The 57,537-nt window shown below is 71.6% G+C and carries 51 protein-coding genes (2 of these 51 cut by a window edge); 29 read left to right on the top strand and 22 right to left on the bottom strand.

The genetic code is table 11. The features are described from left to right. The 3 genes from arfA to MMF94_RS10920 all read left to right on the top strand — a co-directional run. Positions 1-489, top strand: the end of a protein-coding gene (gene arfA, locus MMF94_RS10930) for an arabinosylfuranosidase ArfA (protein ID WP_241036229.1). It extends 1,056 nt beyond the left edge of the window; the window shows 489 of its 1,545 coding nt (coding positions 1,057-1,545); the start codon falls outside the window, past its left edge; its stop codon occupies positions 487-489. A gap of 11 nt (positions 490-500) precedes the next feature. After that, complete coding sequence (locus MMF94_RS10925) at positions 501-1,433, top strand: U32 family peptidase (RefSeq protein ID WP_379660423.1); 933 nt, start codon at positions 501-503, stop codon at positions 1,431-1,433. 205 nt (positions 1,434-1,638) lie between these two features. Beyond that, positions 1,639-2,427, top strand: a complete 789-nt coding sequence (locus tag MMF94_RS10920; RefSeq protein WP_241036228.1) for an alpha/beta hydrolase — start codon at positions 1,639-1,641, stop codon at positions 2,425-2,427. Between the two features lie 65 nt (positions 2,428-2,492). Here the strand turns inward: MMF94_RS10920 and MMF94_RS10915 are convergent, their stop codons facing one another. Continuing rightward, positions 2,493-5,237, bottom strand: a complete 2,745-nt coding sequence (locus tag MMF94_RS10915; protein ID WP_241036227.1) for an ATP-binding protein — start codon at positions 5,235-5,237, stop codon at positions 2,493-2,495. Positions 5,238-5,353: 116 nt separating this feature from the next. On the opposite strand from MMF94_RS10915, the gene MMF94_RS10910 reads away from it, so the two are divergent. The 5 genes from MMF94_RS10910 to MMF94_RS10890 all read left to right on the top strand — a co-directional run bounded on the left by MMF94_RS10910 (position 5,354) and on the right by MMF94_RS10890 (position 8,928). Further along, entirely contained in the window at positions 5,354-6,754 is a 1,401-nt protein-coding gene (locus MMF94_RS10910) for a hypothetical protein (protein ID WP_241036226.1), read from the top strand. An 89-nt stretch (positions 6,755-6,843) separates the two neighbouring features. After that, positions 6,844-7,407: a DUF6197 family protein gene (locus tag MMF94_RS10905; RefSeq protein WP_420852427.1), complete on the top strand. Its 564-nt coding sequence runs from the start codon at positions 6,844-6,846 to the stop codon at positions 7,405-7,407. Positions 7,408-7,409: 2 nt separating this feature from the next. After that, entirely contained in the window at positions 7,410-7,742 is a 333-nt protein-coding gene (locus tag MMF94_RS10900) for a hypothetical protein (RefSeq protein WP_241036224.1), read from the top strand. Positions 7,743-7,886: 144 nt separating this feature from the next. Next, the gene (locus tag MMF94_RS10895) at positions 7,887-8,279 is read left to right on the top strand and encodes a PPOX class F420-dependent oxidoreductase (RefSeq protein ID WP_241036223.1); all 393 of its coding nucleotides are present in this window, start codon (positions 7,887-7,889) and stop codon (positions 8,277-8,279) included. A 52-nt stretch (positions 8,280-8,331) separates the two neighbouring features. Further along, positions 8,332-8,928: a TIGR03086 family metal-binding protein gene (locus MMF94_RS10890; protein WP_241036222.1), complete on the top strand. Its 597-nt coding sequence runs from the start codon at positions 8,332-8,334 to the stop codon at positions 8,926-8,928. 53 nt (positions 8,929-8,981) lie between these two features. Here MMF94_RS10890 and MMF94_RS10885 read toward each other — a convergent pair whose 3' ends face one another. Further along, positions 8,982-10,343, bottom strand: a complete 1,362-nt coding sequence (locus MMF94_RS10885) for an MFS transporter (RefSeq protein WP_241036221.1) — start codon at positions 10,341-10,343, stop codon at positions 8,982-8,984. Between the two features lie 86 nt (positions 10,344-10,429). Then, positions 10,430-12,367 (bottom strand): flavin-containing monooxygenase, encoded by a 1,938-nt coding sequence (locus MMF94_RS10880; RefSeq protein ID WP_241036220.1) that lies wholly within the window; start codon positions 12,365-12,367, stop codon positions 10,430-10,432. Positions 12,368-12,513: 146 nt separating this feature from the next. On the opposite strand from MMF94_RS10880, the gene MMF94_RS10875 reads away from it, so the two are divergent. Beyond that, on the top strand, positions 12,514-13,434 hold the full coding sequence (locus MMF94_RS10875) for a LysR family transcriptional regulator (protein ID WP_241036219.1): 921 nt from the start codon (positions 12,514-12,516) through the stop codon (positions 13,432-13,434). Between the two features lie 7 nt (positions 13,435-13,441). On the opposite strand, the gene MMF94_RS10870 is transcribed toward MMF94_RS10875, so the two are convergent. The 3 genes from MMF94_RS10870 to MMF94_RS10860 form a co-directional block, all read right to left on the bottom strand. Continuing rightward, the gene (locus MMF94_RS10870; RefSeq protein WP_241036218.1) at positions 13,442-14,641 is read right to left on the bottom strand and encodes a cytochrome P450; all 1,200 of its coding nucleotides are present in this window, start codon (positions 14,639-14,641) and stop codon (positions 13,442-13,444) included. A 30-nt stretch (positions 14,642-14,671) separates the two neighbouring features. Further along, positions 14,672-15,637, bottom strand: a complete 966-nt coding sequence (locus MMF94_RS10865) for a PDR/VanB family oxidoreductase (RefSeq protein ID WP_241036217.1) — start codon at positions 15,635-15,637, stop codon at positions 14,672-14,674. A 461-nt stretch (positions 15,638-16,098) separates the two neighbouring features. Then, complete coding sequence (locus MMF94_RS10860; protein WP_241036216.1) at positions 16,099-17,115, bottom strand: LLM class flavin-dependent oxidoreductase; 1,017 nt, start codon at positions 17,113-17,115, stop codon at positions 16,099-16,101. Positions 17,116-17,292: 177 nt separating this feature from the next. Here MMF94_RS10860 and MMF94_RS10855 point away from each other — a divergent pair, with 177 nt between their 5' ends. After that, positions 17,293-18,807, top strand: coding sequence for a GMC family oxidoreductase (locus MMF94_RS10855; RefSeq protein WP_241036215.1), 1,515 nt, complete (start codon positions 17,293-17,295; stop codon positions 18,805-18,807). Here the strand turns inward: MMF94_RS10855 and MMF94_RS10850 are convergent. Further along, positions 18,794-19,900: a M28 family peptidase gene (locus tag MMF94_RS10850; protein WP_241036214.1), complete on the bottom strand. Its 1,107-nt coding sequence runs from the start codon at positions 19,898-19,900 to the stop codon at positions 18,794-18,796. The two genes, MMF94_RS10855 and MMF94_RS10850, sit on opposite strands and share 14 nt — an antisense overlap. Before the next feature lie 276 nt (positions 19,901-20,176). Here MMF94_RS10850 and MMF94_RS10845 point away from each other — a divergent pair, with 276 nt between their 5' ends. Continuing rightward, on the top strand, positions 20,177-21,412 hold the full coding sequence (locus MMF94_RS10845) for a cytochrome P450 (RefSeq protein ID WP_241036213.1): 1,236 nt from the start codon (positions 20,177-20,179) through the stop codon (positions 21,410-21,412). A gap of 4 nt (positions 21,413-21,416) precedes the next feature. Beyond that, complete coding sequence (locus tag MMF94_RS10840; protein WP_379660422.1) at positions 21,417-21,611, top strand: ferredoxin; 195 nt, start codon at positions 21,417-21,419, stop codon at positions 21,609-21,611. Positions 21,612-21,705: 94 nt separating this feature from the next. On the opposite strand, the gene MMF94_RS10835 is transcribed toward MMF94_RS10840, so the two are convergent. Together MMF94_RS10835 and MMF94_RS10830 are read right to left on the bottom strand one after the other, a co-directional pair. After that, on the bottom strand, positions 21,706-22,734 hold the full coding sequence (locus MMF94_RS10835; RefSeq protein ID WP_241036212.1) for an alpha/beta fold hydrolase: 1,029 nt from the start codon (positions 22,732-22,734) through the stop codon (positions 21,706-21,708). Further along, entirely contained in the window at positions 22,731-23,222 is a 492-nt protein-coding gene (locus tag MMF94_RS10830; RefSeq protein ID WP_241036211.1) for an anthrone oxygenase family protein, read from the bottom strand. Before MMF94_RS10830 ends, MMF94_RS10835 begins: the two co-directional genes overlap by 4 nt. Before the next feature lie 82 nt (positions 23,223-23,304). Between MMF94_RS10830 and MMF94_RS10825 the strand changes: the two genes are divergently transcribed. Next, positions 23,305-26,436 (top strand): AfsR/SARP family transcriptional regulator, encoded by a 3,132-nt coding sequence (locus MMF94_RS10825; RefSeq protein WP_241036210.1) that lies wholly within the window; start codon positions 23,305-23,307, stop codon positions 26,434-26,436. A gap of 31 nt (positions 26,437-26,467) precedes the next feature. On the opposite strand, the gene MMF94_RS10820 is transcribed toward MMF94_RS10825, so the two are convergent. From MMF94_RS10820 to MMF94_RS10810, 3 genes are read right to left on the bottom strand one after another with little or no spacing between them, the layout of a single operon-like run. Next, positions 26,468-28,771: a heavy metal translocating P-type ATPase gene (locus tag MMF94_RS10820; RefSeq protein ID WP_241036209.1), complete on the bottom strand. Its 2,304-nt coding sequence runs from the start codon at positions 28,769-28,771 to the stop codon at positions 26,468-26,470. Then, positions 28,771-29,751: a DUF748 domain-containing protein gene (locus tag MMF94_RS10815; RefSeq protein WP_241036208.1), complete on the bottom strand. Its 981-nt coding sequence runs from the start codon at positions 29,749-29,751 to the stop codon at positions 28,771-28,773. Before MMF94_RS10815 ends, MMF94_RS10820 begins: the two co-directional genes overlap by 1 nt. A 54-nt stretch (positions 29,752-29,805) precedes the next feature. Further along, a complete protein-coding gene (locus tag MMF94_RS10810; RefSeq protein WP_241036207.1) occupies positions 29,806-30,015 on the bottom strand; it encodes a heavy-metal-associated domain-containing protein in 210 nt (69 codons plus the stop codon). A gap of 289 nt (positions 30,016-30,304) precedes the next feature. Here MMF94_RS10810 and MMF94_RS10805 point away from each other — a divergent pair, with 289 nt between their 5' ends. Continuing rightward, a complete protein-coding gene (locus MMF94_RS10805; protein ID WP_241036206.1) occupies positions 30,305-31,084 on the top strand; it encodes an MgtC/SapB family protein in 780 nt (259 codons plus the stop codon). Here the strand turns inward: MMF94_RS10805 and MMF94_RS10800 are convergent. The 6 genes from MMF94_RS10800 to MMF94_RS10775 all read right to left on the bottom strand — a co-directional run bounded on the left by MMF94_RS10800 (position 31,041) and on the right by MMF94_RS10775 (position 37,612). Further along, the gene (locus MMF94_RS10800) at positions 31,041-32,465 is read right to left on the bottom strand and encodes an MFS transporter (protein WP_241036294.1); all 1,425 of its coding nucleotides are present in this window, start codon (positions 32,463-32,465) and stop codon (positions 31,041-31,043) included. The two genes, MMF94_RS10805 and MMF94_RS10800, sit on opposite strands and share 44 nt — an antisense overlap. Positions 32,466-32,605: 140 nt before the next feature. Beyond that, positions 32,606-33,331 carry a ribose-5-phosphate isomerase RpiA gene (rpiA, locus tag MMF94_RS10795; RefSeq protein WP_241036205.1) on the bottom strand — a complete coding sequence of 242 codons (726 nt, stop codon included), beginning with the start codon at positions 33,329-33,331 and terminating at the stop codon, positions 32,606-32,608. Positions 33,332-33,378: 47 nt separating this feature from the next. After that, the gene (gene xylB, locus MMF94_RS10790) at positions 33,379-34,893 is read right to left on the bottom strand and encodes a xylulokinase (protein ID WP_241036204.1); all 1,515 of its coding nucleotides are present in this window, start codon (positions 34,891-34,893) and stop codon (positions 33,379-33,381) included. A 57-nt stretch (positions 34,894-34,950) separates the two neighbouring features. Next, positions 34,951-36,393, bottom strand: coding sequence for an aldehyde dehydrogenase family protein (locus tag MMF94_RS10785; protein WP_241036203.1), 1,443 nt, complete (start codon positions 36,391-36,393; stop codon positions 34,951-34,953). A gap of 40 nt (positions 36,394-36,433) precedes the next feature. Continuing rightward, a complete protein-coding gene (locus tag MMF94_RS10780) occupies positions 36,434-36,838 on the bottom strand; it encodes a YccF domain-containing protein (RefSeq protein ID WP_241036202.1) in 405 nt (134 codons plus the stop codon). 147 nt (positions 36,839-36,985) lie between these two features. Beyond that, positions 36,986-37,612, bottom strand: coding sequence for a hypothetical protein (locus MMF94_RS10775; RefSeq protein WP_241036201.1), 627 nt, complete (start codon positions 37,610-37,612; stop codon positions 36,986-36,988). 364 nt (positions 37,613-37,976) lie between these two features. On the opposite strand from MMF94_RS10775, the gene MMF94_RS10770 reads away from it, so the two are divergent. Then, positions 37,977-38,534 carry a GrpB family protein gene (locus MMF94_RS10770; RefSeq protein WP_241036200.1) on the top strand — a complete coding sequence of 186 codons (558 nt, stop codon included), beginning with the start codon at positions 37,977-37,979 and terminating at the stop codon, positions 38,532-38,534. Positions 38,535-38,881: 347 nt separating this feature from the next. After that, positions 38,882-40,264 (top strand): FAD-binding oxidoreductase, encoded by a 1,383-nt coding sequence (locus MMF94_RS10765; protein WP_241036199.1) that lies wholly within the window; start codon positions 38,882-38,884, stop codon positions 40,262-40,264. Between the two features lie 176 nt (positions 40,265-40,440). Here the strand turns inward: MMF94_RS10765 and MMF94_RS10760 are convergent, their stop codons facing one another. Beyond that, the gene (locus tag MMF94_RS10760; protein ID WP_241036198.1) at positions 40,441-41,109 is read right to left on the bottom strand and encodes a YoaK family protein; all 669 of its coding nucleotides are present in this window, start codon (positions 41,107-41,109) and stop codon (positions 40,441-40,443) included. Positions 41,110-41,394: 285 nt separating this feature from the next. On the opposite strand from MMF94_RS10760, the gene MMF94_RS10755 reads away from it, so the two are divergent. From MMF94_RS10755 to MMF94_RS10715, 9 genes are all read left to right on the top strand, one after another. Next, positions 41,395-42,330 (top strand): helix-turn-helix domain-containing protein, encoded by a 936-nt coding sequence (locus tag MMF94_RS10755; protein WP_241036197.1) that lies wholly within the window; start codon positions 41,395-41,397, stop codon positions 42,328-42,330. Positions 42,331-42,680: 350 nt separating this feature from the next. Further along, entirely contained in the window at positions 42,681-42,929 is a 249-nt protein-coding gene (locus MMF94_RS10750; protein WP_241036196.1) for a type II toxin-antitoxin system Phd/YefM family antitoxin, read from the top strand. A gap of 191 nt (positions 42,930-43,120) precedes the next feature. Then, positions 43,121-44,608: a class I adenylate-forming enzyme family protein gene (locus MMF94_RS10745; RefSeq protein ID WP_241036195.1), complete on the top strand. Its 1,488-nt coding sequence runs from the start codon at positions 43,121-43,123 to the stop codon at positions 44,606-44,608. After that, positions 44,605-45,831 (top strand): acyltransferase, encoded by a 1,227-nt coding sequence (locus tag MMF94_RS10740; RefSeq protein ID WP_241036194.1) that lies wholly within the window; start codon positions 44,605-44,607, stop codon positions 45,829-45,831. Before MMF94_RS10745 ends, MMF94_RS10740 begins: the two co-directional genes overlap by 4 nt. Then, complete coding sequence (locus MMF94_RS10735) at positions 45,831-46,229, top strand: VOC family protein (RefSeq protein WP_241036193.1); 399 nt, start codon at positions 45,831-45,833, stop codon at positions 46,227-46,229. The genes MMF94_RS10740 and MMF94_RS10735 overlap by 1 nt, the downstream gene beginning before the upstream one ends. Positions 46,230-46,284: 55 nt before the next feature. Beyond that, positions 46,285-47,274: a LacI family DNA-binding transcriptional regulator gene (locus tag MMF94_RS10730; RefSeq protein WP_241036192.1), complete on the top strand. Its 990-nt coding sequence runs from the start codon at positions 46,285-46,287 to the stop codon at positions 47,272-47,274. 51 nt (positions 47,275-47,325) lie between these two features. Continuing rightward, complete coding sequence (locus MMF94_RS10725) at positions 47,326-48,303, top strand: L-histidine N(alpha)-methyltransferase (RefSeq protein WP_241036191.1); 978 nt, start codon at positions 47,326-47,328, stop codon at positions 48,301-48,303. Positions 48,304-48,544: 241 nt separating this feature from the next. Beyond that, positions 48,545-49,699: an acyl-CoA dehydrogenase family protein gene (locus MMF94_RS10720; protein ID WP_241036293.1), complete on the top strand. Its 1,155-nt coding sequence runs from the start codon at positions 48,545-48,547 to the stop codon at positions 49,697-49,699. 376 nt (positions 49,700-50,075) lie between these two features. Beyond that, positions 50,076-50,588, top strand: coding sequence for a chorismate mutase (locus tag MMF94_RS10715; protein WP_241036190.1), 513 nt, complete (start codon positions 50,076-50,078; stop codon positions 50,586-50,588). A 33-nt stretch (positions 50,589-50,621) separates the two neighbouring features. On the opposite strand, the gene MMF94_RS10710 is transcribed toward MMF94_RS10715, so the two are convergent. Together MMF94_RS10710 and MMF94_RS10705 are read right to left on the bottom strand one after the other, a co-directional pair. Further along, a complete protein-coding gene (locus MMF94_RS10710) occupies positions 50,622-51,218 on the bottom strand; it encodes a TetR/AcrR family transcriptional regulator (protein WP_241036189.1) in 597 nt (198 codons plus the stop codon). Between the two features lie 71 nt (positions 51,219-51,289). Further along, positions 51,290-52,120, bottom strand: coding sequence for a class II glutamine amidotransferase (locus MMF94_RS10705; RefSeq protein WP_241036188.1), 831 nt, complete (start codon positions 52,118-52,120; stop codon positions 51,290-51,292). Between the two features lie 184 nt (positions 52,121-52,304). On the opposite strand from MMF94_RS10705, the gene MMF94_RS10700 reads away from it, so the two are divergent. From MMF94_RS10700 to MMF94_RS10685, 4 genes are read left to right on the top strand one after another with little or no spacing between them, the layout of a single operon-like run. Beyond that, the gene (locus MMF94_RS10700) at positions 52,305-52,838 is read left to right on the top strand and encodes a (2Fe-2S)-binding protein (protein WP_277398691.1); all 534 of its coding nucleotides are present in this window, start codon (positions 52,305-52,307) and stop codon (positions 52,836-52,838) included. Beyond that, positions 52,835-53,830 (top strand): FAD binding domain-containing protein, encoded by a 996-nt coding sequence (locus MMF94_RS10695; protein WP_241036187.1) that lies wholly within the window; start codon positions 52,835-52,837, stop codon positions 53,828-53,830. Before MMF94_RS10700 ends, MMF94_RS10695 begins: the two co-directional genes overlap by 4 nt. Further along, positions 53,827-56,124 carry a xanthine dehydrogenase family protein molybdopterin-binding subunit gene (locus tag MMF94_RS10690; protein ID WP_241036186.1) on the top strand — a complete coding sequence of 766 codons (2,298 nt, stop codon included), beginning with the start codon at positions 53,827-53,829 and terminating at the stop codon, positions 56,122-56,124. The genes MMF94_RS10695 and MMF94_RS10690 overlap by 4 nt, the downstream gene beginning before the upstream one ends. Before the next feature lie 6 nt (positions 56,125-56,130). Further along, on the top strand, positions 56,131-56,859 hold the full coding sequence (locus MMF94_RS10685) for a TetR/AcrR family transcriptional regulator (protein WP_241036185.1): 729 nt from the start codon (positions 56,131-56,133) through the stop codon (positions 56,857-56,859). On the opposite strand, the gene MMF94_RS10680 is transcribed toward MMF94_RS10685, so the two are convergent. Further along, a protein-coding gene (locus MMF94_RS10680; protein WP_241036184.1) for a hypothetical protein crosses the window boundary here: on the bottom strand, positions 56,803-57,537 show its 3' portion. The gene runs 1,044 nt beyond the window's last position; the window shows 735 of its 1,779 coding nt (coding positions 1,045-1,779); the start codon falls outside the window, past its right edge — the gene reads right to left on this strand; it ends in the stop codon at positions 56,803-56,805. The genes MMF94_RS10685 and MMF94_RS10680 overlap by 57 nt on opposite strands.

Raw genomic sequence — 57,537 nt, 5'->3', positions numbered from 1 at the left:
CGAGTGACGTCTGCGGCGCAGGCGCAGCTGGTGAACGTCATCGCGCCGATCATGACCGAGCCCGGCGGCCCGGCCTGGCGGCAGACGATCTTCCACCCGTTCGCCCTGACGTCCCGCCACGCGCGCGGTGAGGTGCTGCGGGTCGAGCCCTCGTCCCCGCGGTACGAGACGGCCAGGTTCGGGGACGTCCCGGTACTCGACGCCGTCGCGACGTGGGACGAAGATTCCCACGAGGCGACCGTGTTCGCGGTCAACCGGCACCAGGACGAGCCGCTGGTACTGGAGGTGGACGTGCGAGGGCTGCCGGTGTCGGCGGTGCGGGAGGCGCTCACGCTCTCGGACGACGACCGGACCGCGACCAACACGGCCGCGCAGCCGGACCGGGTGGTGCCCCGGCCGAACGGAACCGCCGAGCTGGCCGACGGGCGGCTGCGGGTGCAGCTTCCGCCGGTGTCGTGGAGCGTGCTGCGGCTCGGCCAGGGCGAGTGAGGGGAGCGGGAGTGGAGCGAAGCATCCGCGAGGCACTGGTCGAACGGGGGTACGCCCGGTCCGACCACGGCGTGCCCGAGAGCACCAAGCGATTCCCCGACGGGGCGCAGTGCCGGGTGGAGATCCCGAGCACCGAAGGCCCGGACGTGCTCGACGCGGTGCTGGAGGAGGCCGACGCGCGTGGCGTGCCGGTGCACCGGGTGTCGCAGGGCAGCGGCGCGCTGCTGCTCACCGACGCCGAGCTGGAACGGATGGCGACCACCTCGGCCCGCCGCCCGGTGGAGCTGAGCTTGTTCGCCCGGCCGCTCGCAGGCTGGGGCGCGGCGTCCGCGGCCTCGCACGCGCCGGGTGGCGCGGCGCTGGGTGCGCAGGCCCGGGGGACCGAGCAGCTCGTGCACGTGCTCGAGGACATCGCGCGGGCGGTCGACGCGGGTGTGCGGAGCGTGCTCGTCACCGATCTCGGGGTGCTGGAGACCGCGGCGGCGCTCCGCACGGCCGGGAAGTTCCCCGCCGACCTGCAGTTCAAGATCAGCGTGCAGATGGGGCTGTCGAACCCGGCCGCCATCCGGCTGGCCGAGCGGCTGGGCGCCGACACGTACAACGTGCCCACCGACATGACCCTCGGCGAGCTCGCCGCGGTCCGCGCCGCCGTCGACATCCCGCTGGACGTCTACATCGAGTCGCCGAACGACCTCGGCGGGTTCGTCCGGCACGCCGAGATCGCCGACATCGTGCGGGTCGCCGCGCCGGTGTACCTCAAGTTCGGGCTCGCGAACACGCCGGTGATCTACCCCAGCGGCACGCACCTCGACGCGGTCACGATCGCGCTGGGCCGCGAACGGGTGCGGCGGGCGCAGATCGGGCTCGAACGGCTTCACCGCGACATGCCCGAAGCGGTGATGTCGGCGATCCCGGCGGCCGGACTCGCCCTGCCGAGCCCCTGAGACCAGGGGCGACTCGGGCCGTCAAGTCGAAGTGCCCGGGGTCATGTCCGGGCGGCCACATCTCCTACGAACAGGCCAGGTACCCCGACCGGGCGCTGCCCGGCGCCCGGCCCGAGAGTTCCAGATCTCCTGTCTTCATGTGATACCTCGCGTATGTCGTTCCGGGTTTCCTATTCCTGCATCACCACTGGACCCAGGAGCAGTAATGAAGATCAGGAACATTGCCGTGGCGCTGGCGGCGACCGCCGCCGTCGGTCTGTTCACGGCGTCGACCGCGGCTGCGGCCGCGCCGGCCCGCGACACGCCGAAGCCGACCATCGTCCTGCTGCACGGCGCCTTCGAGGACGCTTCGGCCTGGAGCGGGGTCACCCAGCGGCTGCAGCACGACGGCTACCCCGTGATCGCCCCCGCCGTCGGTCTGAGGGGCGTCGCGGCGGACACCGACCAGCTCAAGGGGGTCGTCGACGCCGTCAAGGGCCCGAAGGTGCTCGTGTCGCACTCCTACGGCGGGATGCTCGTCAACGGGCTCGCCTCCACCCCCGACGTGAAGGCACTCGTGTACGTCAACGCCTTCATCCCGCAGCCGGGCGAGACCGCGGGGCAGCTGAGCTCGCAGTTCCCGGGCAGCCTGCTCGGCCCGACCACGTGGCACGCGGTGGACAGCCCGGCGGGCCCGGAGCTGTACGTCAACGCCGACAGCTTCCGCGAGGTCTTCGCGGGCGACGTCCCCGCCGCCACCGCGGCCGTGGCCGCGGCAGAGCAGCGGCCGATCCTGGCCACCGCATTCGCCGACAAGGTCACCGCCGCCCTCCCCGGCGGGCTCCCCAAGTACGCGCTGATCTCCACCGACGACAAGGCCATCCCCACCGCCGCGAAGGTCTTCATGGCCAAGCGGGTGGGCGCCAAGATCACCGAGGTCGCCGGGTCGCACGCCGTGGCCGCCTCGCACCCGACGGTCGTCGCCGATGAGATCGAGAAGGCCGCACGGCCGTAGGACCGCCTCGCTCCCCGGTCCGGCACGGGGGGTGACGGGCGGGCGTGTCGCGCCCCGCTGGCCCGTCACCCCTCGTGGTGGAGGGCCGGTCCCGGTCCGGGCTCGTCTGCCCGGGACAGGACGAGCTTCGCCAGCTGCACCCGTGAGTGCACGCCCAGCTTGGTGAACACCGCGCGCAGGTGCGTGTTGATCGTGCTGGGGGACAGGTGGAGCTCGGCCGCGGCGGACCGGTTCGTGTGACCGTCCGCGATCAGCCCGGCGACGCGGCGCTCCATCGTCGTCAACGACTCCCAGCCGGTCGCGGCCCGCGGCCGAGACTCGGCGGAGCCACGGGGACGGCGCGCTCCCACCGGCTGCAGCAGCCGCTGGACCCGCAGCACTGCGGCCGTGGCACCGCACGCGGCGAAACCGTCCCGGGCGCGCTGCAGCGACTCGGCACTGGACGGGTCGCCCCTGTCCAGTGCCGCCCGCCCGACCTCCTCCTCGGAGCGGGCCAGCAGCAGCGGACGCGGAGCCTGCCGCAGCAGGTCGACTGCGCCGGCCGGCTTCCCGATGAGCAACCCGTGCGTCAGGGCCGCGGCGCCCGCCATACTCGCGACGCCGGGGTTGCGCGCCGCGAGCGCGCCCAGCACGTCGTCGGCGGCATGCAGGGTGTCGCTGTCACCGCAGCGGTGGGCCGCGCACGCCGCCTCGACGAGAAGCTCCTCCGGCCACGGCACCGCCCCCGCAGCGAGCTCCCGCACGAGCCCGGCGGCGGCGCGGGGCTCGTCCTCGTCGAGCGCGAGCAGCGCCCGCCCGACCGGCATCGGCACTCCTCGCCGTTCGGCGTCGGCGATCCGGGACCGCGCCTCGGACGGCTCGCCGCGGTGGAACGCGACCAGGACGAGTACGTGCCATAGCCGAGCATCGACGGTGTCGCCGATGTCGCCCGACCATTGCAGAGCGGCCGTCGCGGCAGCCTGCGCGGCGTCGAGGCGGCCGGCGCCCAGCTCCAGAACGGCGCGGACCACCGCCACCCGGGGAGCCTGCCAGGGATCGGAGTCGATGCCGTGGGCGTCGAGATCGGCCAGCCGCGCCAGCGCGCCGTTGATGTCGTCGAGACGACCGCGGACCAGCAGCTCGCGCAGTTCCAGCCGGCTTGCGTGCAGGCTCCCCGCCTCGCCTGGGCCGTCCTCACCTAGGCCCTCCTCAGCCGCGGCCCTGGCCTGCTCGTAGTAGCCGCGTGCCGCCCCGCACTCGCCGGCGCGTTCGGCCTGCTCGGCGCGGGCTACCAGCTGCAGTGACCGGGCGACCGGATCCGGGGCGACCTCGCCGGCATCCGAGCCGGTGGCGAGGGCGGCGTAGGCGGCGAGTCGTGCGCGGAGCGCGGGAGCGGCGCCGGTGAACCGAGGGTCGCGGGTGCGCCCGGCGAGCTCGCCGAGCCGCCCGGTCGACCACAGATGCGGAGCGAGGCTCAGCTGGGTCACCGCGGCGGTCCCGGGCGACACCGCGCCCTCCAGCAGCCGGTCCACGAACACCGCCGCCTCGTCGTGGTGGCGGGCGGTGACCAGGATCGTGACCACGTCCCTGGCCACCTCCTCCCGCTCGGGATCGTCGTCGGCCACGAGCTCGAACGCCCGCTGGATGAGCGTCACCGCCGTGACCGCCATGGTCCTGAGCAGCTCCTTCGCCGCGCGTTGCAGGACCCGTACCGCAGTGGCGTCGCCGGGCACCGCCGACGCGAGGACGTGCGGGGCAGCGGCAGCGTGTCCGCGCCCGGAGGCGATGAGGTGCGCCACCACGGACCGGTGCATCGCGGCCCGCGCGGACGGCGGCATGTCCTGGTAGACGGCCCGGCGCAACAGCTCGTTTCGGAAGGTGATGGTGACACCGTCGTCGGTCAGCAGCCCGAGCCCGATGGCCTCTTCGAGGGGGCCGGTCAGCTGCGTGGCCGGCTCGCCCAGCAGCTGCGCGAGGTCGTCGAGCCGGGACTGCACCCCCAGGACGCCGGCCGCCCGGAGCAGGGCCCGGCATCGCTCGGACGCGCCGGCCGTGCGCCTGCGGACCCCGTCGAGCAGCCCGGCGGGCAGGTCGTCGCCGTGGTCACCGGCGTCGTCGGGCCCGATCAGGCCCCGGAGCAGGGCAACCGCCAGGAACGGGTTGCCGCGCGTGCCGAGAAGGCGCTGGGCCAGCTCCGGGCCGGCCGCGTGTCCCAAGTGGTCGACGGCCACGGCGAGGACGGCCTCGTCGCGCAGCGGTGCCAGGTCGATCCACCGCACCCACCTGTTCCGCTCCATGCCGCCTACGACCTGGTCGGCCGGACCCCCGGCGGCCGGACGGGTGCCGAGCAGAAACGCGATCGGTGCGGACCGCAGCCTCCCGAGGAGGATGCGCAGCACGAACGTCGTCAACGGGTCGGCCCACTGCGCGTCGTCGAGCGCGATCAGCAGGGGCGTCGACCCGGCCCGGCGCTGCAGCAGCACGGCCAGGTGCTCGGCGAGCCAGAGCGGCTGCACCGTGAGCGGTGCCAGGTCGAGGAACTGCTGCGAGTTGAGCAGCGGCAGCGGCCCGCAGCGCAGAGCCGGACCGAGCGACGCCAGCGGGCTCAGCTCGTCGGTCTCGTGCGCGGCCGCCGCTGTGGCGGTGAACCCGAGTGCCGAGGCCTGGTCGACCGAGGCGCCGAGCAGCGCGCTCTTGCCGATCCCGGGCTCGCCGCGCACCACCACCAGCGCCGACCGACCGCTCTGCGCGTGGCGCAGCGCGGCCAGCACCGTGCCCAGCTCGGCGTCCCGCCCGCGCAGTGGGCGGGCGGCCTGGGGCACGGCGGGCATCAGCACTTTCTACCAGCGCGGTCCGGACCCGGAAGGTGACGGATACGACTGTTCACTGAACAACGGCGCACGGTTCTGAACCGACGTCATCCACGTTTCTGGTGGAAAATTGCGGTATGGCCGATAACGATCGTATCGACCTGGTCGTCGAAGATGTCTGGGACGAGTTGCCCGAGGAGCTCCGCCGAGAGCTCGTCGAGCGCCGGACGACATCGTCCGAATGGGGCCCTTACGCACGTGAGGGCTGGCCCGGCAGGCGCTGGGAACCACTCCGACCGGTGGTCGTCCGGGAACGGGCCTACCGGGGCCTCGAGTTCATCGCGTCCCGGCTGTTGCGCCTGGCCGTGGAGGCGTGCTGCCGCCGTGCTTCCACGCTGGGCGAACTGCATCGGGTACTGCGCTTTCCCCACCAGATCCCCGTGATGAATCCTGATCGCCCGCTGGTGCCGGAAGAACTCAACCGATACGCCCGTCCCGACATCCTGATCGAAAAGGGACGGCCGCGTTTTCTCGAGTTCAACATCAGTACGCGGCTCGGCGGGGACGCGGTGGCCCGCTGGCTCGCGGATGCCTATACCGAGTTGTGCCCGGAGATCGGCCTGCGTACGCCGCCCTCCACGGTGGCGGCGCGGTGCGCGGCGCTGAACCGCACGCTGCCGGTCGAGAGCCGCAACGGCGCGCCTGGCCGGTTGCTCATACCGATTCATTCGGTGGTCGACGGCAGGGGCGCACGTCAGCGCCGTGACCAGATCAAGCCGCGCATCGTGGCCGGTGCGCAGCAGCTGGGCTTCGAGGTCTTCCAGGCCGACCTCGCCGACCTGAGCCTCGACGCCGACGGCCGCCTGCTCGCCTCCGAGGTGCCGCTCGACGTCGTGCTGCTCCGGTGGTACGCCCACGACCGCATCATCGAGGACGGCGGCGGGCTCGCTGCGCTGCGTACCGCGGACCGTGCCGGGACCGTCGGGCTGTTCCCTCGCCCGGAGTCGACGCTCGTCTCGTCGAAGGCGGTGCTGTCCTGGCTGCGCGAGGACTGTGATGCAGGCGTGCTCGGACCGGCCGACCGAGCCCTGGTGCGTGCCTACGTTCCGTGGACCGTGTGCCTGGGTCTGGGCGGGAATCCGGAGGTGGAGAGGAATCTGCTGCGCATGGCGGCCGGTGAGCGCGACCGGCTGGTCGCGAAGCCGGCCGTCGGCCAGTCCAGTGAGGATGTGATCTTCGGGAACCAGACGTCTGCGCAGGATTGGCAGTCGGCTGTTGCCGATGTGGCGCGCGAGACGCCCCTGGTCCTCCAGCGCCGCGTCGAATCCGGCCGCGTCACGATGCCCTTCCGCGATCGGGAGTCCGGACAGCAGGTCACCGCGCGTGTGCCGTTCGTGCTCAGCCTGTTCATGGTCGACCGTGCGGCGGCGGGCATCCTGGCGCGCCACATGACTCCGGACCTCCCCGCCGGGGATGTGGTGATCGGTATGCGTCACGGCGCACGCCCGAACGCGGTGCTGTTCGCACCGGCCTCATGAACCACGAGGTGCGGCGCCGGACACGTAACCTGCGATGGACCGTCGTCGTAGGCCCGGCCTGCATGAGCCCGGGAGGAGCCGCCGTGACAATGGAACTGCGTATCGCACCGCCCCTGCAGGAACGCCCTGCCGGAGTGCGGCAGCGGTGGCGGGAACGCCGCCGGGAGCGGCAGCGTCTCGCCCGCCAGGACCGGCTCGCGGCGCACCTCGCCGAGCTCCACCGGATCCGGGCCCTGATCGGTGACGCCCGTGCGGTGATCGCGTCGGGCTGGGTGCAGCAAGGCTGGTTCACCTACCGCGACCCGCAGGGCCACCAGCGGACGATCAACGCCGGCAACCTGCGGAGCATCGGTGATCGGCCGGTCACCGGGGCCTGCCTGGTCGGGGCGATCGTGCAGGCGGGTGGCGGGCTCGCCGCGGTGCGGTCCCAGCCCGTGCAGCGGGCGCTCGACCTGACCTGGCACACGCTCTTCGGCGACGACCGCGAGCCGATCCGCTGGTGTCCGGCCCCACCCATCCGCTCGGCGCAGGTCCGGGACCTCACGCGGTGGAACGACCAGTCCGAACGCACGTCCGACGACGTGGTCTCGCTGCTGGACGCCACCGAGCGGGCGGCGGGCGCGGAACTCGAACGCGCGCGCGGAGGAAGCTGACGATGCCGGGGTACGCGCACCGGGCCGTCCTGGTTGTTCCGGAGGACGAGGAGACGGCGGCGCCGGGCGGGGCGATCACGACCGAGCTGTGCGGACGGTGGGAGCACGAGCCGCCGTGCCGGTACCCGCACGTCACCGAGGTGGTTGCCCGCGACGCGGACCGGGTGACGGTACGGACGTTGTTCGCGTGCGAGCCGGCCGAGGTCGTCTCGGTGCGGGCCCGCATCTCGGACGCGCTCGATCGCTGGACGGTGCTGGACGAGGGGCCCGACCCGGGCCCCGACTCGCTCGGCGAGTGGGCGGCGCGGCACGGATACCCCGCGGCGCCCGCCTAGAACAGGCCGTCGATCCAGCGGACGGCGGTCATGATGCGGCCGAGCTGCCGCACGACGCCGACCGCGGGCAGCAGGCGCGGAGCCCGGACGCGCGCGTCTGACCCCCTGCCACCGCGAGGACCACGGCCGAGAACGATGCGGGTCGTGGACATTCCCGACGGTCTGCTCGACCTGTTGCAGCGCCCGAGCCCCTGTTACCTCGCCACCACGATGCCCGACGGGTCGCCGCAGCTGACCCAGACCTGGGTCGACACGGACGGCAAGCACGTGCTGATCAACAGCGTGCAGGGGTTCCAGAAGATCAGGAACATCGAACGCGACCCGCGCGTGGCCCTCACCGTGTCGGACCCCGACCACGCGGCCCGCTACTACGCGGTGCGGGGCCGCGTCCTGGACGTCACCACCGACGGTGCCGCCGAGCACATCGAGAAGCTAGCGCAGCGCTACCTGGGAGGGCCCTATCCCTGGTACGGCGGCCGTGACCAGGTCCGGCTGCTCCTCTCGATCGAGGTTCTCCGGGTCAGCGGCATGGGGTGACGCGGCCGGCCCGCGACCGATGAGTCCCGGCCGCGGGCCTGGTCGTACCGGTATGACATCCGCATCGTTCGTCGATCTCGCCCCGGCCGCCGACCGTGTCACGCGCCTGCTGGACGCGGTGACCGACGACCGGCTGGAGGCCCCTACCCCCTGTACCGACACCACGGTCGGCGCCCTGCTCAGCCACCTTCTCGGCCTCGCGGAGGCGTTCCGGGCGGCCGCGGCCAAGGAACCGGACCTCGGCGCACCACCGGCCGTGCAGCCTCCGCTCGACCCGCAGTGGCGCACGCTGCTGCCGAGGCGGCTCGACGCGCTCGTCGCCGCGTGGCGTGACCCCGCGGCCCGGGACGGCATGACGTCCGTCGGCGGGGTGCAGATGCCGGCGACCGCTATAGCGGCCGTAGCGCTCGACGAGCTCGTGCTGCACGGCTGGGACCTCGCCCGTGCCACCGCCCAGGCCTACGCCGTCGACCAGGAGAGCGTGCAGGCCTGCCTGGGATTCGTGGAAGCGGCGGCGCAGCCCGAGGGCGTTCCGGGGCTGTTCGGCCCGCCGGTCCCGGTGCCCGGGGATGCACCGCTGCTCGACCGGCTCGTCGGGCTCAGCGGGCGTGACCCGGCGTGGACGCCCGCCACGTCGGTGAGCCGCTGACGGTTCGCTGCCGCGCTCGTCCGGGAGGCCGGACGAGCGCGGCAGGCGCCCGCTCAGGCGGGTGCGCTGTCTCGCAGGGGCTCGTCGCCCGCGCTGCCGGTGAGCGCGGCTCCGGGGTCGGTCTCCGCGCCCGCTTCGCGGGGAAGGAACCACACCGCGATTCCCGAGAGCAGGGCGAGCCCCGCGATGTAGGCGGCCACCCACATCGACGAGCCCGTTGCTCCGAGGATCGCGGCCGCCAGCAACGGCGTGAGCCCGCCGCCGAGAACGGCGCCGAACTGGTAGGACATCGACGCGCCCGTGTACCGCACGTCGGTGGTGAAGGCGCGCGACACGATGATCGCCTGCACCGCCACCAGCAGGCCGAGCACCAGTCCCATCGCGAGCATGGCCAGCAGCACCGCAGGAACCGCCCCGGTGTCCATCAGGCCGAACACGGCGAAGGGCACGAGCACCGAGAGCACCGAGGCCACCGTAAAGATCTGCACGGCGCCGACGCGGTCGGACACACGGCCCGTCAAGTAGGCCACCACCAGATACACCACCGACCCCGCCGTGATCGTCAGCAGCATCGTCACCTGCGGCACGTGCACGGTCCCGGTGCCGTAGGAGAGCAGGTACACCGAGAGCAGGTAGCCCAGGCCGGACGGGGCCAGGGTGATGCCCATCCCGAGGATCACCGTGCCGGGGTTGTTGCGCAGCACGTCGAGCGCGGGAAGGCGACGCACCCTGCCGCGTTGCCGGGTGCGCGCGAACTCGGGGCTCTCGGCGAGCCGCAGCCGGACCACCAGTGCCACCACGACGAGCACGGCGCTGAGCACGAACGGGATGCGCCAGCCCCACGCCGCGAACTGCTCCGGGCCCAGCGACAGCGAGACACCCAGGAAGACGAGGTTCGACAGGAGCGTCCCGGCCGGCAGGCCCATCTGCGGGAACGACGAGTAGTACCCGCGCTGGCCCTCGGGGGCGTGCTCCATCGCCATGAGCACGGCGCCGCCCCACTCCCCGCCGACGCCCAGGCCCTGCACGAACCGGAGCACGACGAGCAGGATCGGCGCGGCGATGCCGATCTGGGCGTAGGTGGGCAGCAGCGCGATGAGGAACGTCCCGATGCCCATGAGCATCAGCGAGACGACGAGGGTCTGCTTGCGCCCGAGCCGGTCACCGAAGTGGCCGAAGACGATGCCGCCGATGGGGCGGGCGAGGAACCCGACGGCGAACGTGCCGAACGCGGCGAGGGTGGCCGCGACCGGGTTGATGTTCGGGAAGAACTGGGGGGCGAAGATCAATGCGGCGGCGGCGCCGTAGATGTTGAAGTCGTACCACTCGATCGCGGTGCCGACGAAGGTGGCGGCGGCGACCCGCCGGGTGTGCTCTTGCGGACTCGCGGCACTGCGAGACGCGGAAGTCCTCACGGTCGCTCCTGGGGGGCTGAGGTTCGGGGGCCGGGGGATGGGGATGGGGAATCGGGGGACGGGGTCGGTAGTCGGGCGATCGTGGATCAGTCGATGTGAAAGTCCGCCGGGACGGGTTCACGCACCATGCGCCAGTAATCCAGCACGGTGAACGGCCACACCTGCGAGGCCCGGCCGGTCGCGTTGCGGTACCAGCTGTTCACGGTCGCGACGCCCCAGGCCATGCGCCGGTTGCCGGCGTCGACGTGCTCGTTGAAGGCGTCGTGGACCTCACGCCGCACCTCCACGGTGGACGCCTGGGACTCCAGCAGCAGCCGCACGCATCCCAGGATGTGCTCCACCGCGATCTCTGAGAAGAGCAGGATGCTCCCGTTGATCACGAGGCCGGTGTTGGGCCCGAAGACGCAGAAGAGGTTGGGGAAGCCCGGTATGTGCACGCCGAGGTGGGCGCGGGCGTCACCGGCCCACTGCTCGTGCAGGTCGACACCGTCGCGGCCGCGCACGGTGATCGGCGCGAGGAAGTCCGACGCGCGGAAGCCCGTGGCGTAGATGAGGACGTCCACCTCGTGGAGCGTGCCGTCGGCCGTGCGCACCCCGTCGGGCGTGATCTCCGTGATGGTCTCGGTCACCAGGTCGACGTGGTCCTTCTTGAGCGCCGCCGGCCACACGCCGTTGTCGCGCATCATCCGCTTCGAGCCCGGGGCGTAGGCCGGCATCACCTTCGCGAGCAGGTCGGGGCGGTCGCCGAACTGGCGCCGGAGATGCGTCACGAGGGCCTGCCGCAGTGCCTCGTTGGCCGGCGACACGGAGATCGGGTGCTCCCAGCGGGGGTCGACCTCCATGAACGGCCGCCGCCCCTCCACGGAGGTCCAGAACTGCAGGAACCGCAACCAGCGGTGGTAGTAGGGCAGCTCGCGCAGCAGGTGCAGCTGCTCCTCTGGGGTCGGGTCGTGGTAGGTCGGCGTCGGGAGCATCCACGGTGGGGTCCGCTGGAAGACGGTGAGCGCGCCGACGCGGTCGACGATCGAGGGCACCACCTGGTAGGCGCTCGCCCCGGTGCCGATCACGGCCACCCGCTTGCCGGTGAGGTCGACGTCGTCGCGCCAGCGGGCGGTGTGCCAGCTCGGGCCTGCGAACCGGTCGCGGCCGGGAACGTCGGGGTAGCTGGGCTTGTTGAGCTGGCCCGTCGCGCTGACGACGACGTCAGGCTCGAACACCGCGTCGGATCCGTCGGCGCGGCGCGCCCGCACCGTCCAGCGCCTGGTGTCCTCGTCGAACACCGCCTCGACGGCCTCGTGCCCGAACCGGACGCAGTCGCGCAGGTCGAACTTCTCGGCGACGTCTCGGAAGTAGCCCCAGATGTCGTCGCGGGCGGAGAACAGGTGCAGCCAGTCCGGCCGCTGGGAGAAGGAGAAGCTGTAGGCGAAGTTCGGGGTGTCCAGCCGGGCTCCGGGGTAGCCGTTCTCCAGCCACACCCCGCCGACGTCGTCGTTGCGCTCCAGAACCGTCACCGGGACCCCGGCCTGACGCAACCGGTGTGCGGTGACCAGCCCCGACATCCCGGCCCCGATCACCACGACCTCGACCGTGCGGCCGGGTGCCACCTCGGCGGCGGTCCAGTCCGGCGCGCCCGCGTCCACGGGCAGCCCGAGCTCGTGGGACATGAGCGGCAGGTAGTCGTCGGCGACGTCGCCTGCCACGAACCGCATCAACCGGCGCAGGGTCGCATCGTCCGGATCGGGTGCGGGCACGGCGCCGCGGTCGCGGAATGCCTGCAGGGCGGCGAGCGCCCGGCGGCGGGCCAGCTCCTGTGCCTCCTCGGACATCCCACCCTGCGGCTCCACCAGGTCAGGGCGCAGGCGCAACGGCGGACGGAGCTCGTCGGCGACCAGTGACATGTCGCCGGTCAGGTGGGCGAGAGCGGGAAGCAGGGCCGGTAGCTCGGCCCCGGCGATGGCCGAAGCGAGAGCGATGTCGTCGTCGAGCAGCGCGACGAGCCCGGTGCCGGCGTCCACGGTGGTCACGATCGCAACTGTGAACGTAGGTGGCCCCCGATCGGAAATACCGGTTACGAGCGCCCTCATGCCGTATAGGAATCACCCACACCGGCGTGGCGCTATCCGCACGTTCCGTGCTGTGATCGCCGCACGGGACAGAGGGGCGGGTGGCCATGGAGCTGAGGCATCTGCGCTCCTTCGTCGCTCTCGCCGAGGAACTGCACTTCGGACGGGCCGCGCAGCGGGTGTTCCTGGCGCAGCCCGCGTTGAGCAAGCAGATCTCCGCACTGGAGAAGGAGCTGGCGGTCAGCCTCTTCGAGCGCGACAAGCGCCAGGTCGTGCTGACCACGGCAGGCGCCGCCCTGCTCGAGGACGCCCGGCGGCTCCTGACGCAGGCCGACGGTGCTGTGGAGCGCGCGCGCTCGGCCGGTCGGGGTGCCACGGGGATCCTGCGCATCGGCTTCATCGCCCCTGCCCTCTACGACCTGCTCCCGCCGGTGCTGCGCGTGTTCCGGGCACGCCATCCGGGTGTGCGTCTCGCGCTGGAGGAGATGCACAACACCGAGGCCGTCAACGCGGTTCGCAGCCGGTACGTGCAGCTCGCCTTCGTGCGGCTGCCGATCGAGCCGGTCAGCGAGCTCTCGGTCGTCACGGTGCGGTCGGAGCCGGTGATGCTCGCGGTGCCGGAAGGCAGCGCGCTGGCCGCGCGCGAGGCGGTGGACCTCGCGGAGCTCGCGGACGAGGACATGATCCTCATCGCCCGCTCCCAAGAGCAGGAGCTGCACGACTACTACGTCACCCAATGCGCCGCGGCGGGGTTCAGCCCGCGGATCAGCCACGAGGTCGACCGCACGCACGTGGCGCTCGGCCTGGTGGCGAGCGGCCTCGGCGTCTGCTTCGTGCCGCGGTCGGGCCGGCGGGTGGCCCAGCCCGGGGTCGTGTGCGTGCCGCTGGCCGGAGCGTCGTTGCGACTCACGATGGCAGCCGCGTGGCTCGGTGAGCCCGACTCGATCGTGCGCAACTTCCTCGCTCTGTGCCCGGTGGAGCGCCAGCACCTGTCCACGACACGCGCCACGCCCGTCGCGAGCCTGTGAGTCGTCGTCAGGCGGGGGTGACGCGCACCGGGATGCTCGCCCACCCCTTCAGCGTGTTGTTGAGCTTGGGGACCGGATCCCCGTCGAGCTCGAGCCGCACGGCGCGGCGGGCGAGTGCGCCGAGCACGAGCTCGGACTCGAGCCGGGCGATGGGCTGGCCGACGCACTGATGGATCCCCATGCCGAACCCGACGTGGCCGGCGGCGGAGCGGCGGATGTCGAACGACCCGGCGTCCTCACCCCAGTGGCGTGGGTCCCGGTTGGCCGAGCCGAGGAAGAGCAGGACCTTGGAGTCCTTCGGGATGGGTGTGCCGGCGACCACCGCGTCGAGGCTGCTGGTGCGGAAGAAGGTCTGCACCGGCGACTCCCACCGCAACGTCTCGTCGAAGGCGAACTTCGCGAGCTTGGGATCGGCGTGCAGGGCCGCCCACTGGTCAGGGTGGCACGCCAGCGCGTACACGCTGTTGCCGAGGCCGTAGACCGTGGTGTCGAGACCGGCCGTCAGCAGCGAGCGCACGAGCAGCGGCGCCTGCTCGTGGGTGATCTCCCCGCGGTCCGCGGCCGCCCAGATCTCGGCCCCGAGACCTCCGGGCGCCAGCTCGTCGCGCTCGCAGCGGGCGAGGATCCACTGCTGCACCGGCGCTGCCGCAGCCAGCGCGTCGGTGAGCAGCTGGTTGCGCGGGCCGAAGGCGTTGAAGGCGAGCGCGCCGTAGGGGAGCAGATTCTCCCGTCCCTCGGCCGGGAGCCCGACCGCGTCGGGGAAGACCTGCAGCGGATAGACCTCGGCGAGGTCGGTGACGGCGTCGAAGCGGCCCCGCGCGACGAGAGCGTCCGCCAGGTCCTCGGCGACGGGCGCGAACCTCGCCCGCATCGCACGTACCGCGCGCGGTGCGATCACCCCGTTCATCGCGGTGCGGACGACGGTGTGGTCAGGCGGGTCGGCCTCCAGGAGCAGGCTCGGCGGGCGCCACGGCTTCTCCTTGGCGAAGTCGGGGAGACCCGCCCCGCGGCTCGACACGAATGTCGCCCAGTCCGTGAGGCTCGCCTTGACCTCCGCGTACCGCCCCATCGCCATCAGGTCGTAGCGCGGCAGGTGCACGACCGGCCCGGCCTCACGCAGCCGCGAATGGAACGGGTAGGGGTCGGTGAGGACCTCGGTGCCGAAGGGGTCGTCTTCCAGGGCGGGCACGGTCTGCGCAACGGTCATCGTGGCCTGCCGTTCTGTGGTCGGAGGGCGTCAGAGGTCGAGCACGAGCCTCGGGCATGCCGCGCGGGAGACACAGATGAACATCGTGTCGTTGGCGGCCATCTCCTCGTCGGTGAGCAGGGAGTCGCGGTGGTCCACCTCTCCGGCGAGCACGACGGTCTCGCAGGTGCCGCAGGTGCCCTCCTGGCAGGAGGAGAGGACCTGGATGCCCGCGTCCTCCAGCACCTCGAGAATGGACCGGTCTGGGGGCACGGTGAGGGTGGTGCCGCTCTGGGCCAGCTCCACCTCGAACGAGCCGGACAGCACCGGCTCGCCCTGCTCCTTCGGCGTGAACCGCTCGGTGTGCAGTGAGCCGGACGGCCAGCTCGCGCAGCGCTGCTCGACCGCGTCGAGCAGGGGGCCAGGACCGCAGCAGTAGACGAGCGTGCCGCCGGCCGGCTCGCCGAGCAGCGAGTCGAGGTCGAGCAGGCCGTGCTCGTCCTGCGGGCGCAGCACCACCCGCTCCTCGCCGTGTGCGGCGCGCAGCTGCTCCACGAACGCCATGGAGGCCGCGGTGCGGCCGCCGTACACGAGCTGCCAGTCGGCGCCTGCGGCCGTGGCGGCCCCGAGCATCGGCATGATCGGCGTGATCCCGATCCCGCCGGCGATGAACAGGTAGCGGGTGGCGGGTTCCAGCGGGAAGTGGTTGCGCGGACCCCGCACCCGCACGGTCGTGCCGGTGCTCAGCTTGTCGTGGACGAATGCGGAGCCGCCCCGGCCGTCGGGCTCCTGCAGCACCGCGACCTGCCACGCGCTGCGCTCGGCCGGGTCGCCGCACAACGAGTACTGCCTGGTCAGGTCGTCGCTGAGGACGAGATCGACGTGCGCGCCCGGCGTCCACCCGGGTAGTTCGCCGCCGTCGGGGTGGCGCAGGGTGAGGGCGACGACCCCGTCAGCGGCGACGTGACGGTCGGCGACCAGGACGTCGAACTCGGACTCGGTGTGCGTGCTCTTCACGAGAAGCTCCAGGGGTGGCGGGGGCGGGTCGGCGGCCGGCCCGGATACGGGCGGGGATAGCCCGGACCCGGGCGGATCGCCCCACCGCGTGTGCCGGCGCTCCACGGAGCCGTCAACATGGCGAGCTCCCTCCGGTTCGATTGGCTCGTTCTGCTCGGGGGAACGCCGCCCCCGGCTTCGGAGGCGACGCGGCGTACACGAACGTCCACGAGATGGTCGCCCGGATCGCGGGGGGCAGCGAAACGCGATTTCCGTTTGATGGAAGGAGAACCGGAAAGTCGAGCTGTCGAATTGGTCACTCACCGGCACGCACAGGCGGTAAATCGTGACGAGCAGGCACGAAGAGGGCCCGGCGGCGAAGCCGAAGCCGACGATGCCATCACTCCCACTGATACCCTCCGGCTGCTCGCACCGGTCCTGATGACCGCGCAGGTCCGGGCGGTAGGAGCGCCACCGCACGATCAGTTGCGGTTCGCGGCCTCGGCCGCCACCGTGGTGATGATCAGCTCGAAGGACCGCGTGCGGTCGGCGAGGTCGTAGACAGGAGTCATGATCATCAGCTCGTCGGCGCGGCACTCGGCCACGAGCTTCGCCAGCCGCCGCACGACCGCGTGGGGTCCGCCCCGCACCTGGTGCATCCGCGCCTGCGAGATGACGTCCAGATCCGCTCCGCTGGGCTCGTAGTACGAGGCCGCCTCAGGCGACAGCAACGTCGGCGTCCGGCCGGCCACGAGGTCCGCACGGAGCAGGTCGGCGGGGCGGCAGAGCACCTCGGCCCGCTCGTCGGTGTCCGCGCACACGGCCTGCACCGACAACATCACGTAGGGCCTTCCGGACCATCGCGAAGGCTGGAAGACCTCGCGGTAGCGGGCGACGGTGGCGGTGGTGTTCTCCGGGCGGATGTGGTGGCCGACCACGAGCGGCAGTCCCAGGTCCGCGGCCAGCTGCGCGCCGTGCTGGCTCGTCGCCAGCAGCCAGAGCGGCGTCGAGCTCTCGTACCACGGGAGCAGCACGAGGTCGTCGGTCGAGATTCCGCCGGCGAGGAACTCGATCAGGGCGCGCACATCGCGCGCGTAGTCGGTCGCTCCGCGGCCCATCGAGGAGCGCCGCAACGCCTGGACGGCGCGTTCGTTGGTGGTGCCTGCACCGCTGCCGACCCCCAGGTCGATCCGTCCGGGATGGAGGGCGTCGAGGGTGGCGAACTGCTCGGCCACGGCGAACGGTGCGTGGTTGCTCAGCATCACGCCCCCGCAACCCACCATGATCGACGAGGTCGATGCGGCCACTTGTGCAATGATCACTGCCGGCGCGACACCGGCGGAAATGTACGTGCTGTGGTGTTCCCCGACCCAGAACCTCCGATAACCGAGCCGCTCGATCCGCCGGGCCATCTCGACCGTGTCGGCCAGCGCTTCCTGCGCCGAATGTCCTTCTTGTACCCACGTGAGTTCCAGGACGGACAGCGGAACGGAGATCATGGAGTCACGTTAACGCCAGCACTCATATCGAAGTGATCGCCCGTGCCGTTCGGTCGACCGGTCGAACGGGATGGTAAATGTGATTGTCGAGAGAGTCCGAGACGATCGTCCGATCTGTGTGCAGGCTCGGGACGTTCATCCGATACGGGTCCGACGGGGGAAAAGAAAATAATGTCGGTGTACGACTACATCGTGGTCGGTGCGGGGTCTGCCGGCTGCGTGGTGGCGGCGAGGCTGTCGGAGGATCCGTCCGTCCGGGTTCTGCTGCTCGAAGCGGGCCGGGCCGAGGGGGTGGACCCACAGGCGATGGCGGATCCCCACCTCTGGCCCAAGCTGCTCGGCACCGACGTGGACTGGGGCCACACGACCGTGCCGCAGGAGGGTCTGGGCGGAGCGACGATGCGGGTGTCGCACGGCAGGATCCTGGGCGGTTCGGGAAGCATCAACGCATCGATTTTCGTGCGCGCCCACCGGGCCAATCTCGACGCGTGGGTGGCGGCCGGGGCAACTGGCTGGGACCACGACACGCTGCTGCCCTATTTCAAGCGCAGCGAACAGGCGAGCGGCCGCGACCCGCGTTATCGGGGAATGGACGGGCCCTTGGTGCTGACATCCGCACCCCGGCCCAGCGCGCTGATCGCCGACGCCTTCGACGCGGCACTCGCCGCCGGATTCCCGAAAAGCCACGACATCAACGGAAGCACCCCGGACGGCGTGAGTTGGCACGACACGGCCGTTGTGGACGGAAAGCGGCGAGGCGTGGTCGACGCCTACCTGCTCCCCGCTCTCTTCCGGCCGAACCTGACCGTGCTGACCGAGGCGCTGGCCGGCCGTCTCGTCGTCGAGGACGGACGCTGCTGCGGAGTCCAGTACACGCTGCACGGGCGTGCCGTCGAGGACGTCGCGAGCGCGGAGGTGGTGCTCACCGCGGGAGCCATCGGATCCCCGCACCTCCTGCTCGCGTCGGGGATCGGGCCGCCGGATCATCTCGCCGAAGTCGGTCTCGACGTCGTCGCGCAGGCGCCAGGGGTGGGGCAGAACCTGCACGACCACGTCATGAGCAGCGTGGTCTACCAGGGCTCGGAGGCCGCTCTCCCGTTCGTCCGGTCGGGTCGGCTCGACCAGTTCAGCGTGCGCTGGCGCACCGATCCCGAGGCCGCGGAGCCGGACTTCCAGCTCGTCGCCGTGGACTCGTCGTTCCACTCCGCGGCCGTTGCCGCGCCCGTGGACGCCTACTCGATCGTCTTCGCGCTGCTCACCCCGGCGAGTCGCGGCACGGTCCGGCTGGCCGACGCCGACATCGCCACGCCGCCGGTGCTCGACCCGAACTACCTTGCCGACCCCCGTGACCGCAGTCGCATGATCGGCGGGCTGCGGCTGGCCCGCGCGATCGGCGGCCGCTCGCTCATGAGGGCATGGCACGACGGGGAGGCACTGCCGGGCCCGGACGTCCAGGACGACGACGCCTGCATGGACTACCTGCGGCGCAGCACCATGTCCTACTTCCACCCCGCCGGCACCTGCCGGATGGGCACCGACCCGGAGGCCGTGGTCGATCCCACGCTGCGGGTGGTCGGGGTGGACGGGCTGCGCGTCGCCGACGCCTCGGTCATGCCCTCGCCCATCTCCGCCAACAACAACGCGACCGTCGTGGCGATCGCCGAGCGTGCCGTCGACCTCATCCGGAGGTGAGCGCGGACCGTCCTCCGGGCGGACGGCCATCGGCCGACATCGCGAAGTGGGCCACCGTGCCGGCAAGGGCGCGGGTGAAGCGGTCCATGGCGACGAGATCGAGCTTGTCGATCCGGTCGCGGGGCGTGTGGTACTGCGGATCGAACCGCTCGCCTGCCTTGCCGCCCCAGCGCAGGGCCTGCTTCTCGGTCTTCTTCTGCCGGTCGCCGGTCATGACCCCACCGGACGGGATGCCGGCGTTGATGAAGGGCGCGAAGTCGGACTCGCCGTCGAAGGGCACGGTCCTGGCGACGACACCGGCGGCCGCGAGCTGCTCGACCAGTACGACCGCCACCTGCGCGGAGCCGGGCGGCCCGAACTTCTTGCGGCTCTTCCCCTCGCCGCCCTGCACGAAGTAGCCCGCGTTCGACGAGGCGATCATGTCGACGTTGACGTAGAGCATGAGGTCGTCGAGATCGCTGCGCGAGAGGGTCCGCACATAGTGCGTCGATCCCCCCATGTCGTCCTCCTCGGAACCCCAGAAGGCGAACCTCACCGCGTTGCGGATCGGGGGTGAGGCGCCGAGCCGCGTCGCGATCTCGAGCAACGCGCTGACCCCCGAGCCGTTGTCGTTGATCCCCGGCCCCCTGCGTACGGAGTCCAGGTGCGCACCGATCACGACGACCCGCGTCGGATCTCCGGTGCGGGTCTGGGCGAGGACGTTGCAGCACGAGGTCTCCCCCGGGCGCCTGCGGCGCTTGGGCAGCGGATACCGGGGTGTGCTGACGTCGTAGCCCGCGGTGTCGAGGACGTCGGCCACGTACCGGACGCTCGCCTCGTAGCCCGGGCTGGGGCAGGCTCGGTTGCCGCCGTTCTCGTCGGCGATCCGCTGGAGGGCGGCGAGATGTGGACCGGTGCCCGCCTCGGTGGCGGGGACCACGAGCGGCCGTGCTCCGTCCACTGTGACCGTCGGAGGTGGGGAGGCCTCGGTCGCGGAACGCTGTACGAGCTCGACGACGACACGGGCCGGGGGATCCCCGGGCGCGGTGGGATCGACAGCAAGCACGACGTGCGGGTTCTCCCGCTCGTCGGATCGGTCGTTGTTGCCGGACACGTGTCCTCCTCGCCGTCTGCTTCAGGAGCCCTGCGGTCCGGAGGCCCGTGTCCAGTCTGTACCCGGCCCGCCGGAACCACCACGGCCCGAACGCGTCGCGTTCCCTCACGGAGCGGATTCGCCCGGTGGTGCAGGGTCTGCTCGGAAGATCCGAAATACGCACGTCGAGCGGGTAGGCCGGAATGCCGGACGGGCTTTCTCCTTCAAACGAGTGTTACTGACAGTAACTACTTAGCGTAGCTAATATGGCGGGATAGCACGGATGAGGAGGTCGTCATGACACCCACCACGATCACGGCCGGACACGACGCGAACGCATCGGCGGAGCCGACCTACCCGATGGCGCGCACCTGCCCGTTCGACCCACCGGCCGAGCTCGCGCAGCTCCGGGCCGAGAAGCCGATCACCCGGATCCGGTTGTGGGACGGCGGCTCACCGTGGCTCGTCACTCGCTATGAGGACGTCCGCAACCTGCTCGCCGATCCGCGGGTCAGTTCCGACACGCGCCTGCCGAACTACCCGTTCCAGTCGCCCGGACTGCGCGCGCGGCGTCTCACCTCGCGGAGCTTCATCGGGATGGACGACCCGGACCACGCGCGATACCGGAAGATGATCATCAGCGACTTCACGGTGCGGGGCACCGAGTCGCTGCGCCCGCTGATCGAGAAGATCGTGAACGACCTGCTCGACGCGTTGGAGCGCGGTCCGCGGCCGGTCGACCTCGTGGAGGAGTTCGCGCTCCCGCTGCCGTCGATGGTCATCTGCCACATGCTCGGCGTGCCCTACGCCGACCACGACTTCTTCCAGGACCACTCCCGGGCGCTCCTCGACGTCTCGGCCGACCCGCAGGAGACCGTGCGGGCCAACGACGAGCTCCGCGCCTACCTGACCACGCTGATCGCGAAGAAAGAGGCCTCGCCGACCGACGACATCCTGGGTCGGCTCGCGCAGCGCTACGTGTCGACCGGCCAACTGAGCCGCTCCGAGGCCGCGACGATGGGCCTGCTGCTGCTCGTCGCCGGCCACGAGACCACGGCGAACATGATCGCCTTCGGCACGCTCACGCTGCTGGAGCACCCCGAGCAGGCCGCCGAGGTGCGCGACGGCGACACCGCCGTGGTGAAGAGCGCCGTGGAGGAACTGCTGCGCCTGCTCACCGTCGTCCACACCGGACGGCGCCGGGTCGCGCTCGAGGACATCGAGATCGGCGGGGTGACCATCCGCGCGGGCGACGGGCTCATCACCGCGACCGAGTCGGCCAACCGGGACCCGTCGGCGTTCGCGTCCCCGGACGAGCTCGACATCCACCGCGGCTCGAACCACCACGTGGCCTTCGGCTTCGGTGTGCACCAGTGCCTCGGGCAGCCGCTGGCCCGGCTGGAGCTGCAGATCGCCTACCCGGCGTTGCTGCGCCGGTTCCCCGATCTGCATCTCGCGGTGCCGCTGGAGGAGATCCGCTACCGCGACAAGATGGTCGTCTACGGGGTGCACGAACTCCCGGTGAGCTGGTGATGACATGAGTGGCGTGAAGATCACGGTCGAGCGGGATCGCTGTATCGGGGCGGGCCAGTGCGTGCTCAACGCCCCGGAGCTGTTCGACCAGGACGACGAAGGCACGGTGGTCGTGCTGGAACAGCCGTCGCCGGAGCAGGAGCCCGCGGCCCACGCGGCGGAGCACGCCTGCCCGGCCCGCGTGATCACATTGGCCTGACAGCACGATCCCGGCCCGCCCGCGACATGGTCACATCACGCTGTTCGAACGCGATCAGAACAGCGATACGTGACCATGTCGCGCTCGTGGGCGCCTACTGGCCGGCGTGTTCTCGCAGGAACGTTCGGGCTTCCTGCTGCGCGGTGGGTGCGGCCGGGCTCAGCCAGAAGCCCAGGTGGTCGTCGTCCTGCATCCAGAAGTGCTGCGCCCCCGGTATCTGCTGCTCGGCGTTCACCCCGTCGTCGAACGGGACGTCGCCGTCCTGTGTCGCGTGCACGATCAGGACCGGTGCGGTGATCTGTGCGAGCGGGAGCGGCGCCATCGTCCGAACCTGCGTGGCGTCGTTGCGGGTGCCGTCGTTGCGGAGGTCGTAGGGGAACGTCGTGTCGAGCATCGCCGCGAAGAGCTCCCGGACCTCGGGTGTGTTCATGATGCGATCGGTGCGCTGTGCCTTCTGCTCGTCGGTGAAGGTGCTGGTCTCGTCGAGCGTGCTGGTCACGACCGAGCGGAGGGAGAAGGTGGCGGTCAGCCTCACCAGCTTGTCGCCGATCGTGTCCATGAACACCGTCCGCGCCGACGAGCCCGGCTCCGGGCCGGGCTTCGGTCTGCTCTGCGCGCCGACGGAGACCAGGCCCCACACGCGATCGGGATGGCGGGCGGCGAACGTGTAGGCCACGGGCCCACCGGCCGACGCCGCGAGGACGCCCACCTTCTCGATACCCAGCTCGTCCAGCAGAGCCGCGAAGAGGTCCGCCTGCTCCTGCGGGGTCCGGCCCGAGGAGAGCGGCGTGCCGAGGTACCCGGGCCGCGAGGGGGAGAGGATCCGGAACCCGTCGTCCTGCAGCCAGCCGGCGAACAACCGGCCCTGGTCGGCCCCGCCGAGTCCGGCGTGGACGGACAGCACGACCGGCCCGCTCGTGCCGTACATGTCGTACTGAACGGGCCCGAGCGGGGTGTCTACGGTTTTCAGGTCGATCGCGACGCCGGGCAGGAGTGCCCGCTGGTCGGCCGGGGTGTCGTTCCAGGCCAGCAGGCCGAGGACGACGAGCGCCGGAACACCGATCAGGACGACGACCGCGACGACGACGATCCGCCTGGCCAGCGGGGCCCGGGTTCGGCTCACACCGCCACCGCGGCGCGGGCCGGGCGCAGGAGCCCGGCAGCGGCGATGACCAGTGCGAACGCACCGATCGCGGTGGCGACGCGGATGTCGTTGAAGACGCCCCAGGTGGCCAGCCGTTCCTGGTAGTCGGGCGCGAGCGCGCCGGCGGCCCATGTCCTGATCTCGGCGTTGAAAGGGACGTTGCCGAACCTCGTGACGAGGAACGTGGCGACGGTGAGCACGGTGGCGCCCACGGCACAGGCGCGAGCCCGGCCGCGTGCCCCGATGGCGAGCCCGGCGGAGGTCACGAAGGACGCCGCCATGAGCGCCTGCATGACGATGGCGTTGAGGTTCATCAGCTCCGTGCGGAACGTGAGGTGCACGTCCAGCGGGACGGCCGCGAAGGTCGGGTTGACGTTGGCGAAGCCGTAGAACAGGGCCCCGGCGAGCAGACCGGTCGCCAGCTGTGCCGCCGCTGCGGCCGTTCTCGGGGAGATCACGCGTTGCATGGGCTCCACGCTGCCGCCGCCCGCTCACAAACCGCACACAAGGCGCACACAGGAATCGATCGGATGCTGGCACAGTGATCGGATGCAGGTGGGCATCCTCGGGCCGCTGGAGGTCCGGGTCGGCGGCGCCGACGTCGCCCTGGGAGGCGCCCGGCTGCGCACCCTGCTCATCCGGCTCGCGATCGACGCCGGGCGAACCGTGCCTGTGGCCGCTCTGGTCGAGGCACTCTGGCCGGAGGAGCCCGGGGCCGCGCCACGGCAGATACACGCCTTGCACTCACTGATGTCACGGCTGCGCCGGGCGATCCCCGGCGACGGGCGGGTGTGCTCGGTCGCGGGTGGCTACCGGCTCGAGCTGCCGCCCGACGCGGTGGACGCCGTGCGCTTCGAGCGGCTCGCCCGCGCCGGGCGCGTCGCCCTGCAGGGGTCGGACCCCCACACGGCACGAAGCGCCCTCGGGGAGGCCCTCGCGCTGTGGCGGGGCGCGGCTCTGGCGGACGTCGCGGACGAGCCGTTCGCCGCAGCCGACATCGCCCGGCTCGACGAGCTGCGGCTCGCCGCCACGGAGGACCGGGCGCAGGCCGAGTTGCTCGGCGGCGCCGAGCCCGCCGTCCTCGTCGCGGAGCTCACCGCGCTGACCACCGCACACCCGAGACGGGAGCGGGCCCAGGCGCTTCTCCTGCGCGCCCTGCATGCGGACGGCCGATCGGCCGAGGCGCTCGAACGCTATGAGTACCTGCGCTCCGCGCTCGCGGACGGGCTGGGAACCGATCCGTCACCCCAGTTGCGCGCCGCCCATCTCGCGGTGCTGCGCGCGGAGGAACCCCGGAGCGCACGGCACCGGCGTGGCAACCTCCGCACGGCACTGACGACGTTCGTCGGACGCCAGGAGGAACGCGCACTGGTCGCACGTCGACTGGGCGCGAGCAGGCTCGTCACCCTGACCGGGCCGGGTGGTGCCGGCAAGACGCGCCTCGCGACGACCGTCGCGGCGGACATGGCCGGCGGGCTGCGCGGGGGAGCATGGCTGGTCGAGCTCGCCGCCGTGACGGATCCCGCCGGCGTCGCGCAGGCCGCGCTCGACGCGTTCGGCAGCCAGGGCACCGGCTCCGCGGCGGGCCACCCGATCGACCGCCTCGTCGACGCCGTCTCGCCCGCGCCCACGCTGCTGGTGCTGGACAACTGCGAGCACCTTCTCGACGCCGCGGCCGTGGTCTGCGAGGAGCTGCTCGTCAGGTGCCCCGCGCTCTCCGTGCTCGCCACGAGCCGCGAACCGCTCGGCATCACGGCGGAGGCGCTCGTCCCGGTTCCGCCGCTGCCGCTCGCGGCCCCCACCGCGAGCGTCGAGGAGATCCGCGAGAGTCCCGCCGTCCGGCTCTTCGCGCAGCGGGCGGCGGCCGCGGATCCCGATTTCGTGCTCGCCCGGGAGACCACGACTGCCGTCGCCGACGTCTGCCGGCACCTGGACGGACTGCCGCTCGCGATCGAGCTCGCGGCGGCACGAGCGCGCTCTGTCCCGGTCGAGTACCTCGCCACGATGCTCGACGACCGTTTCCAGCTCCTCACCGGCGGCAGCCGCACCGTCCTGCCCCGCCACCGCACCCTGGCCGCCGTGATCGGCTGGAGCTGGGAGCTGCTGACCGAGGACGAGCGCCGCCTCGCCGAGGCGTTGTCCGTCTTCCCCGGCACGATCACGCCGGCCGCGGCGGAGTGCGTCGGCCCGTCCGGGATTCCGGTGGCGCCGACCCTCGGGGCGCTCGTGGACAAGTCGCTGCTGCACCGGGTGGCCGGGCCCGGCGTGCGCTACCGGATGCTGGAGACGATCCGGGAGTACGGCCTGCGCCGCCTGAGCGCGAGCGGTGACGCCGGCCGGGCAAGGGCGGCACACGCACGTCACTTCCTCGAGCTGGCCGAGGCTGCCATGCCCGATCTGCGCGGACCCGAGCAGCTGCGCTGGATCCCGGCGCTGACCGCCGAGCGGGAGAACCTCCTGGGTGCCCTGCGGCAGGCCCGCACCGTGGGCGACGACGACACCGCGGTGCGGCTGGCGGCCGCGCTGTCGTTCTTCCTCACCCTCCAGGGAGACCACGCCCAGGCGGCGCGGCTGCTGCGCGAGGCACTCGCGGTGCCCACCACGACACCGGTCACGATCCGCGCTCCCGCCGTGGCCGCCTACCTCATCAACACCGTGCTCTCGGGTGACGTGATCGAGGACGCGGCGGAGTTGGACAGGTTCCGGGCAGCAGCCGGGAGCGGTCACCCGTCGGCGCTGGTGATCGGTCCACTGCTGGCGACGTTGTCGGGCGACGCCGCAGGCGGTCTCATGGAGACCGAGCCACCGCCGAGGGCCGCCCGGTTCGGGAAGGGCATGTTCTGGCTGGTGCGGGCGTTGCTGCGAGGCGGCCACGGCGATCTGCCCGGGGCGCGTGGGGACCTGACGGCGGCCGCAGGTGAGTTCCGCGCCCTCGGCGAGCGCTGGGGCAGCGCCGTGTCGCTGACCTACCTCGGAGCCGCACAGCTCCTCCTCGGCGATCGGGACGGGGCGCTCGCCGCCCTGCTCGACGCCTGCGTGCCGGCCGCCGAGCTCGGCAACGACGACCACCAGCGCGTGTGGCTGGCCACCGCGTACATCTACGCCGGGGACACCGACCGCGCGCGGGCCGAGCTGAGCACCGTGATCGCCGGTCACCCCGCCGCCCACCACCTGGCGCTGGCGCGGATGCGGCTCGGCGACATGGACCGTCAGGACGGCGACCTCGTCGCGGCCGCCCGTGAGTACGACCATGCGCTGCACGCCGCGGGCGATGAGAGCGACCGGCAGTTCCGGGTGAAGTACCGATCAGGCCTCGCGCAGCTCTCGCTGGCCCGCGGTGACATCGCGGGCGCCCGCAGCGACCTGCACGCCGCCCTCGCCGGGGCCGTGGCCACCGCCGACGCCACGCAGCTCGGGATCGTCGCCGCCACGATCGCCTCGCTGCGGGCCTGCCAGGGTGTTCCCGACGCCGCTGCGGTGGTGCTCGGCGCCGGCCACGCGGTGCGCGGCGCGGCCGACGCCCACCATCCGGACGTGGCCCGGCTGACGGACGAGCTGCGGCGCGCCCTCGGCGATCGGTTCACCGGCCGCTACGAGCAGGGTCGCGCCCTCGACCGCCGGGGCGCGACCGCGCTGCTCAGCTCCGAGATCGCGGCGGCCGACCGGCTCGGGTGGTCATAGACTCGGGCCGGTCGGCCGCACGCGGTGGTGCTCAGCCGGCGTGGCTGCGGAACCGGCGCAGCCGCAGGCTGTTCCCCACGACGGACACCGAACTGAACGCCATCGCGGCTCCGGCGAGCATCGGGTTGAGCAGGCCGGTGGCGGCGAGGGGCAGGGCGGCCAGGTTGTAGGCGAACGCCCAGAACAGGTTCCCCTTGATCGTGCCGAACGTGCGGCGGGAGAGCCTGATGGCATCGGCGGCGGCACGGAGGTCGCCGCGCACAAGGGTGATGTCCGCCGCCTCGATGGCGACGTCGGTTCCCGTGCCCATGGCGAGGCCCAGGTCGGCCCGGGTGAGGGCGGCCGCGTCGTTCACGCCGTCGCCGACCATGGCGACGACCCGGCCCCGCCGCTGCAGCTCCTCGATGACCCCGAGCTTGTCGGCCGGCAACACCCCGGCGATCACCGTCTCCGGACCGACGTCGATCCCGACCTCCCGGGCGACGGACTCCGCGACCGCGCGGTTGTCGCCCGTGAGGAGCACCGGCGTCAGTCCGAGCGCCCGCAGCTGCGCGATCGCCTCGGCGGAGGTGGGCTTCACGGCATCGGCGACGACGAGCACCGCACGGGCCTCGCCGTCCCACGCCACCGCCACCGCTGTGCGGCCCTGGGCGGCCGCGGCCTCCTCGGCGGCGGCGAGCTCTCCGGTCAGAGGAACGCTCCACTGTTCGAGCAGCGCGGGCCGGCCGACGAGCACGGCGTGCCCGTCGACGATCCCCTTAACTCCGAGACCCTCGTGGTTGGAGAACTCCGTCACCTCGGGCAGGTCGCCGACCTGCTCACGAGCGGCGTTCGTGATCGCCGCGGCGATCGGGTGCTCCGAGGCGTTCTCCAGGGCTCCGGCGAGCCGGAGCACCGTCTGCTCGTCGGTGCCGGTGGCGGGGTGCACGGCGAAAAGGCCCATCCGGCCGGTGGTGACCGTGCCGGTCTTGTCGAGCACCACGGTGTCGACGCGGCGCGTGGACTCGAGCACCTCGGGGCCCTTGATGAGAATGCCGAGCTGCGCGCCGCGGCCGGTCCCCACGAGCAGCGCGGTCGGCGTGGCGAGGCCCAGTGCGCACGGGCAGGCGATGATCAGCACCGCGACGGCGGCGGTGAGCGCGGTGGCGGCCCCCGCACCGGTGCCGAGCCAGAACCCGAGCGTGATCACGGCCAGCGCGATGACGACCGGCACGAAGATCCCGGAGATCGCGTCGGCGAGCCGCTGGACCTGCGCCTTGCCGGTCTGGGCGTCCTCCACCAGCTTCGCCATCTGCGACAGCTGGGTGTCGGCCCCGACGCGGGTGGCACGGACCACGAGCCGCCCACCGGCGTTCACGGTGGCGCCGACGACCGGGTCGCCGGGGCGCACCTCGACCGGGACCGACTCGCCCGTGAGCATCGAGGCGTCGACGGCGGAGGTGCCGTCGAGGACGACACCGTCGGTGGCGAACTTCTCCCCGGGCCGCACGACGAACCGGTCGCCGACGACGAGCTGCGTGATCGGGATCCGCTCCTCGGCATCAACGCCGCCACGACGGCGCAGAACGGCGGCGTCCTTCGCACCGAGCTCGAGGAGCGCCCGCAGCGCGGCCCCGGCCAGGCGCTTCGAGCGGGCCTCGAAGTAGCGCCCGGCAAGGATGAACGTGGTGACACCGGCGGCGACCTCGAAGTAGATGTTGCCGGCGCCGTCGCTGCGCCCGACCGTCAGCTCGAACGGGTGGGTCATGCCGGGCACCCCCGCCGTGCCCCAGAGCAGCGCGTACAGCGACCAGGCGAACGCCGCGAGGGTGCCCAGCGAGATGAGGGTGTCCATCGTGGCCGCGCCGTGGCGCAGGTTCGCCCAGGCCGCCCGGTGGAACGGCCACGCCGCCCACACCACTACCGGCCCGGCGAGCGCGAGTGAGATCCACTGCCAGTAGGTGAACTGCAGAGCGGGGATCATCGCGAGTGCGATCACCGGGACCGAGAGCACCGTGGACCCGATGAGGCGCTGCCGGAGAGCCCGGGTGTCGTCCGGCTCGTCGTCGACGATCCCTGCAGCGGGCTCGTCCGACGCCGGGCGGGGCACCTGTGCGGTGTAGCCGGCGGCCTCGACCGCGGCGACGAGCTCCGCCGCGTCGACCCCCGCGGGCGCGACGACCTTCGCCTTCTCCGTGGCGTAGTTCACCGTGGCGGTCACGCCGTCGAGCTTGTTGAGCTTGCGCTCGATGCGGTTGGCGCAGGACGCGCAGGTCATCCCACCGATGACGAGCTCGACCTCCTGCCCGGCCGGCGCGCTCGTCGTCCCGGTTGCCTGTGCGGCTGTGGTCGTCATCACCGGTGTCCGTTCTGTGCGTCGTGCCCGTGTCCCGGCTGTTCGGTGATCCCGGCGGGTTGCGCGGATGCACCACCCGCGGCCGTGGCGGTGGGCAGGGTGAACTCGGCGGTGCGCACGACTCCGGCGTGCTGGAAGTCGAGGAACAGCCGGTACGTCGCCGCCGACGGAACCTCGGCGATGAACCGGATCTGTGGCCCCGGCGTGGAGATCCCGTCGGGGTGCACGTGCAGGTACGCGAGGTCGCCCGCGCGCAGCGCGACGAGGTGCCCGTAGGCGCCCAGGTAGGACTCCAGGTCCGTGACGGGGACGCCGTCGCGGGTGACCGTGAGCGTCAGAGGGGATGCCTGGCCCGCTGTGAGGTCGCCGTCGAGACGGACCTCGTAGCCGTCGACCTGCGCAGTGGTGCTCGTCGGGTGTGTGGCGGGTGCGTAGTCGCCCGCCGCCGAGAGGTCGACGCCGAGAGTGGTGGGTGCACCCCCGGTGGGGACGAAGTCGGCGAAGACCCGGTAGCTGCCGCCCGCGGGCACGGTCAGCGATGTCCGCCACGTCCCGTCGGGGTCCATCGTGGGGTGCAGGTGCTGGTAGGCGGTGGTGTCGCGGCGCACGACGATCAGGTGCAGCCGCTTGGTGTGCTCCTCGTCGAACGCGGTGATCGGGGAGCCGTCGGGTCCGGTGATGTGGAACGCGAAGTCGGTGGGGGTTCCCGCGGTGAGCGTCGGTGTGGTGGGCGTGAGGGTGTAGCCGCCCCTGCTCGACGCCAGCCCCGCAGGCTGGTCGACGACCTCCGTGACAGCGCCGCTGTGGTCGTCCCCGTGCCCGGCGTCCTCGGCGCCGGACATCTCCGCGGGCTCCGCACCTGTGGTGACGGTGGGAGCGGCGGAGGAGAAGGGACCGACAGCGGATCCGGTGACGTACGCGCCTGCGGTGAGCAGGGCGAGCACCGCGCCGTAGACGGAGAGTCTCGCTGCAGTGTTCATCTGCCGTCCTTGCTCGGGCCCGGCCGCGTCGGAGGCCGGGCGGTGGATGGCGGCCTACGAGGCCGCGAGCTGGTAGCCGGCCTCCTCGACCGCGGCGCGCACGTCCGCGTCGTCGACGGGGTCGTCGCTCGTGACGGTGACGGCGCCGGTGGGCAGGTCGACCGCGACGTCGCGGACGCCGCTGATCTCACCGATCTCCTCGCTCACCGATGCGACACAGTGCGCGCAGGTCATCCCGACGACCGTGTAGGTGCTCGTGCTCATCGTGCTGCTGCCTCTCCAGTAGTTCCGGATACCCTAGGGGGGTGCCGTATCCGCACCTGATGTTTACACCCCTGGGGGGTATGGGCGCAACAGGTTGCGAGGGGGCCCGCCGCTGACACGGCGTACTGTGGTCCGCTGCTCGTCAGGAACGAGCGGTGTTCGGCGGCCGGCGCAGCTGTCCTGCCGCCGCTCTCCCCGGCATCGCCGTCGGCGGAACAACAACCATTCACGACGCCGCGTCGGCGCGGGGTACCGCCGCGTGACACGACGACGGATGGGAGGAGTGGGCGTGGGCCTCGCACTACAACTCGGGGAGCCGACCGGTCAGGGCTGGACGCAGATCCTGGAGCTCGCGATCGCGCTCGTGCTGTCGGCAGCGATCGGGCTGGAACGGGAGCTGCGCAACAAGAGCGCCGGCCTACGGACGCACACCCTGATCGGGTTCGCCTCAGCTCTGATGATGCTCGTCTCCAAGTACGGCTTCACCGACGTCCTGGGCGACCACGTCGTCCTCGACCCGTCCCGCGTCGCAGCGCAGATCGTGTCCGGTATCGGGTTCATCGGCGCCGGGCTGATCTTCGTGCGCCGTGACGCCGTGCGCGGCCTGACGACCGCCGCGGCCGTCTGGGTGACCACCGCTGTCGGCATGGCAGCGGGCGCCGGCCTGCCGGTGCTGGCGGGGGCGGCAACCATCGGCTACTTCATCGTCGTCTTCGCCTTCCCGTGGCTGACCTCCTGGCTGCCGGACGGGCGGCAGCTGAGCCGCTTCGTCCAGGTGACCTACGAGGACGGGCGCGGCCTGCTCCGGGAGATCGTGAGCACCTGTACCAAGCGTGGATGGACCGTCGTGGAGCTGACGACGCGCCGCGTCGAGCCGGCGCCGGTCGACGCGCTGGTCGACAGCGGCGGCGACGGCGGTCCGCGACACGCGCCCGGCGTCCGACCGGTGTCGGTGATGCTCGAGCTGAGGGGCTCGATCGACCACGAGGAGCTCATCTCGGACCTCAACAACCTCTACGGCGTGCTCAGTGTGGCTGCGAGCGACCTCGGGCCCGATCCGGACTCGTGACGGGGATCAGCAGGGCGGAGACCAAGAGGACCAGCGCGACTGCTGTCAGCGTGAGCAGCGCCGTGCGCGGACCGTCGAACGTGCCGTCGGCGGGCCGCGCGTGCAGAGCGAGCGTCACGCACGCGACGCCGAGCGCCGTGCCGAGGCTGCGGGCCATGTTGACGAGCCCGCCGCCCGTGCCGGCGGTCCGGGTCGGGACGAAGCCCATGACGACGCTGTTGTTCGCCGGGGTGAAGATGCCGAGCGCGATGCCGAGCACGCCCAGCAGCGGCGCGAGCCACTCCGCGGTGAAGGGCGCGGCGGTGAGCAGGCCGGTCGCCACGACGATGAGCAGGGCGCCGAGAAGGCACCGTTGACGGTCGTTCCAGGTGGCCGGGAGTAGTCGTTCGCCGGTGGTGGCCGCGAGCGCGAACCCGGCCGGAAGTGCGGTCAGTACGAGCCCGGCCTGCAGTTCCGAGACCCCGGCCGAGGTGAGCGCCACGGGGACGAGGACGAGCGGGCCGAACAGGATCAGGTAGCCGCCCAGCGCTCCGACCAGTCCAGCCCTGACCGTGCGCGACCGCAGGAGCGGCGGATCGACCAGCGGCGCTTTCGACCGTCCCCGACGGGCACGGATGCCGATCACCGCACCTGCCGCAACGGCGAACAGGCACGCCGGCGCCCAATCCGGCAACGCGAGGCCGGACAGCGTCGACAGGCCGAGCAGACCGGCGGTGGTGGCGGTGACCATCAGCGCGAGGCCGGTCATGTCCCAGCGGGTGGCGCTGCTCCGCTCGCGCGTGCGGGGGAGCAGGAACACTCCCGCGGCCACACCCAGCACGCCGATCGGCACGTTGATGCCGAACACCCACCGCCAGCCGAGGCTGGAGACGAGCAGTGCGCCGATCGTCGGGCCGAGGGCGAGGCCGAGGGCCTGAGCGGCTGCCTGGATGCCCAGCCCGGCCCGCCGCCGGTGCGGGGGAGCACTCGTGGTGATCAGCGCAACGCTGTTGGCCTGGAGGAGAGCCGCCCCGACGCCCTGCACGACGCGGAACACGATCAGCCAACCGAGGTCCGGCGCCAGCGCGCAGGCCAGGGAGGCCGCTGTGAACACCACGAAGCCGTAGAGGTAGAGCAGCTTGCGACCGTAGGCGTCGGCCAGCCTGCCCACCGGGATCAGCAGCGCGGCCAGCGTCAGCAGGTAGGCGAGGGAGACCCACTGAACCCCGGCGAGAGAGGAGTCGAACTCTGCGCCGAGGGACCCGTAGGTGAGGGTGACGATGCTCGCGTCGAGCTGACCCATGAACGCGCCGAAGCAGACGGTGCCCACGGCGAGCAGCCAGGCGTTCGGCCGGTCGCGCAAACCGGCCGGGCGGGCCGGCTCCCTGGTGAGGACCGACATCCACACGATGGCTCCCTTGTGGCCGCACCTACGATCAGCAGTAATGACCGTACATTGCGCTCGCGGTTCCACCATATGGATAGCGTCACGCCGTGAGCCTGCGCACCTCGGCGGACCGGGGCGCGCAGGCTCCGGTGTGGCTATCGGAAGGTCCGGACCTCCGCGCTCCCGTCGGGGTGACCCACCACCATCGCGTCCGCGATACCCACGAAGAGGCCGTGCTCGACCACCCCCGGGATGTGGTTGAGCACGGCGGCGAGCCCGGGGACGTCGGGAATCGCGTCGAGATGGGCGTCGAGGATGTAGTGGCCGCTGTCGGTCACCAGCAGCTCGCCGTCCCGCATGCGGTTCGTGATCCGCACCTGGCCGAGACCGGCGTCGGCGAAGAGCCGGGCCAGGTGCCGGCGTGTGGAGACCCAGCCGAACGGCACCACCTCCACCGGCAGCGGGAACCGACCCAGCGTGGCGACGATCTTGGTGTCGTCGAGCACGGTGACCATCCGGTGCGACGCCCGCGCCACCACCTTCTCCCAGAGCAGGCAGGCCCCACCGCCCTTGATCATGTTGCCGGCACCGTCGATCTCGTCGGGGCCGTCGATCGTGAGGTCGAGCGGGGGGACGTCGTTCAGGTCCGCGAGGCGGATGCCGAGCTCCAGCGCGAGGTCCCGGGTCGCGGTCGAGGTCGGCACCCCCACCACGTCCAGGCCCTCCTGCACGCGCTCCGCGAGCGAGCGCACGAACCAGTGGGACGTCGTCCCGGAGCCGAGCCCGAGGAGCATCCCGTTGCGGACCTGGGTGTCCAGGGCGTGCACACCGGCGGCGACCTTGGCCCGATCCTGCTCGGTGCGTGGCCGTACCGTCGTCATCGCCGCACCGTCGTCATCGCCGCACCGTCGTCATCGCCGCACCGCCGTCATCGCTGGGCGTCCGCGAGCTGGGCGAAGGTGGGTTCCAACGTGCGGTAGAGGCCGCGGTGCACGGTGAACAGCCGCTCGTAGACCTCGGCGTTGCCGGCGTCGGGGGTGAAGCGGGAGGTCTCCCGCACGAGGCCCGCCGCGTCGGCGAGCGTTCCGAGGTCACCCGTGCCGACACCGGCCACCAGCGCGGCTCCGTATGCGCCGCCCTCGGCCGCACCCGTGACCGTGACGACCTCCCGGTTCAGCACGTCGGACAGCATCTGCATCCACAACGGCTCGACCGTGACCCCACCCGACACCCGCACCTGCGTGCAGTCCAGGCCCGTGGACTCGCACACCTCCACGATCTGGCGCAGGTTGAGCAGCACACCCTCCAGCACGCTGCGGGAGAGGTGGGCGGCCGAGTGCATCGGGGTGAGGCCCACCCAGCTGCCGCGTGCGTCGGGCGCCACGTGCGGGCAGCGCTCACCGAGCAGGTAGGGGAGGAAGAGCAGGTCCTCGGACCCCGGTGGTGCCTGCCGGGCCAGCTCCACGAGGCTGCTGTACTGCAGCTGCGGCCCGACCAGCGTGCGCAGCATGTCCCGCAGCCACTGGAAGGCGCCACCGGCCACCAGGGACACGCCCATCACGTGCCAGCGGTCCGGGGCGTTCCCGCAGGAGATCTGCAGGGTGCCGTCGATGTCGTCGGGGCAGGAGCCGCTCGCGCCCGCCACGATGCCCGCCGTGCCGAGCGTGATGCCGATGGCGCCGTCGTCGATGATGCCCATCGCGGTGGTCTGGATGACCGCGTCCCCGCCACCGCCGAACACCGGCGTCGACGCGGGCAGGCCCCAGCGCTGCGCCACCTCGGGCAACAGCGTGCCGGTGGCCTCGGGCGACTCGACGACCGGCGGCATGAGGTCCTCCGGGATGTCCAGCAGTCGCAACAGGTCGCTGCTCCAGCGGCGCTCGCGGACGTCGAACAGGCCGGTGCCGGACGCGTCGGAGACCTCCGTAACGAGCTCACCGGTCATCTGGAGGCGGATGAAGTCCTTGGGGTTGAGCAGGTGCCGCATGCCCTTGAACGACGTCGGCTCGTGCTGGCGGAGCCAGAGGATCTTGCCGGCGGTGAACCCCGGCAGCATGCGGTTCTGCACCAGGTCCAGCAGGCCTGGCAACCCGCCGGCCCGCTCGGTGATCTCCGCGCACTGCGGCGCCGCCCGCTGGTCGTTCCACAGGATGGCCGAGCGGATCACCTGGCGCTCCTCGTCGAGAGCGGTGAGGCCGTGCATCTGCCCGCTCAGGCCGAACCCGCGCACGGACGCGCCGGACGGCAGCCGCCCCACCAGATCCTGGACCGCGTCGTCGGTGGCCTTCCACCACAATGCCGGGTCCTGCTCCGCCCATCCGGGCCGGGTCGTCACGACCGGGTAGTCGCGCATGCTGGTGGCGAGGACCTGCCCGCTCGTGTCGAGGGCGAGCACCTTGCAGGCGGACGTTCCGAGATCGATCCCGATGAAACACGTCGTCATGCGTCTCTCCCTGGTCCGGCGGCTCGCCGTCGAGCCGCTCCCGGTGTCCGGTGGGTGTCAGCTGCGGTGACGGACCCGCACGTGCTTCATCTGGAGGTATCCCTCCATGCCCTCCCGGCCGTGCTCGTAGCCGAAGCCACTGCCCTTGCGCCCGCCGTAGGGGGCGTTGATCGTGCCCGCGTCGACGTTGTTCACCGCGACGCTGCCGAAGTCCAGGCGGCGGCCGAGGCCGAAGACCTCGCCCAGGTCCTCGGAGTACACGTAGGCCGCGAGACCGGCGGGGGTGCTGTTGGCCAGCTCGATCGCGGATTCGAGGTCGTCGTACGGGCTCACCCCGATGACGGGGCCGAAGGTCTCCTCGTGCATCACCAGCATGTCCTGCGTGCAGTCGGCCAGCACGGTCGGCAGGTAGTAGTTGCCGACGGACCGGTCGGCGGGACGGGCCCCGCCCACCAGCACCCGTGCCCCCTTCGACCGGGCGTCGGCGACGTGCCGCTCGCATCTCTCGAGGATCTCGACGTTGGTGACGGGGCCGACGTCGACGTTGTCCTCGCGCAGGCCGTCCCCCACCACCAGGCCCGCTGCCGCCTTGGCGAGCCGCTGCACGAACTCCTCGTAGAGGTCGGCGTGCACGTAGGCGCGGTTGATGGCGATGCAGATCTGCCCGGCGTTGCGGAAGGAACGCCGCAGAGCCCCGGTGACCGCCTGGTCGATGTCGGCCCGTGCCGTGACGATGAGCGGGCAGTTGCCGCCCAGCTCCATGGACAGCGGCTTCACCCCGGAGACGGTCTTGAAGATCGCTTCCCCGGTGGCCCCGGAACCGGTGAACGCCACCTTGCTGATCGCCGGATGGGCCACGAGCGCCCGTCCGGTCCCGCCGGCGCCGGTGACGAGGTTGGCCACACCGGCCGGCAGCTTCGCCGCCTCCAGACTGCGGAACACCTCGATCGCCGCCGACGGCGTGTACTCCGAGGGCTTCACCACGATCGTGCAGCCCGCGGCGAGCGCTGCGCACAGCTTCCAGCCGATGAGCTCCACCGGGTAGTTCCACGGCGTGATGGCCGCGACGACCCCGATCGGCTCCTTCTCGACCAGGCTCGTGAACCCCTCCTCCTCGTTCGGCAGGGTGGCGCCGGTGATCCGCGTGGCCTCCTCGGCGTAGAAGTGGAAGGTCTTCGCGAGCTTCTCCACCTCGCCGGTGGCCTCGGGGATCGGCTTGCCCATCTCCCGGGTGATGGCCGCCGCCACCTGGACCTTCGCGGCGGCGAGAGAGTCGCCCGCGGCGTGCAGGTAGCCGGCCCGCACCGTCGGGTTGACCCAGCGCCAGCTGTTCCACGCGCGCCTCGCGGCGATGACGGCTCGGTCGACGTCCTGCTCGGTGGAGTCGGGCACGCGGGCGACGACGTCTCCCGTGGCGGGGTCGTGCACCTCCAGCGTCGTGCCGTCGCCCTCCTCCCAGCGGCCGTCGATGTAGTTCCGGCCACGGGCGACGTGCTCCACCCCAGATCAGCTCCTCACTCGGCCACCAGTACCCACGTACTCAGTACACCGTCGGGTACCGGGCCTGCACGTCGTCGCTGTCCACGATGACCCGCCCGAGCGGAACGAGCGAGACGGGAATCAGCTTCAGGTTCGCCCACGCCAGCGGGATCCCGATGATCGTGATGGCCAGTGCGATGGCCGTGGTGAGGTGCGCCAGCGCGAGCCACCATCCGGCGAAGATGATCCAGATGATGTTGCCGATGGTGGACGGCGCGCCCGCGTCCGAGCGCTTGACGAGACTTCTGCCGAACGGCCACAGCGCGAAGTCGGCCATGCGGAACGCTGCCAGCCCGAACGGAATCGTCACGATCAGCAGGCAGCAGATGATTCCGGCGAGCACGTAGCCGATGGCCAGCCAGACGCCGCAGAGGATGAGCCAGATCACGTTGAGTACGGTCCGCATAGCGGTTCTCCTGTCGACGCTGTCCTGTCCAGAGTGCACCCATCGGGGCGCTCTGTCGCTGTTCCGAAGTTGTGAAAGCCCTGCTCGGACGCGGCCACCCGGGTACATCTCGCCGCGCTGCCGCGTCCGGGCGTCACACCGCAGCACCTACGTCGAGGCCGTCGACCGGGCCGGGCGCAGCGGCAGCGCGCTCGCGATGAGCAGCGCGCCGAGGCCCGCGGACGGGACGAGCACCGCGAGGTCCGCGACGTGGGCGATCGCCTCGATGCGAGGAATCCGGCTCACGGGCCACAGCAGGCCGCCGATGCCGAGCACGGCCCACATCCACGTGGGCGCGCTGCGCGTCCGGGCGAGAGCGACGGCCAGGAGCACGATCATCAGCGGGAACGTCAGCCCGGGCAGCCAGAGCACCAGTTGCGACGTCAGGGGGTACGCGGCGAGGGCGTCGAGGCTCTGCTGCTTGTCCATCCCGAACGCGCCTTCGTAGAACCCTTGCAGCCCGAACGCGATCCCGCCGAACGAGCCGATCACCGCCAGCGCGGCACCGGTCGACCCGAGCACGGGCCTGCTCGACCGGACGATCTCCCACAAGCCGAGGAGACCCGGGAGCCACAGCACGCACGACCACGCCACCAGCGCGCCGCCCACGACGCCGTGCCGCCCGTCCGTCCAGAAGAACGTCGCTGCTGCGTTCAGGAGAGGGCCGAGGATGAGGCAGACGCCCTGTACGGTGCGAGCCTGCGTGGGAATTGCGATGTTGGGTGTTGTCATCATGGCCCCGGACGCTAAGCATCCCGAGGGTCCGAGACCTCCGGGACGGCCCCGATCACGACCCGGAGATCCCACACTCGTCGCCGCGGTGTCCGCCGGGGTCGGCGGCCAGTGGCCAAGATCGCCGCGAGATCCGTATATGAGCCCTCGCCAGGGCGGAACGCCGGATCTCGGAACGATCATCGAACCAAGATCGCCGCGAGATCCGGCTGCGCGCCCTTGCGCGGTCGGAAACCCCGATCTCGGGACGATCATGGGGCGTCGGGCCTGCGGGTCGTCTGTGCCCGGACGCGCGTATCCGTCCGGGAGTTCGCCGGACTCATTCCGGGCCATTCGCGTCAATCGATTCTCGAGGGAGGCCGGCCGAATGCCCGAACCTGACGACCCGCCGAGCGTGACATGGCCGGTCTGGGCCATCGAGCGCGTCGAGGTCGTCCACCACGACCCGGCCTGGGCGGACCGAGGTCTCCGCGAGCGGGACCTGCTTCAGGAGCTACTCGCACCCTGGCTCACTGCGGCGGTCGAGCACGTCGGTTCGACCGCCGTGCCCCGGCTGGCCGCGAAGCCGATCGTCGACTTGCAGGCACAGGTCGCCGGCCTCGACGTCGCCGACGAGCTCGTTCCGGTCGTTGCTCCGCACGGCTGGCACTACGTTTCGCCCGAACTCGACCGGAGTCCGCACCGGCGGTTCTTCGTCAAGGTGCGCGACGACCACCGCGTTGCGCACCTGCACGTCATGACGGCCGGCAGCAGGTGGCATCGGCAGCTCGCCTTTCGAGACGCGCTACGAGCCGACCCCGAGCTGGTGCGCGCCTACGCCCGACTCAAGGCGGAGCTCGCCGACCGCCACCACGACGACCGGGAGGCCTACACCGCCGGCAAGCGACGTTTCGTCCAGGAAGTCCTCGCCCGCACCCGGCTGTGAGAGGCCGACGGCGGTGATCGCCGCGAGATCCGTCTACCAGCCCTCGCCAGGGCGGAATGCCGGATCTCGGAACGATCATCGAACCAAGATCGCCGCGAGATCCGGCTGCGCGCCCTTGCGGGGGCGGAAACCCCGATCTCGGAACGATCATGAGTGCAGCCGCGAGCGCCTTGATTACCCACGGTGAGAGTCTGGTGCCAGACAGCCCTGCGGGGATCGATGGCCGCCGGGTGAGATCCCGGTCACTCCGATATGCGTTCTCGCAGATCAGGGAGTAGTGGAAATCGACAGCGGAGGCAACGCGCGCAGCTGTGAACCGCTTGCACCTGTGCATCGTGTGGCAGGGCGTGACGAGCAACCCGATCGACGTGCACCGCGGTCTCGACGAGCTGCGTGCAGCCTGCGCCACGGTCCACCTGCCCGAGGACCCCGGTTACGAGGGCGCCCGGCACCCGTGGCAACTCACGGTGCAGCAGTGGCCGGCTGCGGTCGCGCAGCCGCGTACAGCGGATGAGGTGGCTGCTGTGGTTCGGGCGGCCGCGCGGGCCGGTCTGCGCGTCGCGCCCCAGTCCACCGGCCACAACGCCGGACCGCTGGAGGGGCTCGAGGACGCGGTACTGCTGCGCACGTCGTCGCTCGGTGAGGTCACGATCGATCCGGAACGGCGCCGGGCGCGGGTCGGCGGCGGCGTGCTGTGGGGCGACGTCGTCGGCAAGGTGGCCCCGGCCGGGCTCGTGGCGCTGCACGGGTCGTCCCCGGACGTCGGGGTGGCGGGGTTCTCGCTCGGCGGAGGCATCGGATGGCTCGCCCGCCGGTTCGGGATGCAGTGCAACAACCTGCTGGCCGCGGAGCTGGTGCTTCCCGATGGTGAGCGCGCGCGGGTCGACGCCGACTCCGATCCGGAGTTGTTCTGGGCGCTGCGCGGCGGGGGCGGCAACTTCGGGGTCGTCACAGCTCTGGAGTTCGCCCTCTACCCGGTGACGTCGGTCTACGGCGGGGCGCTCGTGTGGGACTGGCGGGATGCGAGCCGTGTGTTCGCCCGGTGGACGCAGTGGACGAGCGAGGCGCCCGACGAGGTGTCGTCGTCCTGCCGGATCTTGCAGCTTCCCTCGATCGAGGCGGTGCCGCCGCCGTTGCGGGGGCGCCAGGTCGCGATGATCGACGGTGCCGTCCTGGCCGACGACGAGGCCGCGGAGAAGATCCTCGCCCCGTTGCGTGAGCTCGGACCCGAGATCGACACCTTCGGACGGATGCCGGCCGCGGACCTGGTCCGCCTGCACGGCGACCCCGAAGGCCCCACGCCCGCGGCGGCCTCCGCCAGCATGCTCGGTTCGTTGCCGGCAGCAGGCGTGGACGCGTTCGTCGAGGCCGCCGGAGCGGGCTCCGGTTCGAGCCTCACCGTGGCGGAGTTGCGCCAGCTCGGCGGGGCGTGTGGCAGGCCCCACCCCGACGCCGGAGCGCTCCCGATGCTCCACGGGGAGTTCGCGATGTACGCCTGCGCCCTGGCCGCCGAGCCGGAGGCACTGAGGATCGGCGAACGGGACGCGGAACGCCTCGAGGCCGCGATGTCGCCCTGGGCCTGCGGGCATTACCTCAACTTCGCCGAGAGACCGGTGGACGCGGCGCTCGGGTTCGGGGCCGAGGCCTACGAGCGGCTGCAGCAGATTCGGCGGCGGGTGGATCCGGACGGGCGCATGCTCGCCAACCACCGCGTTCCGGCCGCCGCCTGAGACCGGCCGCCACGGCGGCCATCGATACGACCACGGGCGACTGGGGTGTCGCCCTGTGGCGGACGGAGCGGGCTGGGGAGCGGGCTCCGTCCGATGTTCCGGCGAAGCCGGAAAAGGGTGGCTTTCCGTGGCGGTCAGAGGGGTCGCCACGGAAAGCCACCCGTCGTCGTCTTGATTCAGCGGACCGACGCGCGGTCGGCGACCACCAGCCCGATCGACACCGCGAGCAGGACGAGGGGAAGCAGCGGGACCGCCCATCGCACCGGGTGCAGCAGCGCGGCGGCCGCGCACGCTCCCACCACCAGCGCCGCGAGCTGGCGCAACGCCGAGCGGCGACGCCCGGCGCGGCCCGTCACGACGTCCTGCAGCACGCTGACCAGCGTGCCTGTCATGTAGGTGGTGGAGGCCTTCAGCCGCAATGCCGCCACGCTCTGCCCGCCCATGGCGGCAGAAGCCACGCCCAACAGGACGAACGACACGACCGGCCCGGGGTGTGCGCCGGTGAGGATCCAGCCCGCGGCCACGCCTGCCAGCAGCACCAGCTCGGCGAGGAGGAGCCCGATGACGGCCTCCGGGCGATGTCGCCACACCCGCGTCGAGGCGACGACGCCGACGGTGAAGCAGACCACGGCGATGCCAGACGGGGCTGCAAGCGCCATGTTCACCGTGCCGAGTCCGTAGCCCGTGGTCACCAGGTTGCCGGTGACGATGCTGGCGAACGCGCCACCGAGGCCGGCGAGTGCGAGCAGGTCGACCCCGCCGGCGCACGCGGCGAGCGCGGCCGGGACGACCCCGGCCCACCTCCACGCCGCCCGCTCCGGGGCAGTGCTCCTCTCGGGGCTCATCTCGGACACCTACCACAGACCGGCCTACCCGGTGAGGTGAACGCCGCTGATGCCGCAACGCGTGAGCGCGGCCACGGCGGCGTCGACGATCTCGCGCGGGCAGCAGGGATGAACCCGACGGCGAAGGACTGCCTCCGGGCTGAAGAGGCCACCGCGGGGCCTGGCCGATGGTGGCGATCCAGTCGGCAACCGACTGTTTGCGAGACGCCCGCCCGTATCGGACAGGTCTGACAAGTGGTCTCGCGGTTCCTGCCTGGGCAGATGATCCGGAGTTAGCGTCGGGCCGTGCAGATCCACGAGTTCTACGGTGAGGAGTTGGAGGACGTCGCCAGCGAGTCCTTCATGCCGGTGACCGCCTCGACGCGTCCCGAGTATCACGGCTGTGTGGCGTTCCAGGAGCTGGGCGACGCCATGACTCTCTCCCGGTCGCAGTGGGGAGGACCGATGTCGTCGGTCCGGACCGACCGGATGGCGGCGAGAGCGACGGGAGACAACGTGATGCTCTTCTGCGTACAGATTGCCGGCCGGGTCTACATACGCCAGCATGACCGCTTCGCCGAGCTGACGGCCGGTTCGGGAGTGCTCTCGGAGGCGCGCAGCTCGTGGAAGCGGGTCTCGCCGACAGCGGCCCGGAGCCTGGCATTGCGTTTCTCCCGTGAGCTACTCCCGCTCCGTACCGTCGAGATCACCGAGGCCTGTGCACGCAGCGTGGACTCCGCAAACCCGGCCATGCAGATGCTGTCCACCTACCTCCGCCGGCTGTTTCAGGTCGCCGACGACCTCACCGGCGACCAGCTCGACGCCGGGCGAGCCGCGATCGATCTGCTCGCGATGGTGTTGCGGGACGTCAGTCCCTCGACACCGGGCGCGGACGGCGCCGCAGAAGTGCTGCTCGACGTGATGCGGATGCACGTTCGCGAACACCTGGCCGACCCAGAACTGCGGGTCGAGGAGCTGGCGCGGCGGCATCACGTGTCGGTTGCCCGCCTGTACACCCTGTTCGAGCGGATCGGGACCACGCCGGGTGCCTACCTCCGCGAGCAGCGGCTGCTCGCGGCACAGGCGATGCTCTCCGACCCGAGGTACGACCGCGCGATATCGAGCATCGCCGCTGCCGTCGGGTTCCGCGACGTCAGTACGTTCGTACGGGCGTTCCGGCGGGAGTTCGGGACGACGCCGACCGGCTGGCGGCGTGAGCACTTCGCCGGGCTGCTCCCGTGACCGTGCTAGAGGAAACGCATGGTGTCGAAGAGGAATCGTCATTCACGTTGAAGCCTCGGGCTGGTCGACTGTGTTCGCAGCCGACGAGGGGGCCGGTCAGACGCGAACGGGGCTGGGGAGCCCCCGAGTCGCGCGAGGCTTGATCCCTGGCCCGAGGGGTGGGGCCGGGCCCGCGCACGCGGCCCGGCCCCCGCTCGCCACGGCGGTGGCTCCCGGATACAGCACGGTGGGTCGAATCGGTGCTTTGACGATGAACAAGACGCTCATGCCTCGAGTTAGGTGATCCCCCGGCGTCTGGGTGCACGGACGGAATGAGGCGCATGGGGAGCACTTGTGCTACGCCATGCGGCGTGACCGTCGTGGGACTGCACGAGCTCCGGCAACAGGCCTCCGAGCTGGTACGCCGCGTCGAGCAGGGGGAGGAGGTGACCATCACCGTGGGCGGCAGGCCGAGCGCGCGCCTGGTGCCTGTCGCGCCCCACAGCTGGCGTACGCACACCGAGGTGTCCGATCTGTTCAGCGGCCCGGCCGACCCGGAGTGGAGCGCCGATCGGGACCGCGTCGACGACGTCGTCCACGATCCGGGGTCCCCGGCGTGAGCTCTCCTGGACACGAACCTCGTCATCGCGACGGACGTGAGGGACCGTCAACGCGATGACGGCACCATCCGGTGTGAGTTGAGGGTCGTCACAGCCATCAGGCGCACGGCACCGACCGCGGTGCGGACGGACCGGCTCTTCACATGCCTTACACAGCACGCACACAGCAAGCTCGTCCAGCGTGGACTCTCGTGCCCATCCGCTTGCGCGGTCTGTTGCGCTCCCGTTCTGCCGGCCACCCGCACAAGACGTTCCTGGAGGACGCCCGCACCCACCGGGTCATCGACAACGCCGGCATCGACGCGGCTGCGCGCGCATGGTCGCGTGAGCTCGACGCGCTCCACGTGCCGCACGGTGCGCGGGTACTGGTCGACATCGACGACCCCCTCTCGTTCGCCGTCGTGCACCTGTCGGTGATCGCCGCCGGGCGTTGCTCGGCGCCGGTCAACCCGGAGGCCACCCCGGCCGAGACGCACCGGGCCCGCATGGCCCTGCGTCCCGTTCTCGTCATCACCGACCGCGCGCTGCGTCCGGGGCTGCGCGTCCAGGTCGGCACCGGGTTGCCGGTGGACCCGGTCGCGGATCCGGGCGCCCCGGTGCCCGACGACGGCCCGCCCGGCTCCGCCGCCCTGCTGACCTCCGGGTCGACCGGAGCCCCCAAGACGGTCGTGCTGGCGGAGGAGCAGCTGCTGCACGTCGCCGGGGCCGTGGCGCGCCACCACCGGCTCACCGCCGCCGACCGCGGCTTCAACCCGCTACCGCTGTTCCACATCAACGGCCAGGTGGTGGGCCTGCTCGCGACCCTGGTGTCGGGGGCGACCCTGGTGCTGGACCGCCGCTTCCACCGCACGGGGTTCTGGCCGCTGCTCGCCGCGCACGACATCACGTGGCTGAACGCGGTGCCTGCGGTCCTGACGATCCTGTCCCGGGAGAAGATCCCGGTGCTCCCGCAGCGGCTGCGGTTCGTGCGGTCTGCCTCCGCGCCGCTCTCCGAGAACGTGGGACGGCTCATCGCGGCGGCCACCGGGGTCCCGGTCGTCGAGAGCTACGGGATGACCGAGGCCGCGAGCCAGATCACGGCGACCCCGCTCGACGCCCCGGCTCGGCCCGGGTCGGTCGGGCTGCCGGTCGACGTGGAGCTCGAGGTGATCGGGCCCGATGGCGGCGTGTGCCCGCCGGGTGCGGTCGGCCGGGTGCGGATCCGCGGAGCCGGGGTGATCCGCGGCTACGCCGACGGGAGGGGCGCCGACCGGATCGACGACGCGCACTGGCTCGACACCGCCGACCTGGGCAGGCTCGACGACGACGGGTACCTGTACCTGGTCGGGCGCGCCGACGACGTGGTGAACCGCGGCGGCGAGCTGGTCTACCCGCGCGAGATCGAGGAGGTCCTGCTCGACGAGCCCGCTGTGGCCGACGCGGTGGTCATCGGCCGGCCCGACGACGTGCTGGGCGCCGTGCCCATCGCCCTGATCCGTCCCGCCGACGAGCTGGACGCCGCTGCGGGCGCGCAGCTCGTCCGGCGGCTGGTGAAGCTCTGCACCGTTCACCTGGCCCGCTACAAGCGACCCGCCGAGTTCCGGCTGGTCGGAGGCTTCCCGCTGGCACCGACGGGGAAGGTGCGCCGCACCGAGCTGCGCCGCCAGCTCGCCGACGAGCTCGCGGCGAGCGGCCGATGACGGCGGGCGCCTTCGAGCTCCGGCGCCCCATGGGCCGCACCGTGCACGTCTACCCGGCCGACATGGTCCGGGTGCTGACCTTCGCCTGCGTGATCGGCGTGCACACGGTCTCGACGGTGAACCCGCTCGACAGCGTGCCCGGCGGTGCCGTGGTGATGCTGCTGCACTTCACCCGCGAGGCCTTCTTCGTCCTCACCGCGTTCGTGCTCACCCATCGCTACCGGGACGGCGGTGTGCACCCTTTGCCGTTCTGGCGCCGCAGGCTCCTGCTGGTCGGCGTGCCGTACGTGGTGTGGTCGGTGGTCTACACCGGGCTCGGGCTGGTCACCGCACCGCTTCCGATCGGTCCGGCGCTGCTCGTGCTGCTGCGCAACGTGGCGACCGGCACGGCGTGGTTCCACCTGTACTTCCTGCTGGTGTCGCTGCAGTTCTACCTGGTGTTCCCGCTGTTCCGGCGGCTGCTGCTGGTCACCCGCGGCCGGCACGGGATGCTGCTGGCCGCGAGCGCGTTCCTGCAGGTGCTGATCGACCTGTGGCTGCACGACCCGGTGCCCACCGGCGCGAAGGCGGAGCTGCTGCCCTACCTCGGGTCGGTCCTGCTGAGCTACCAGTTCTTCCTCGTGCTCGGCGGGGTCGCCGCTGTGCACGCCTCGCGCGTCGACTCCTGGATCCGGGGCCACACCGGCCTCATCGTCGCCGCGGTGCTGCTGGGCGGCGCCCTCGCCGAGGGCCGTTACCAGTGGTCGATCGCGCACGGCGTCGGCGCCGAGTTCGCCACCGACGTCTTCCAGCCGGTGATGCTGCCGTGGTCGGTGGCGGTGACCGCGGCCTTCTATGCGATCGGGGCCGCATGGGCCGACAGACGCGCGGGCGGGCGGGCGTCGCGCTTCGTCGAGCGCGCCTCCGACCGGTCCTTCGGGGTGTTCCTGCTGCACCCGACGATCCTGTGGGCGCTCACCGTGGCAGGCGCCGCCTCGCCTGCCGCGCAGCTGTCGGCCCCCTGGTCCAGCTTTGCCGTGTACGGGGTGGCGGTGGTCGGGGCACTGCTCGTCGTCGAGGTGCTGCAGCGGACGGCGATCAGCCTGCCCTTGACCGGGAAGTCCCGCACCGCGGGCCGCGGGTGGGGCCTGCCCCGTCGGACTCGGGCCGCTGCGAGTGCTGACACCGGAGGAAGCGACGCGATCGAGGCAGGGCAGCCGGCCCTGCGGAGCATGGACGCCTGATGCGCGACCACGACGACGTGTTCCACCTGGCCATCCCGGCGGCGGACCTGGACGCGGCTCAGGACTTCTACGTCACGGGGCTCGGCTGCAAGCTCGCCCGCCGCTACGCCGACCGGATCACCCTGGACTTCTTCGGCGACCAGGTCGTCTGTCACCTGTCGGACCGCGTCGACGAGGCGCCCGAGCTGTATCCCCGGCACTTCGGCGTGACGTTTCGCCGTCGCGAGGACTGGGAACGGCTCCTGCGCCTCGCGCGAACCCGGGGCCTGTCGTTCTTCGCCGAGCCGTTCCACCGCTTCGCGGGCCGTGCCGAGGAACACGAGTCGTTCGTGCTCGCCGACCCGTCGAACAACCTGCTCGAATTCAAGTACTACGACGACCCGCGGATGATGTACTGACGGCCGGCAGCACCGTGCTGGGGCAGGGGTTCGGAGTCCGTCGAGTGGGGGAGCCATGGGTGAGGAGATCCGCGACCCGCTGACCCTGGAGGACGTCGCGCGCGCCGCCGGCGTGTCGCGGGCAACGGCGTCGCGAGCGCTGACCGGATCCGACACCACGTCCACCCCGGCCCGACAACGCGTGCGAGCCGTGGCCGAGCGGATGGGCTACGCCCCCAACCCACTGGCCAGGGCGCTTGCCGGCGGTTCCGGCACCCGTGTCGTCGTCGCCGTTGCCGGGCCCCGGCCGGACGTGCTGGAGGACCCCTACATGTGGCGCGTGCTCGGGGCCACGGCAGCAGTGTGCGACGGCGCAGGAGTCGGCGTCTCCCTGCAGTGGTTACCGCTCGACGCTCCCGGGTCGCTCGCCAGGCTGGGCGCCGACCGCAGCGTCCGCGGAGTGGTGCTGTGCAACACCACGGAGCCGCTGCTCGCCGCGGTGCCGGACGTTCTGCGCGGGCGCGTGGCCTCCATCGGGATCGGCTCGGTCGCCGTCCCGTCCTTCGACGTCGACAACGCCTCCGGTGCCGCAGCGGTCGTCCGTCATCTGTATTCCTCGGGCAGGCGGCACATCGCGATGCTCACGGGACCGAGCTGGCTGCCGTGCTCGTACCGGTCGGTCGAGGCGTACCGCCGCACGGTGGAGGCCGCGGGGCTCCCCGCGCGCATCCTGCCCGGTGACTTCGGCTTCGAGGACGGCCGGACGGGTGCACTGGAGGCGCTGCGCCGCTGGCCCGACACCGACGCGATTTACGCGATCTGCGACACCGTTGCCTTCGGCGCGATGGTCGCGCTGCGCGGGCTCGGCGTGGACGTGCCGGACGACGTGGCCGTCGCCGGATTCGACGACGTCCCAGCGGCCGCGTGGGCAGGCCCCGCGCTCACCACCGCGACCCATCCGGTGAGCCGTATCGCAGCCGGAGCTGCCACGGCCGTGCTCGAGGAGGCTCGCGTTCCCCCGGCCACGTGGTACCCCTCCGAGCTCGTCCTGCGGGAGAGCGCGTGATGCGCAAGCGTGTAGCCGTCGTGATCCCTACGGACGGCCGGTGGAGCGCACGTGACACAGAGCAGGGTCGAGATCGTGCCCGTCGACGACGCCTTCTGGGAGGACCAGGACGCGCTGCTCGCCGGCCTGCAGGAGTCTCCGCCCCGCATTCCCCCGTGGTTCGGCTACGACGAGCTCGGATCTGAGCTGTTCGAGGAGATCACGGAGCTTCCCAGCTACTACCTGACCCGCGTCGAGCACGACCTCCTGCGTCAGCACGCCGGGGAGATCGCCGAACGGCTGGGCTGCGGGTCGGTCGCCGAGCTCGGCAGCGGGAGCGCGAAGAAGACCAGGCTGCTGCTCGCGGCGTGCACCGACCGTCGCCCCACCACGTACCTCCCGATCGACGTCAGCCGGGAGATGCTCGTCGCCAGTGCCGAGAGCCTCACCGCCGAGTTCACGCACCTCAGGGTGCGTGCGCTCTGGGGCCGGTACGAGGCAGGGCTCGCGAGCCTGCGGGAGCGTGACGAGGCTCCGGTCGCGGTGGTCTTCCTCGGCAGCAACATCGGCAACACCACGCCTGCGGAGCGGACGGCCCTGCTGAGGGAGATCGCGGCGACGCTGCGGCCCGGCGACCGGTTCCTCGTGTCGGCCGACCTCGACAAACCACGTGAGGTGCTGGAGGCCTGCTACAACGACCCGGCCGGCCGCTCGGCGTTCGTGCGGTTCCGACAGAACCACCTCGCCCACCTGAACCACCGCTTCGACAGCGACTTCGTGCTCCACCGCTTCTACCCCCGTGCGCACTACGACGACGCCACGTCAACGGTGGAGGGACACCTGTACGCGACCGAGGAGCACACGGTCTTGCTGAAGAGCCTCGGCGTCACCCTGCACATGGGGCGGGGCGACTCGATCAACGTCGGGTACTCGGCGAAGTTCCACCGTCCCCGGTTCGTCGCCGACGTCTCCAGCCTCGGCTTCGCGCTCGACGCGCAGTGGATCGACGCCGTATGGCAGTACGGAATCTTTCTGTTCGCCCGCACGTGATACCCGGCGGTAACCTTCGCGTCGGCCTGTCGGGTACCGCTCGAACACGGCACTCGGGCGGCTGTTCGACGATTCGGATGAACATCGTGAATTGTATCTCCAAGAAATGTTCCGGTCGTCGGGTTTGCTTGTCCTGGTCGACGACCGCGATTCCGGACGGTCCCCGTGTCACTCGTTCCGCCGGTTCGCGGAATCTGTAGCGTAGAACCCCCGTACCTGTCTGAGGGAGACCAGCGTGCCCATGCACCGCCCGTCGGTACTCGACCCGGGTCGCATTCCCAAACTGCTCAGGCACACGATCGAGGCCTCCGTCGAGAAGGCCGACGCCCAGCGCCGGCTGCCGGACGAGCTGTATGACGAGCTCCGTGACTGCGGCGCGTTCCGCCTGCTGACCCCGCGCGTGGTGGGCGGTCAGCAGGCGTCGCTGGTCACCGTGCTTGCCGTTTATGAGAACCTCGCCCGACTCGATGCGTCCACGGCCTGGGTCGTCTGGAACGCCAACTTGGGGTTCATCGCGGCACTGCTGGACGAGGCGGGGGTCTCCCGGATCTGGGGCTGCGGGCAGGAGCCCCTGCTGGCCAACGCGGGCATACCCGGCACGGCCGTGCCCGTGGACGGGGGCTACCGGGTCTCCGGTCATTGGAAGCTCGTCAGCGGGATCGCCACCGCCGACTGGTTCATCGCGCTCGCCGTGGTGACCCGAGCGGAGGACTCGCCCGGCGAGGCGGGGGCGCCGGACATGCGGCTGTTCGCACTGACCCGTGCGCAGTTCGTCATCCAGGACACCTGGGACAGCAGCGGTCTGCGGGGGACCGGTAGCAACGACGTCACCGTGGAGGACGCGTTCGTGCCGTCGGAACTCGCGGCGCGGCTGGACGCGCGGCCCCGGATCGACGAGTTCCCCTACAGCGGCTTCATCCCGGCGCTGGTGTTCCCGGGATGCAGCGCCATCGTGCTCGGGGTCGCGCAGGCCGCGGTCGACGAGCTCGTCCGCCTCGCGCCGGGTAAGCGCACTCCGTTCGGGCCGCTCCTGGCCGAACAGGCTCGGACGCAGTCGACGCTCGCCAGGTCCGAGGCGGCCGTCGCGGCCGCGCGTCAGTTGCTCCTGTCCGTCGCGCGGGACCTGGATGCTGCCGCCGAGAAGCGCACACCGGTGACGGTCGAGAAGCGGGCGGAGTTCCGAGCGGCCATGAGTCATGCCGCGCGCGTCGGCCGAGAGGTCATCGAGGCCGTGTACGAGCTGGCGAGCTCGTCCGCGATCTACCGCGGCACCGTGCTGGAAAGGCTGTTCCGCGACGGGATGGTGGCTGTTCAGCACGCCAACCATTCGGCCGTGTTCTTCGAGGTCGCCGGACGGGTCCGGCTCGGTCTCGACCCCGGGTTGCCGCTGTTCTGAGGAATCCGTACGTGCAGGAATCCGGCACGGTCGGGCCGGAGCGTGAGTGGGCTGTGGGCCTTTCACGATGGACCGGTGGACATCGGCCACCGAGCCGGGCGATCGGGGTGGCAGAGTCGGGTCGGATGGCGGAGGTGCCGCACACGTCGGGGCGTCGGAAGCTGGGGATCCGCTGAGAAATGAAAGGACCCGTACGGCGCCTTTCCGGCGGCCGGCCTCGCCGAATGGCGGGGATCACGATCGGCTCTGATTCTCGTGGGTAGGCCCGGCGCTAGCATGCGAGAGTGACTGATTCGCGTCCAGTGTGGTGCGCTCGCCCCGGCGGGGAAGTCGGTCGAATCCAAAGAAACCCTCAAGATTGGGTAAGGGAACTGGCATGCCTGTCGACTCCCCCGTCGAACTCGATGACTTCGGTTCGTTGGTCGATCTCGCTGTTCAGCGCATTCTCGTGAGTGACGACGTGGCCGCGACGAAGTACCGGTCGGGCGCACCCGTGGAGGATCTGCTCAGGGAGCGGCAGGTGCTCGCCGAGGCCGGCCGCAGGGCGGCGCAGATGGGGCTGGACCGGGAGTTCGCGATCCGCTTCTTCCGCAGCCAGATCGACGCGAGCAAGGTCGTGCAGCGCGGGATGCTCGCACGATGGCAGGCTCATCCTGAGGAAGCTCCGTCCACCCCGCCCGACCTGCAGTCGATCCGTGAACGGCTCGACGAACTCACCGACCAGCTCCTCGAGCAGCTGCGTTCCACGCAGGTGGCTCGCCGGCACGCCTCGTTGTGCCGCACCCGTCTGCACGAGGCCCGGGTCCCCGTGGCCGCCGTGCACCATCTCGACGCGTTGCACCGCCGCGCACTCGACCTGGCGACCGAGTGGATCTGCTCGGCCGACTGAGCCCGCCGATCCGTCCCGCGTCCGGGCGGTTCGTCAGGCGGGAGCCTGTTCCACCAGCTGCTCGAACAGGGCTTCCAGTCGCCGCGCCAGCGCGGCAGGGTCCGCCCTGGTGGTTGCCGTACTGCCCAGGACGTTGTGCATCAGCTGGAAGCCTGCGATGAGGGACAGGAACAGCGCGACACGCTCGTGGGTGTCCGTTCCGGGTAGCAGGGCCGCCAGATGCTGCTCGAAATGCCGTTCGATGCTGTCGCGCAGGATGTCGGCGGCGCGCGGGTTCGAGACCGAGCGCAGCATCAGCAGGAACCCGTCGACGTGATCACCGTCGTGGGATTCGTCCCCGACCAGCGCCACTGCCGCGAACCGGCTGAGCGTGGCGGCGTCGTCCGTGAGCAGGGTCGGCTCGGCGAAGACCGCCTCCACGGTCTCCGCGAAGAGCAGTTCCTTCGAACCGAAGTAGCGGTTGACCAGCATCGCCGTCACGCCGGCGCCCTGCGCGATCTCGCGTACACCGATCCCGTCGTAGCCGTGCCGGGTGAAGGCGATCTTCGCTGACCGCAGGATCGCCTCCCTGGTCGACGCGGCGTTACGTCGCCGGGGCGCCGCCTCACCGGTCGCGTTGCCCGTGTTCACGTTCACGACGGTAGAGGCTGATGTCGCCGACCGAGCGCAGCGCCTCGCGGGCCGGTGCCGAGGAAACGGCGCTAGGGCTCGTACGGACGGAAGGGCACTTCCCGATCATCGCCCTCCTGCACCACCAGCGCGGTACCCGGCGGTACTTCCCGCCACAGTCCCGGCAGGTCGACCAGTGGCTCGGAGACGATCACCCGAGACTCGTCGGAGAAGTGCTGAAGACGCTCGTCAGCGGGGTAGAGCAGGCGGAGGTCGCGGACGGACGAGCTGACGTAGAGCGTGTTCGCCTCGACGCCGCTCGCGTACCGGGCGGCGTAGAGGCGCACCCCGTCGCTGATCCCGACGGTCATCTGCAGCGGGTGCGCGGAGCCTGCGCGCCGGCCCTCGGCCTCGATGAACCCGGCCATCCGTTCGAGGCCGCCGACCGGGTCGTCGACCAGGCCGAAGGTCAGCGCGAGGTAGAACATCAGCTCGGAGTCGGTGGTGCCCTCGATCCCGGGGAAGAGTTTCGGATCGACGCGCAGGAGCAGGTCACGGCGCAGGCGGTCGTAGCCGTCGATGAACCCGTTGTGGACGAACATCCACTGGCCGTGCCGGAACGGGTGACAGTTGGTCTGCTGCACGGGAGTGCCGGTCGAGGCGCGGACGTGGGCGAGGAACAGCGGCGAGCTGATCTGTGCGCTGACCTCCCGGAGGTTGCGGTCGCCCCATGCCGGTGACGCGCTGCGGAACAAGCCTGGCGCGTCCGCCGTGCCGTACCAGCCGAGGCCGTGGCCGTCGGCGTTGGCGGCGGAGACGCCCGATCCGTGGCTCTTGCTCTGCTCGATCAGCGACCGCGCAGGCTGGTAGAGCAGCTCCTCGGGGCGAATCGGATTGCCGAGGTAGCCCAGCCAGCGGCACATGCCCGCGACTCTCCCAGCTGGTGTGCCGACCCGCTACGACCCACCGGGGGACGTCCCCGCAGGCCCCTCCGTCCGCCCTGGCCGCTCACGCCTGAGATGCTCTCAGTTAAGTCACCACCGTTCACTTGTTAGCGATACGCCGTAGTGTTAACTTTTCGCCGCACCGACGAGACGGAGGAGCCACGTGGTCGAGGTCCAGATGCGGATCAACGGGACCGTCCGGTCCATCGAGGTGGAACCGCGGGTCAGCCTGCTCGACCTGCTGCGTGAGCAACTCGGGCTCACCGGCACCAAGAAGGGCTGCAACCAGGGAGCATGCGGTGCGTGCACCGTGCTCGTCGACGGTGAGCGGATCAACTCCTGCCTCACCCTCGCCGTGCAGTACGCGGGCCGCGAGATCACCACGATCGAGGGTGTCGCCGCCGACGGCAGGCCGCATCCCCTGCAGGCGGCCTTCATCCGCAACGACGGGTTCCAGTGCGGCTACTGCACGTCCGGGCAGATCTGTTCGGCGATCGGGATGCTCGCCGAGCACCGTGCCGGTGTTCCGAGCGCCGTCACCGAACACATCGCTGCCGGGCCCGCCGAGCTCTCGGGCCAGGAGATCCGGGAGCGCATGAGCGGCAACCTGTGCCGGTGCGGCGCCTACAACGGGATCGTCGAGTCGATCAAGGAGGTCGCCTCGGGCGACCTCGATCTGCTGGAGGGCGCGCGATGAGGCCGTTCGCCTACGTCAGTGCGCCGGACGTCGCCACCGCTGTGCGCGCCATCGCGTCGGAGCCCCGGGCGAAGTTCATCGGCGGCGGCACCAACCTCGTCGACCTCATGCGCGAGGACATCGAGCAACCCGACACGGTCGTCGACATCACGGGGCTCCCCCTCACGGAGGTCACGGAGCTGCCGGGGGGCGGGGTGCGGATCGGCGCACTCGTCCGCAACAGCCGTCTGGCCGCCCACCAGGTCATCCGCACGCGCTACCCGGTGCTGTCCCAGGCTGTCCTGACCGGGGCGTCGGGTCAGCTGCGGAACATGGCGACGGTCGGCGGCAACCTGCTGCAGCGCAGCCGCTGCCCGTACTTCTACGACCGCTCCGCAGCCTGCAACAAGCGGGAGCCGGCCAGCGGATGCGACGCGATGGGTGGCTTCACCCGGGGGCACGCCGTGCTCGGCACCAGCGAGAGCTGCATCGCCACGCACCCCTCGGACATGTGCGTGGCGCTGGCCGCGCTCGACGCGGTGGTCGAGGTGGAGAGCATCCGGGGCAACCGGCGTATCCCGCTCGTCGAGTTCCACCGGCTGCCGGACGCCACTCCGCACGTGGAGACCGAGATCGCCCCCGACGAGCTGATCACGGCCGTCGAGCTGCCGCCCCTGCCGCTGGCCGCGACGTCGCGCTACCGCAAGGTGCGGGACCGGGCGTCCTACGCTTTCGCGCTCGTGTCCGTCGCTGCCGCGATGGAGGTCCGCGACGGCACCGTGAGCGCGGCCCGCCTGGCGCTCGGAGGCGTCGCACCCAAGCCCTGGCGGGCCCGCCTGGCTGAGGAGGCGCTGGTCGGCGCCCCGGCCACCGAGGAGTCGTTCCGGCGGGCCGCGGCGGCCGAGCTCGCTCCTGCCGTCGCGCAGAGCGAGAACGCGTTCAAGATCGAGCTGGCCGAGCGGACGATCGTCGCCACGCTGCGGCAGCTGCTCACCGAGGGGAGTGCGGCATGACCCAGGTGGAGAACCGGCCGCTGACGACGACGTTCGGTCCCGTCGTCGGCAGGCCCATCGACCGTGTCGACGGCACGGCAAAGACCACCGGCGCGGCCCACTTCGCCGCCGAGTACCCCCACGCCGACCTTGCACACGCCGCGCTCGTGTTCGCGACCGTCAGCCGTGCCCGGATCACCGGAATCGACACCGCGGCCGCATCCGCGGTCGAGGGGGTGCTCTCGGTGATCACGCACCTCAACGCGCCGCCGATGAAGCCGCCCCGCCCGGTGAACTACATGAACCTGAGCACGCTCGCCTCGGGGACGTCGGTGAACTACCTCAACACCGACGAGGTGCACTGGAACGGGCAGCCGGTGGCCGTCGTCGTCGCCGAGACGCTCGACGCGGCCCACGAGGCCGCCCGGCTGGTCTCCGTGTCCTACGAGGAGCTGCCCGCTGCGGTGGACTTCGCCGCGGAGGAGGGCAACGCCACCCCCGAGAAGAGCACCCCCATGAGCTCGGGCAGCGCGAAGAAAGGCGACGCCGAGGCCGCGCTCGCTGCGGCGCCGGTGTCGGTGGACCTGCGCTTCACCACCCCGGGACACAATCACAACGCCCTCGAACCGCACGCCACCACGGCGGCATGGGACGGCGACCGGCTCGTCGTCCACGAGGGGACGCAGAACGTCGCGTGGGTGCGTGACCAGCTCGCATGGAGGTTCGACGTGCCCGCGGCCGGGGTGCGCGTGATCTCCCCGTACGTCGGCGGCGCCTTCGGCGGCAAGACCACGATCTGGGCCGGCACTGTCCTCACTGTGCTGGCAGCGCGGGTCACCGGCCGGCCGGTCCGCATGATGCTCACCCGCGAGGGCGTCTACCGCACCGTCGGCGGACGCACCCCGTCGACGCAGCGGGTGGCGATCGGCGCGGATACCGACGGCAGCATGACCGCCCTGATCCACACCAGCGTGACGCAGGTGGGCCGAGCGGGCGGAGGGCCGGAGCAGGTGACGTCCCAGTCGCGCCACCTCTACGACGCGAAGAACATCCTGGTGCAGCAGCGCCAGGTCACACTCGACACGTTGCCCAACACCTTCATGCGCGCCCCGGGCGAGTCCATCGGCACCTTCGCGCTGGAGGCCGCGGTCGACGAGCTCGCCTACGAGCTGGGGATCGACCCGATCGAGCTGCGGATGCGGAACGAGCCGGAGCGGAACCCGATCGACGGCAAGCGGTTCGCCCATCGAGCGCTGCGCGAGGCCTACGCTCGCGGGGCGGAGCTGTTCGGCTGGTCCGCCCGCACGCCCCAGCCCGGCTCGATGCGCGACGGGAGGTGGCTGGTCGGCATGGGCGTGGCGTCGGCGTACCACCCTGCGTGGCAGCTCCCGGCCAACGTCACGGTCCGGCTCTCGGCCGACGGCAGCGTCCTCGTGCGGTGCGGGTTCCACGAGATGGGCATGGGCGGGGCCACCGCTCAGGCGCAGATCGCCGCCGACGCGCTCGGCGTGCCGTTCGAGGCCGTCACCGTGGAGTACGGGGACAGCGCGCTCCCCACCGGACCGGGCGCGGGCGGCTCGGGCCAGACCGCGAGCGTGGCCGCGAGCCTCCTGGAGGCGTGCGACAAGCTGAAGCGGTCGGTGCTGGCCCTGGCGGCGCGCTCGGCGGAGTCCCCGCTGCGGGGGCAGCGCCTGTCCGACGTCCGGGCAAGGGACGCCGGGCTCTACCGCGCCGACGACGCCCGCGGCGAGTCCTACGCGGCGATCCTCGGGCGAGCCGCCCAGGTGTCCGTCGACGCCGCCGTGGGTTCCGACACCCGGCTGGGCAGCATCGTCGGCCAGGCAAAGTTCCTGACCAAGTTCCTTCTCGAGAACCGCCGCTTCACGAAGGCCGCCGCGGGGGCGCAGTTCTGCGAGGTGCGCGTCGACCCGGACACCGGTGAGGTGCGGGTGTCGCGCTGGCTCGGCGTGTTCGACGTCGGCACGGTGATCAACGCCAAGACCGCGAGCAGCCAGCTACGCGGAGGAATCGTGATGGGCATCGGGATGGCGTTGCAGGAGGCGAGCCTCGTCGACCGGCGCACCGGCCGCATCATGAACGCCAACCTCGCCGAGTACCACGTCCCGGTGCACGCCGACATCCCGCCGATCGACGTGTTCTACCTGGGCGATCCCGACCCCACGATGCCGCTGGGCCTGATCGGGATCGGCGAGGTGAGCATCACCGGGGTCGCGGCGGCGATCGCCAACGCCGTGCACCACGCCACCGGCAAGCGGGTCCGGGACCTGCCGATCACCCTGGACAAGCTGTTGTGATGGCTCATGGCAAGTGACCGGGTGACGTTCCGGCGTGCCCGTCGTCCCGAGCACAAGCAGCAGCGTCACGACGCCATCCTCGCCGCCGCTCGCTCTCAGGGCCTGCGGAAAGGGGTGCGCAACGTCAGCCTGGCGGACATCGCGTCCGAGGTGGGCGTGCACAAGTCGGCGCTGCTGCGCTACTTCGAGACCCGGGAGGAGATCTACCTCCACCTCATGGCCGAGGGCTGGCAGGAGTGGGTCGAGGGCATGCGCGGCGAGCTCGAGCAGCTGCCGGTGGGCTCGGTGGACGAGGTGGCGGGCGTGATCGCCCGTACGCTCGCCGACCGGCCGCTGCTCTGCGACCTGATGATGCACACCCCGCTCACGCTGGAGCGGAACGTGTCGATCGAGTCCGTGCGCGCGTACAAGCTCGCCACCCTCGCGTCGCTCGCGGAGGGCACGGCGCTGCTGTGCCGGGTCCTGCCGGGCCTCACCGAGGCCGACGTCGTGGATCTCATGGTCGTCGTCACGGGGGTGGCCGCGGCCCTGTGGCAGGCCGCCCACCCGCCGCCGGCACTGGTCGCCCTCTACGCCGAGGATCCACAGCTCGCGCACGGGCAGGTGGAGTTCACCCCGTCGCTGCAACGGGTCGTCGAGGTGACGTTGAGAGGTCTCCTCTCACGCCTGTCCGGCCCGTCAGGCCCACCGGCGCAGGGGGAAGAGCCAGGCGTCGTCGATGAGCTGCCCGGGTGAGCCGGTGACGGTCCGTGTCCACTCGATCAGCGGAGCGGAGTCGATCCCCGGTCGGTCGACGACGAGCACGACCGTGACCCCCGCCGCGCGGAGCTGGCGCGCAGCGGCGCCGGCGCCCGCCATCGAGGTGGGCCGCCCGGCGGAGATCTGCTGGGCGACGTCCTGGTAGAGGTTCGACGGCGCCTCGAGCAGCAGGTCGTGGCGGGGGTCGGAGCCGATGAAGTAGCCGCCGGTCGTGCGGTACGCCATTCCGGAGGCGGCCTGCCAGAGCAGCGGATCGGCTCCGCCCACCCATTCACCGGTGATCCTCGGGAGGGTCTCGACGACGTCGCGGTCGTCGAGGTGCTGCTGCGCGGAGCGGGTGAAGAACGCCGGGACCGTGGCCGGCACGGATGCCTGGGAGTTCGACGGGAGCCAGGTGGCGGCCGCGAGCAGCGTCGCGGCCACGGCGGCGGTGCGACCGGGACCGGGTGGCCGGTCGGCCAGGTGGTCGAGCCAGGCCGCGACGATCACGGCCGCGCAGAGCGCGACGAAGACCTGGAACCGGACGGGCTCGATCTCGGCCAGCAGAGGCACCCGCTCGACGAGATGCCAGGGCAGCGGGATCCCGGTGTCGTGGTCGAGCACAACCGCGTTGATCCCGAAGGACAGCACGAGCAGCACCAGCCCGACGGCCGC

Origin of the sequence: Pseudonocardia alaniniphila (assembly GCF_022524485.1) — a bacterium.
Taxonomy (GTDB): Bacteria; Actinomycetota; Actinomycetes; order Mycobacteriales; family Pseudonocardiaceae; genus Pseudonocardia; species Pseudonocardia alaniniphila.
The sequence above is the reverse complement of the archived record's forward strand: the minus strand, read 5'-3'. Positions and strand labels throughout refer to the sequence as shown.

Bases quoted from the DNA above. Each gene is read 5' to 3' on its own strand.
- MMF94_RS10685 (WP_241036185.1), top strand. From the start codon at position 56,131: ATGGCAAGTGACCGGGTGACGTTCCGGCGTGCCCGTCGTCCCGAGCAC.
- MMF94_RS10830 (WP_241036211.1), bottom strand. From the start codon at position 23,222: ATGCAACGCGTGATCTCCCCGAGAACGGCCGCAGCGGCGGCACAGCTG.
- MMF94_RS10840 (WP_379660422.1), top strand. From the start codon at position 21,417: ATGAGTGGCGTGAAGATCACGGTCGAGCGGGATCGCTGTATCGGGGCG.
- MMF94_RS10720 (WP_241036293.1), top strand. From the start codon at position 48,545: ATGCACCGCCCGTCGGTACTCGACCCGGGTCGCATTCCCAAACTGCTC.
- MMF94_RS10870 (WP_241036218.1), bottom strand. From the start codon at position 14,641: ATGACCGTTGCGCAGACCGTGCCCGCCCTGGAAGACGACCCCTTCGGC.
- MMF94_RS10690 (WP_241036186.1), top strand. From the start codon at position 53,827: ATGACCCAGGTGGAGAACCGGCCGCTGACGACGACGTTCGGTCCCGTC.
- MMF94_RS10705 (WP_241036188.1), bottom strand. From the start codon at position 52,120: ATGTGCCGCTGGCTGGGCTACCTCGGCAATCCGATTCGCCCCGAGGAG.
- MMF94_RS10920 (WP_241036228.1), top strand. From the start codon at position 1,639: ATGAAGATCAGGAACATTGCCGTGGCGCTGGCGGCGACCGCCGCCGTC.
- MMF94_RS10845 (WP_241036213.1), top strand. From the start codon at position 20,177: ATGACACCCACCACGATCACGGCCGGACACGACGCGAACGCATCGGCG.
- MMF94_RS10735 (WP_241036193.1), top strand. From the start codon at position 45,831: ATGCGCGACCACGACGACGTGTTCCACCTGGCCATCCCGGCGGCGGAC.
- MMF94_RS10875 (WP_241036219.1), top strand. From the start codon at position 12,514: ATGGAGCTGAGGCATCTGCGCTCCTTCGTCGCTCTCGCCGAGGAACTG.
- rpiA (WP_241036205.1), bottom strand. From the start codon at position 33,331: ATGACGACGGTACGGCCACGCACCGAGCAGGATCGGGCCAAGGTCGCC.
- MMF94_RS10915 (WP_241036227.1), bottom strand. From the start codon at position 5,237: ATGCCCGCCGTGCCCCAGGCCGCCCGCCCACTGCGCGGGCGGGACGCC.
- MMF94_RS10760 (WP_241036198.1), bottom strand. From the start codon at position 41,109: ATGAGCCCCGAGAGGAGCACTGCCCCGGAGCGGGCGGCGTGGAGGTGG.
- MMF94_RS10820 (WP_241036209.1), bottom strand. From the start codon at position 28,771: ATGACGACCACAGCCGCACAGGCAACCGGGACGACGAGCGCGCCGGCC.
- MMF94_RS10715 (WP_241036190.1), top strand. From the start codon at position 50,076: ATGCCTGTCGACTCCCCCGTCGAACTCGATGACTTCGGTTCGTTGGTC.
- MMF94_RS10905 (WP_420852427.1), top strand. From the start codon at position 6,844: ATGGAACTGCGTATCGCACCGCCCCTGCAGGAACGCCCTGCCGGAGTG.
- MMF94_RS10730 (WP_241036192.1), top strand. From the start codon at position 46,285: ATGGGTGAGGAGATCCGCGACCCGCTGACCCTGGAGGACGTCGCGCGC.
- MMF94_RS10740 (WP_241036194.1), top strand. From the start codon at position 44,605: ATGACGGCGGGCGCCTTCGAGCTCCGGCGCCCCATGGGCCGCACCGTG.
- MMF94_RS10770 (WP_241036200.1), top strand. From the start codon at position 37,977: ATGCCCGAACCTGACGACCCGCCGAGCGTGACATGGCCGGTCTGGGCC.
- MMF94_RS10775 (WP_241036201.1), bottom strand. From the start codon at position 37,612: ATGATGACAACACCCAACATCGCAATTCCCACGCAGGCTCGCACCGTA.
- MMF94_RS10810 (WP_241036207.1), bottom strand. From the start codon at position 30,015: ATGAGCACGAGCACCTACACGGTCGTCGGGATGACCTGCGCGCACTGT.
- xylB (WP_241036204.1), bottom strand. From the start codon at position 34,893: ATGACGACGTGTTTCATCGGGATCGATCTCGGAACGTCCGCCTGCAAG.
- MMF94_RS10860 (WP_241036216.1), bottom strand. From the start codon at position 17,115: ATGATCTCCGTTCCGCTGTCCGTCCTGGAACTCACGTGGGTACAAGAA.
- MMF94_RS10900 (WP_241036224.1), top strand. From the start codon at position 7,410: ATGCCGGGGTACGCGCACCGGGCCGTCCTGGTTGTTCCGGAGGACGAG.
- MMF94_RS10695 (WP_241036187.1), top strand. From the start codon at position 52,835: ATGAGGCCGTTCGCCTACGTCAGTGCGCCGGACGTCGCCACCGCTGTG.
- MMF94_RS10910 (WP_241036226.1), top strand. From the start codon at position 5,354: ATGGCCGATAACGATCGTATCGACCTGGTCGTCGAAGATGTCTGGGAC.
- MMF94_RS10815 (WP_241036208.1), bottom strand. From the start codon at position 29,751: ATGAACACTGCAGCGAGACTCTCCGTCTACGGCGCGGTGCTCGCCCTG.
- MMF94_RS10780 (WP_241036202.1), bottom strand. From the start codon at position 36,838: ATGCGGACCGTACTCAACGTGATCTGGCTCATCCTCTGCGGCGTCTGG.
- MMF94_RS10890 (WP_241036222.1), top strand. From the start codon at position 8,332: ATGACATCCGCATCGTTCGTCGATCTCGCCCCGGCCGCCGACCGTGTC.
- MMF94_RS10800 (WP_241036294.1), bottom strand. From the start codon at position 32,465: ATGTCGGTCCTCACCAGGGAGCCGGCCCGCCCGGCCGGTTTGCGCGAC.
- MMF94_RS10825 (WP_241036210.1), top strand. From the start codon at position 23,305: ATGCAGGTGGGCATCCTCGGGCCGCTGGAGGTCCGGGTCGGCGGCGCC.